Raw genomic sequence first — 56,847 nt, forward strand, 5'->3', positions numbered from 1 at the left:
CCATCAGCCCTTTGCCATAGCGGATAGCCACAGGCGGACTCCTTTTTTTGTAGTCGGCGAACGCCCTCCCGTGTGGCATGCCATACATGGCTGCCGGGAATAAACGTTCGCGAGAAGCAGCTCCCTCAGCACCGGCAAAAAGCGGTCTGAAAGCGAGCCATGAGCGCAGCCTCGTCAGGCTAACTTGCTGATTTTTCAGCCCCTGACGAAAATTCGTAACAGGGGATGGACGTCTCCGTGCTTCAAAAGGTTCCCATCTGCGGCAGCATTTGGCCACCCTTAATGTGCTCAACGGTTCGGTTATTGCATCGAGTTGGGCTATAATCGCGGCCCTTTTTTGAATCACCGCCAGGCGATTTCCCATGACCAACCAGGCCGCCGAAGTCGCGAAACGCCGCACTTTCGCCATTATTTCCCACCCCGATGCCGGTAAAACCACGATCACCGAAAAGCTCCTGTTGATGGGCAAGGCGATTGCAGTGGCCGGTACGGTGAAATCCCGTAAATCCGATCGCCATGCGACATCCGACTGGATGGAGATGGAGAAGCAACGGGGTATTTCCATTACCACGTCGGTCATGCAGTTCCCGTATCGCGAACACATGATCAACCTGCTCGACACCCCGGGCCACGAAGACTTCTCCGAAGACACCTACCGCACCCTGACAGCGGTGGACTCGGCATTGATGGTCCTCGACGGCGGTAAAGGTGTTGAGCCACGGACGATTGCGCTGATGGACGTCTGCCGTCTGCGTGACACGCCGATCGTCAGCTTCATCAACAAACTCGACCGTGACATCCGCGACCCGATCGAACTGCTCGACGAAATCGAAGCCGTTCTGAAGATCAAAGCGGCGCCGATCACCTGGCCGATCGGTTGCTACCGCGACTTCAAGGGCGTGTACCACCTGGCTGACGACTACATCATTGTCTACACCGCCGGTCACGGTCACGAACGCACCGAAACCAAGATCATCGAGAAGCTCGACTCCGACGAAGCCCGCGCGCATCTGGGCGACGAGTACGACCGCTTCATCGAACAGCTGGAACTGGTTCAAGGCGCCTGCCACGAATTCAACCAGCAGGAGTTCCTCGACGGTCAACTGACCCCGGTGTTCTTCGGTACGGCACTGGGCAACTTCGGTGTTGACCACGTACTTGACGCCGTTGTTGATTGGGCGCCGCGTCCGCTGGCCCGTGTCGCTAACGAGCGTACCGTTGAGCCGGTGGAAGAGAAGTTCTCGGGCTTCATCTTCAAGATCCAGGCGAACATGGACCCGAAACACCGCGACCGTATCGCCTTCATGCGCATTTGCTCCGGCAAGTACGAGAAAGGCATGAAGATGCGCCACGTGCGTACCGGCAAGGACGTGCGCATCGGCGACGCCCTGACGTTCTTCTCCTCCGAGCGTGAGCAGCTTGAAGAAGCCTTTGCCGGCGACATCATTGGTTTGCACAACCACGGCACGATCCAGATTGGCGATACCTTCAGTGAAGGTGAAACCCTCGGTTTCACCGGTATTCCGCACTTTGCGCCGGAGCTGTTCCGTCGTGTGCGTCTGCGTGATCCGCTGAAGTCCAAGCAGTTGCGTCAGGGGCTGCAGCAACTGGCTGAAGAGGGCGCGACGCAGGTGTTTTTCCCGGAGCGCAGCAACGACATCATTCTTGGCGCCGTGGGTGTGCTGCAGTTTGATGTGGTCGCCAGCCGTTTGAAGGAGGAATACAAGGTTGAGTGCTCGTACGAGCCGATTACTGTGTACTCCGCGCGCTGGATTGAATGCGCTGACAAGAAGAAGCTTGAGGAGTTTTCCAACAAGGCTGTGGAGAACCTAGCGGTCGATGGCGGTGGTCACCTGACTTACCTGGCGCCGACGCGGGTTAATCTGGCGTTGATGGAAGAGCGTTGGCCGGATGTGAAATTCCGTGCGACGCGTGAGCATCACTAAGCACTGAGCTGGTTTGTTCGAAAGCCCCCTAGGTGTATGCCTAGGGGGCTTTTTTTGTTTGGTTGGTTTTGGGGGTATATCCGTTTCTGCGGGTGTTGCTGATTACGGTTTCGCCCTTACGGCGACTCACTTTTTTTACAAACGCCTAAAAAAAGTAAGCAAAAAAACGCTTGCTCCTACGTGCGGCCCGCTCGCTGGGGCTCGGGGTTCCTTCGCTGCGGGATCGATCCGGGCGCAGCGTCTCCGGTTTGCTTCGCTGCACCTACTCCCGCTGTGTTTGGCTGCGCCAAACGGTCGCTGCGCTCCCACGCCCGGATCAATCCCTCCACTCAGCCTTCCGACGTCGCCCTACAGATCAAGAGCTGCAGTCGAGCTAACGCTCATCCTGTTGAGTGGTGAAGAGCCAAGCGGTGTTCGGCTGTTGATTTGTGTTGTGGCTACCCCTCACCCCAGCCCTCTCCCGAGGGAGAGGGAGCCGATTTGTGGGCCTTTCAAAACCTGAGTTCGACTCGGTATTTCACGTCGGCGTAGCTCTCCCAAGCACCGCGATCAGTCCCCTCTCCCTCCGGGAGAGGGTTAGGGTGAGGGGCTTTTGATCTTCGGCACGGTTTTAACGCGCGCAATGGCTGTAGGACGACTCGGTTTTTTGTGATCTCGATGTTCTCGAACGCGACAACCCGCCTGCTGACCGTTAGTGTTCCAGCTCCACCCAAGTCGCTCTGAGAGGTCAATGGAATGGCGAGTCGGCTGACTCACTTGCTGAGGCTGAACGGTTATTTCGGCGTGATGGCCTGGGTGCTCGCAGCGCTGTTGTTCATCAATCGCTTGAGCAGCATGGTCAAGCTGTTCATGGCGTTGTACCTGCGTCAGGAACTGGGGCTGGCGATCGAGACGGTTGGCTGGTTGCTGTCGGCGTACGGCGCGGGTTTGCTGGTGGGGTCGATGCTCGGTGGCTGGCTCAGTGATCATGTGCGTACGGCGCGGCTGACGGCAGCGCTGTTCTTTGTTTCGGTGTGGGTGCTGATCCTGCTGGGGCTGGTCACGCAGGTGCCGTTGCTCGCTGCATTACTGTTGCTTAGTGGGGGGATCGATGGGGCCATCCGCACCCTGCATCAGCGGCTGATCATGGAGTATTGCGAGGTGGCGCAGCGCTCGCGTGCGCAGGCGTTGAGTCGGGTTGCGCGCAACCTTGGGATGGCCGCTGCCGGTGTGGCGGGCGGGGTGTTGGCGCAGACCGATTTTCGCTGGGTGTTTTTCGGCAGTGCGGCGATGACGTTGTTGGCGCTGCTCTGGTTTGTTCGTACCACGTGGCAGCGACCGGTGCTGATCAATGACGAAAAGTCCACGGATGACGCAGGCTCCGGGGTGCCGTATCGCGACAAACCGTTCCTGTGGTTGCTGGCGGCGACGGCCGTGCTTGGCATCGCGTTTGATACGGTCTACAGCACGCTGGGCAATTATTTGCGTGATTACTACCAGTTGAGCACTCAGGCGATCGGCTGGCAGTTCGGGCTCAATGCGTTGCTGGTGATCGCGCTGCAGATTCCGCTGTCGCACTGGGGCGAGCGTTGGGGGATGCGCCGGCAAATGCTGCTCGGCAGTGTGTTGCTGGCGTGCGGGTTGGGCATGCTGCCGTTCGGTTCCGGGCTGTTTTACGTCTGCCTGTCGACGCTGATCTGGACCTTGGGCGAGGCCTTTTTCATGCCGCCGCTGAATGTGCTGGCCATGCGTTTTGCCCAAGGCGGTAAAAGCGGTCAGTACTTCGGCCTGTTCTTTATGAGCTGGAGCGCCAGTGCGCTGTTGTCACCGGTACTCAGTGGCCAGTTGTACGGTCATTTCGGCGGCCACAGTGTGTGGCTGGCGAGTGCGCTGATGGTGTTGATTTCCATCCCGCTGACTTGGCAGGCCACGCGCGTGCGCCCGGTCGCTTAGCTGATCCCGCTATTGGCGTTATTCGAAAGCAATCTGTCTGTCGAGGGCATTTCTGCGCGCTCGATAGCGTCCTATCTGGTGAACCCGATGGATCGGAACTAGATTTTACACAGCGCCAGTCAGGCACGAATGTCTCACCTGAAAATGGATGGAGTCAGCTATGAAAAGCAGGTTGCTACGGGTTTTATTGCTGTTGAAAGTGATGGTCATGCTGTCCCTCGGCACCGCGACGGCCTGGGCCGAGTGCGAGGATCATGAATCTCAGGCGTTCAACGGACAGGTCGGGCACAGCGGCTTGATGCTCGCCAAGTCTGAGTCCGAGCCGGGCGATCAGGGGCAGGGCGGCAGCGCCGATGACGACGACTCGACCACCGATGATCCGGACACTGATGACGACGAAGGCGATAGCCAATCGTAAATCGCAGACAAAAGAAAACCCCTTCTGCCTCGACTGATGCGCAATCGAGATGGAAGGGGTTTGGTTAACTCAGGAACAACTCACATCCCCTTGTAGGAGCGAGCCTGCTCGCGAAGGCGTCCTCTCAGTCAACATTAATGGTGACTGACACACCGCTTTCGCGAGCCGGCTCGCTCCCACATTGTTTCAGTGCGGTTTTTACGCCGCGCCATCAAGGAACTGCTCGGCGTAGTGGCAAGCCACCTGCCGGCTGTCGAGCTGGCGCAAGGCTGGCTCTTCAGTGCTGCAACGCTCGGTCGCGTACGGGCAGCGCTTGTGGAAAGCGCAGCCCGGTGGCGGGTTCAGCGGGTTAGGCAGTTCGCCGACGATCTTGATTTTCGGCTTGTTCGGATCCGGGTGAATGGTCGGGGTCGCCGACAGCAGCGCCTGGGTATATGGGTGCAACGGACGCTCGTAGATGTCGTTCTTCGGCCCCAGTTCTACCGGGCGACCGAGGTACATCACCATCACGTCATCGGCCACATGCTGCACCACCGCAAGGTTGTGCGAGATGAACACGTAAGCGGTGTTGAACTCCTGCTGCAGATCCATGAACAGGTTGAGCACCTGTGCCTGAATCGACACGTCCAGTGCCGAGGTCGGCTCATCCGCCACCAGCACTTTCGGTTGCAGCATCATGGCGCGAGCCAGGGCGATACGCTGACGCTGACCGCCGGAGAACATGTGCGGATAGCGCTGATAGTGCTCAGGGCGCAAGCCGACCTGCTTCATCATCGCCTGGACTTTTTCGCGACGTTCGGCGGCGGAGAGGTTGGTGTTGATCAGCAGCGGCTCGCCGAGCTGGTCACCGACTTTCTGCCGTGGGTTCAACGACGCGTATGGGCTTTGGAAGACCATCTGCACGTCTTTGCGCAGTTGCTTGCGCTGGGCCTTGTCGGCGCCGGCGACTTCCTGGCCGGCGATTTTCAGCGAGCCGGAAGAAGGGTCTTCAATCAGCGTCAACGCGCGGGCGAGGGTGGATTTGCCGCAGCCCGACTCGCCTACTACGGCGAGGGTCTTGCCGGCTTCCAGTTCGAACGACACGCCGTTCAGGGCGCGCACGGTCGCATGGCCCTTGAACAGGCCACGGGAGACTTCGTAGTGACGGGTCAGGTCTCGGGCGGTAAGTACGACGGCCATTACGCCACCTCCTGGTTCAGCGGGAAGAAGCAGCGGGCGAGGCTGTGGCTTTTCGGATCAAGGCCTGGACGCTGCGCGCGGCAGCTGTCCTGCACGTACGGGCAGCGCGGCGACAGCAGGCAACCCTGTGGACGATCGTAGCGGCCCGGAACGATACCCGGCAGGGTCGACAGGCGTGAGGCGCCGAGGCTGTGCTCGGGAATCGCCTTGAGCAGCGCTTCGCTGTACGGGTGCGCCGGGATGTCGAACAGTTGCGGCACCTGACCGACTTCAACGGCTTGCCCTGCGTACATCACGCAGACGCGCTGGGCGGTTTCTGCCACGACCGCGAGGTCGTGGGTGATCAGCACCAGGCCCATGTTCTGTTCTTTCTGCAACGCCAGCAGCAGATCCATGATCTGTGCCTGAATCGTCACGTCCAGTGCAGTGGTCGGTTCGTCGGCGATCAGCAGTTTCGGTTCGCCGGCAATCGCCATGGCGATCGCAACGCGCTGGCTCATACCGCCGGACAGTTGATGCGGGTAGGCGTCCATACGGCTGGCGGCGCCCGGGATTTCGACTTTTTCCAGCAGTTCGATCGCACGTTTGCGCGCTTGCTTGCCGGACATTTTCAGGTGCAGACGCAGCACTTCTTCGATCTGGAAACCGACGGTGTAGCTCGGGTTCAGTGCGGTCATCGGGTCCTGAAAGACCATCGACAGGTCTTTGCCGACGATTTGCCGACGCTGACGATTGCTTAGCTTGAGCATGTCTTTGCCGTCAAAGCTGAGCGAGTCGGCGGTGACGATGCCGGGATGCTCAATCAGGCCCATCAGCGCCATCATGGTCACGGATTTACCCGAACCCGACTCGCCAACGATGGCCAGTACTTCGCCTTTGTCGACTTTCAGGTCGAGGCCGTCGACCACCGGGGTCGCGGTCTTGTCGCCGAAGCGAACGTTGAGATTCTTGATTTCTAGCAGTGACATGGGAATCTCCTCAGGCGGCGTTCTTGAGTTTCGGGTCCAGCGCATCGCGCAGACCGTCGCCCATCAAGTTGATTGCCAGCACGCTGAGCAAAATGGTCAAACCAGGCAGGCTCACCACCCACCAGGCGCGTTCGATGTAGTCACGGGCCGAGGCCAGCATGGTGCCCCACTCAGGGGTTGGCGGTTGTACGCCAAGGCCGAGGAAGCCCAACGCTGCGGCATCGAGAATCGCCGACGAGAAGCTCAGGGTCGCCTGCACGATCAGCGGCGCCATGCAGTTCGGCAACACGGTGATGAACATCAGACGTGGCAGACCGGCACCGGCCAGGCGCGCGGCGGTCACGTAGTCGCGGTTCAGTTCGCCCATCACGGCCGCGCGGGTCAGACGCACATAGGACGGCAGCGAAACCACAGCAATGGCGATCACGGTGTTGATCAGGCCAGGGCCGAGGATGGCAACAATCGCCACCGCCAGCAGCAGCGACGGCAGGGCCAGCATGATGTCCATCAGACGCATGATGGTCGGGCCAATCATCTTCGGGAAGAAACCGGCGAACAGACCGAGGAGGATCCCTGGAATCAGCGACATCACCACCGACGACAAACCGATCAGCAGCGACAGGCGCGAGCCCTGGATCAGACGCGACAGCAGGTCACGACCCAGTTCATCGGTGCCGAGCAGGAATTGCATCTGACCGCCTTCCAGCCACGCCGGCGGCGTCAGCAGGAAATCACGGTATTGCTCGCTCGGGTTATGCGGCGCAACCCACGGCGCGAACAGCGCGCAGAAGATGATCAACAGCATGAACAGCAGGCCGGCAACTGCGCCCTTGTTCTTGGAGAAGGCTTGCCAGAATTCTTTGTACGGTGACGGGTACAGCAGGCTTTGATCCGCGCTGGTGGCGGAAGTCGCTACTGAGGATGTTGGAGTGCTCATGGTTATTGACCTCAGCGCTGATGACGGATGCGTGGGTTGGCAAAGCCGTAGAGGATGTCCACTACGAAGTTGACCAGAATCACCAGGCAGGCGATTAACAGGATGCCGTTTTGCACAACCGGGTAGTCCCGGGCGCCGATGGCTTCGATCAGCCATTTACCGATGCCGGGCCAGGAGAAAATCGTTTCGGTCAGAACCGCACCAGCGAGCAGAGTGCCGACTTGCAGGCCGACCACGGTGAGTACCGGAATCAGTGCGTTACGCAGACCGTGGACGAACACCACGCGCGACGGCGACAGGCCTTTGGCCCTGGCGGTGCGGATGTAGTCTTCGCGCAGCACTTCGAGCATCGACGAACGGGTCATCCGCGCGATCACTGCCAGCGGGATGGTACCGAGGACGATGGCCGGCAGGATCAGGTGATGCAGCGCGTCGAAGAACGCCCCGACGTCATCGGCCAGCAGCGTGTCGATCAGCATGAAGCCGGTGCGCGGCTCGATGTCGTAGAGCAGGTCGATCCGCCCGGAAACCGGGGTCCAGCCCAGGCTCACCGAGAAGAACATGATCAGGATCAGGCCCCACCAGAAGATCGGCATCGAATAACCCGCGAGGGAGATGCCCATCACCCCGTGGTCGAACAATGATCCTCGCTTGAGTGCCGCGATCACCCCGGCCAGAAGGCCCAGAATGCCGGCGAACAGCAGGGCGGCCATGGACAGTTCCAGGGTCGCCGGGAAGAGGGAGGTGAACTCGGTCCATACGCTTTCACGCGTGCGCAGGGATTCGCCGAGATCGCCGTGAGCCAGTTTGCCGATGTAGTCCAGATACTGGGCATACAGCGGCTTGTTCAGACCTAGGCGTTCCATTGCCTGAGCGTGCATTTCGGGGTCGACCCGACGTTCGCCCATCATCACTTCCACGGGGTCGCCCGGAATCATGCGAATCAACGCGAAAGTCAGCAAGGTGATGCCGAAAAACGTGGGGATCAACAACCCCAGTCGGCGGGCAATAAAACTAAACATCGTGTGTGGTACCTCATCAGCCGGTTAGGCGTGCCCGGCATCCCTGGGGTCAGGGACGCCGGGAGTTTCTTATCTACTTCACCTGGGTGGTGGCGAAGTTATTAGTGGTGAGAGGGCTGATGTGATAGCCCTCTACGTTGTTGCGCATTGCGGTAAACATCCTGGTGTGGGCCATGCTGATCCATGGCTGATCCTGATTAAACAGCACTTGCGCCTGTTCGTAGAGCTTTGCGCGTTCGGCCGGATCTACTTTAGCCCGTGCTTCATCCAGCAGTGCCTGGAATTTCTCGTTGCACCAGCGAGCATAGTTCTCGCCATTTTTTGCCGCTTCGCAACTGAGCATAGGCGTCAGGAAGTTATCCGGGTCGCCGTTGTCGCCCGCCCATCCGGCAGACACCATGTCGTGCTCACCGGCCTTGGCGCGTTTAAGCATTTCGCCCCATTCCATCACGCGAATGTCGATCTTGATCCCGACTTTCGCCAGGTCAGCCTGCATCATTTGCGCGCCGAGCATCGGGTTGGGGTTGGTCGGACCGCCACCGTTGCGGGTGAACAGGGTAAACACGGTGCCTTCCGGAACCCCGGCTTCCTTGAGCAGCTTGCGGGCGGCGTCGAGGTCACGTGGCGGGTTCTTCATGTCGTGGTTGTAGCCGAGCAGGGTCGGCGGGTACGGGTTGACCGCGACCGACGCATTGCCTTTGCCGAACAGCGCGTTGACATAGGCTTCTTTGTCGAAGGCGATATCGATCGCCTTACGCACGCGTACGTCACTCATGTACTTGTGCTGGGTGTTCATGGCGATGTACGAGACGGTCATCGCGTCGAGCTCATCGACTTTCAGGTTGCTGTCTTTCTTGATGCTCGGGATGTCATCCGGTTTCGGATACAGGGCGATCTGGCACTCGTTGGCCTTGAGCTTCTGCAGGCGCACGTTGTTGTCGGTGGCGATCGCCAGGATCAGCGCATCAGCCGGCGCCTTGCCACGGAAGTAATCTGGGTTGGCCTTGAAACGCACCTGCGCGTCTTTTGCATAACGCTGGAAGATGAACGGGCCGGTGCCGATCGGCTTGTTGTTCAAGTCACCTGTCTTGTTGGCCTTGAGCAATTGGTCGGCGTATTCGGCCGGGTAGATCGAGGAGAACGCCATCGCGATGTCGGCCAGGAATGGCGCTTCGCGGCGGGTCAGGGTGAACTTGACCGTGTTGTCGTCGACTTTTTCGACGTTTTTCAGCAGTTCCTTGAAGCCCATGCTTTCAAAGTACGGGAAGCCCACGCTCGACAGTTTGTGCCATGGGTGATTCGGGTCCAGCTGACGCTGGAAGCTCCAGACCACGTCGTCGGCGTTCATGTCGCGGGTCGGCTTGAAATATTCGGTGGTGTGAAACTTGACGCCTTTGCGCAGGTGGAACGTGTAGGTCAGGCCGTCTTCGCTGATGTCCCAGGACTCGGCGAGAGCCGGGATCACTTCAGTGGTGCCGGGCTTGAAGTCGGCCAGGCGGTTGAAGATGGTTTCGGCCACAGCGTCCGCCGTGACTGCAGTTGTGTACTGGACCATATCGAAGCCTTCCGGACTGGCTTCGGTGCAGACCACCAAGGGTTTGGCCGAGACGCCGACAGCGACACTCAGCAACGCAGCCGCGATGGCCGCACGTAGGGGAAGCATTTTCATCGATAACCCTCTGCAATCGGTTGAAGACAAAAAGCCGAACGGCCGACTCATCATGAGTCAGCCGTCGGCTGGCGTTTTTACAGGATGTTGAATGGAATCGTGGTCACGAGACGGAACTCGTTGATGTTGCCGTCAGCCTGATGCTCGCTGGCGCGGTGCGTGGTGTACGTCGCGCGAATCGCGGTGGCTTTGAGCGGACCGCTCTGCACGGCGTAGGAAGCACCGATGCCGTATTCGTAGTGGGATTCGCCGTCCATCAGACTCAGATCGCCGCGCTTGTCATCTGGAATGGTGTAAGCGGTGCCACGGTAGTGAGTACCGTCGATGCCCCAGCCGCGAGCCTGGTAGATGTTGAACTTCAGACCTGGCACGCCATACTCGGCCATGTTGATGCCGTAGGCGATCTGGAAGGATTTCTCGTTCGGGCCGTTGAAGTCCGACAGCAGGGAGTTGGCCAGGTAGATGCCGTTGGTTTCGTGCAGGTAGTCGAAGTACTCGTTACCGTTCACTTGCTGATACGAGAAGGTCAGGCTGTGGGCCTGGTGGGTCAGTCCCAAGGACAGCGAGTAGGTATCGTTGTCGATGTTGCCCATCAACTTTTTGCCTTCGTCGACGGTCTTGTAGTAGTTCAGGCCGGTGGTCAGGCTCAATACCTGGCTGTCACCCAATTCGTGGGTTCCGCCGAAGTAGTACTGGTTCCAGAAGTCTTCGACGTTGGCGACGTACAGGCTGGTTTTCAGGCTTTTGAGCGGCTGATAGTTCACGCCCGCGGTGTAGACCTTGTCGGTTTCTTCGCCGTTGGCGCCGTATTCGGAACGGAATTTCGACAGGCTCTGCTCGGTACGTGGCGAGACGCGGTCGAAACCGGCGAGGTCGAACGACAGGTTGTTCAACTCTTCGCTATGCAGACTGATCCCTTCAAAGCTCGAAGGCAGCGGACGGTTGCCGATAACATCGACAATCGGCGTGCTGAAGTTCTGGCGACCTGCGGTCAACGTGGTGTTGGACACGCGGAACTTGACGTTGGCCAGACCCAGTTTGCTCCACTGGTCGACCGCATCACCGTCGGAATGGGCGAGGGTGCGGTTGGAGCCGCCAGCAATATCCTTGCGGTCACGGTCGAGAACGATGGCGTTGTAAGCGGCAACTTCGGTGCTCACGCCAACGGTGCCTTGGGTGAAGCCCGAGGTGTAGTTGACGATGGTGCCCTGAACCCAGTTGATACGACGCGGGGTCTTTGTTCTTACCGTTGGCGAGGTGTATTTGTCGCTGTTTTTCACGTAGCTGAAGCTGTCGTCACGACGACGCAGTTCATTGGCGTACCAGTTACGGGTTGTGCCGCCCAGGCTTTGTCCATCGATAAAGCCTTTGGCCTCGCTTTGGGCGCTACTGCCGGCCAATGTGGTAGGGACGAACTCCTGACTTGCAGGTTCTGCGTACGCCGTGGCGGTGATGCTGCTAATGGCCAGGGCCAGTATCGCGGTGCTGCTCAGTTTCATGGGTGAAGCTCCTTTACTTTCTTTTTATGCCGGCTTTTTTTTGGTATGCCGGTTATTGGTTTAGAACTCGTTCACACATCGCAAACGTTTGCCAAAAGCCAGATTGGCGAATTTCGGCAAAGCGCTTGCGTGAGGGGCTAGACAGCGCCCCCCAGCATTGCGGCTAATCATCTGGTTTAATCGATACCGACACCCGAGAACACGTTGCGACCGAACGGGCTGACTTTGAAGCCCTCGATCCTGGCGCTTAACGGTTGGTTGACCGTCGAGTGGGCGACAGGCGTGATCGGCACTTGCTGTTTAAGCAATTGCTGAGCCTGTTTGTAGAGCACGGTGCGTTGGTCGCGGTCGGTGACGACCTTGGCCTCTTTGATCAGCTTGTCGTAAGCCGGATCGCACCACATGGAGTAGTTGTTGCCGCCGATGGCATCGCAGCTGTACAGCGTGCCGAGCCAGTTGTCCGGATCCCCGTTGTCACCGGTCCAGCCGATCAGGCTGACGTCGTGCTCGCCGTTCTTGGTGCGTTTGATGTACTCGCCCCATTCATAGCTGACGATCTTCACTTTCAGACCGATCTTGGCCCAGTCCGCCTGGAGCATTTCGGCCATCAGTTTGGCGTTCGGGTTGTACGGGCGCTGCACCGGCATCGCCCACAGGGTGATCTCGGTGCCTTCCTTGACGCCGGCAGCCTTGAGCAGCTCTTTGGCTTTTTCCGGGTTGTAGGCGGCGTCCTTGATGCTGTCGTCGTAGGACCATTGAGTCGGCGGCATGGCGTTGACGGCCAGTTGGCCGGCGCCTTGATAAACAGCGTTGAGAATCCCTTGTTTATTCACCGCCATGTCCAGCGCCTGGCGCACTTCGAGCTGGTCGAATGGCTTGTGGCGAACGTTGTAGGCGATGTAGCCGAGGTTGAAACCCGGCTTGGAAATCAGTTGCAGTTTCGGGTCGGCCTTCAACGCTTCAACATCGGCTGGGCGCGGATGCAAGGTGATCTGGCATTCGCCAGCCTTGAGCTTCTGCACGCGCACCGAGGCGTCGGTGTTGATCGCGAAGATCAGGTTGTCGAGTTTGACCCGGCTCGGATCCCAGTAATGTTTATTACCGGTGTAACGAATGTTCGAGTCTTTCTGATAACTCTTGAACACGAACGGCCCGGTGCCGATCGGTTTCTGGTTGATGTCGCTTGGCTTGCCTTCGGCCAGCAGCTTGTCGGCGTATTCGGCGGACAGGATGGCGGCGAAGCTCATGGCGATGTTCTGGATGAACGCGGCGTCGACGCTGTTGAGCGTGAACTCCACGGTCAGCGGCCCTGTCTTCTCGACCTTGGCGATGTTCTTGTTCAGGCTCATCCCGTTGAAATACGGGAATTCGGTGGGGTACGCCTTACGGAAAGGTTGCTGGGCATCGAGCATGCGATTAAACGTGAACAGCACGTCGTCGGCGTTGAAATCGCGGGTTGGTTTGAAGTACGGCGTTGTATGAAATTTCACACCTTCACGCAGGTGAAAGGTGTACTTGAGGCCGTCCTCGGAAATGTCCCACGTGGTTGCCAGGCCCGGAACGACATTGGTCGCGCCTTTTTCGAACTCGACCAGACGGTTGTAGATCGGTTCGGCGGCGTCGTTATCGGTCGCTGTCGTGTACTGCGCAGTGTCAAAGCCCGCCGGACTGCCTTCAGAGCAGAACACCAGACTTTTGCTGGCGGCGAAACTGGCGGACGAGGCGGCCAACAGGCCGGCACCCAGCAATGCGGAATAAATCAAGGTATGGCGCATGACGCTCCCTCTTTTTTTAGTGTTGTTCAATGCACCGTCACCTCATCCAGAGACGTTTTGGTTGCATCGAGCTCAATCCAGTACGTACGGCAAACCGGTGGCCCACGCAGACACTGGTCAGTACCCGACGGTAGGGGCCGCGGTTCTGGCAGTAAATGCGTAAATGCCTTAAATCTCGTAGGAAAAGGCGACGCGTCCTATACCTCTGCGGTAATCCGCAGCGGAATTGGTTGTAGGCAATTTCCTAGCTTCCCGGCAGGTAAAACAACGGCGACGTTAAAAACGTCGCCGCTGCAGTACCTTATTTGCTGACGCTGACGCCGTAGAAGGAGTTCAAGCCAAATGGGCTGATCTTGAAATCCTGCACGTTGGCGCGCATGGGTTGGTACACCGTCGAGTGAGCGATAGGTGTCATCGGGACTGCATCTTTGAGGACGTGTTGCGCCTGTTTGTACAGTTCGGTGCGCTTGCCCTGATCGGTCGTGCGCTTGGCTTCTTTGACGAGGCCATCGAACTTCTTGTCGCACCACTTGGAGAAGTTGTTGCCGCTGAGCGAGTCGCAACCGAACAGCACGTTCAGCCAGTTGTCCGGATCACCATTGTCACCGCTCCAGCCAATGATCATGGCCTGGTTCTCGCCACCTTTGGAGCGCTTGATGTACTCGCCCCATTCGTAGCTGGTGATCTTCACTTTCAAGCCGATCTTGGCCCAGTCGGACTGGAGCATTTCAGCCATCAGTTTGGCGTTCGGGTTGTACGGACGCTGCACCGGCATCGCCCACAGAACGATTTCGGTACCTTCCTTGACGCCAGCTTCCTTCAGCAGTTGCTTGGCTTTCTCAGGATCGTACTTGGCGTCCTTGATGGTGGTGTCGTAAGACCACTGGGTCGGCGGCATGGCGTTGACGGCCAGTTGGCCGGCGCCCTGGTAAACCGAGTCGATGATCTGTGGCTTGTTGACGGCCATGTCCAGCGCCTGACGTACGCGCAGGTCTGCCAGCGGGTTGGCCTCGTTGCTGCCCTTGACCTTGTCCATCACGTTGTAGGCGATGTAACCCAGGTTGAAGCCAGCCTGGTCAGGCATCTTCAGGGTCTTGTCTTCTTTCAGCGCTTTCAGATCGGCCGGACGCGGGAACAGGGTGACTTGGCACTCGTTCTTTTTCAGCTTCTGAATACGTACCGACGGGTCAGTGGTGATGGCGAAGATCAGGTTGTCGATCTTCACATCCTCAGGCTTCCAGTAATCCTTGTTGCCGGTGTAACGGATGTTGGAGTCTTTCTGATAGCTCTTGAACACGAACGGACCAGTGCCGATCGGCTTCTGGTTGATGTCGGCAGCCTTGCCTTCTTTCAGCAGCTGCGCTGCGTACTCGGCGGACTGTACCGAGGCGAAGCTCATCGCCATGTTCTGGATGAACGCGGCATCAACTTCTTTCAGAGTGAACTTGACGGTGTGGTCGTCGACTTTATCGATCTTGGTGATGTTGGTGTCCATCCCCATGTCGGTGAAGTACGGGAATTCGGTCGGGTACGCCTTACGGAACGGGTCATCCTTGTTAATCATGCGATTGAAGGTGAACAGCACGTCGTCGGCGTTGAACTCACGAGTCGGCTTGAAATACGGGGTGGTGTGGAACTTGACGCCTTCACGCAGGTGGAAGGTGTAAGTCAGGCCGTCATCGGAGATGTCCCACTTGGTCGCTAGACCAGGAATCACGGCGGTGCCGCCGCGCTCGAACTGGGTCAGACGGTTGAACATGGTTTCGGCTGAGGCGTCGAAGTCGGTTCCGGTGGTGTACTGGCCTGGGTCGAAACCGGCCGGGCTGCCTTCGGAGCAGAACACCAGGTTAGTCGCAGCGGATGCGAAAGGTGCGGAGGCTAACAAGCCTGCGCCGACTAAAAACGGAATGACCGCGTGTTTAAGCATGTTGGCCTCATGATTTGTTGTCATTTTTTAGTTGTGAGGTACGACCTCGTGAGTCGTGCCTGCGGATACTTATGCAGGGGCCATACCCATTGCAAGATCCAGAACGACTGCTGGCCTCAAAGCGTGGCACGAACGTACCTTAATGTCGCATCTGTATAACTTCTGACGCATTTGACCGTTTGCGGGTGGTTTTTACGGTGCAAATGAAGCCCCAAAACGGTGCGCTGGTCACGTTGTGCGCGCCGCCTTGGGGCTTGGTGTTACTTATTTATACCCACGCCATAGAAGGGGGTTAGACCGAACGGGCTGATCCGGAAGTCAGTGACTTCCTTGCGCAGCGGCTGGAACACCGTGGAGTTGGCAATCGGTGTGATCGGCACCTGCTGTTTGAGGATCAGTTGCGCCTGTTGATACAGTTTTACCCGTTGATCTTTGTCGGTGGACAACTTGGCCTGTTGCACCAGTTTGTCGTAGGCCGGATCGCACCATTTGGCGTAGTTGCTGCCTTTTACCGCCGCGCAGCTGTAGAGCACGCCCAGCCAGTTGTCCGGGTCACCGTTGTCACCTGTCCAGCCATAGATCATGGCGTCGTGTTCGCCATTTTTTGCGCGTTTGATGTACTCGCCCCATTCGTAGCTGACGATGTTGGCCTTGATGCCGATTTTCTCCCAATCCTGCTGGATCATCTGCGCCGACATCCGCGCATTCGGGTTTGAGGCGCGTTGCACTGTCATCGCCCAAAGGTTGATGGTTGTACCCGGCGCAACCCCTGCTTCTTTCAGTAGCACCCGTGCTTTTGCCGGGTCGTAGGGAGCGTCCTTGATGTTCGGGTCATACGACCATTGCGCCGGCGGCAAGGCGTTTTGGGCCAGCTGGCCGGCGCTTTGGTAGACGGCTTTGATGATTGCCGGTTTGTCGATGGCCATGTCCAGCGCCTGTCGCACCTTGAGCTGGTCGAGTGGCGCGTGGGTGGTGTTGTAGGCGAGGAAACCGAGGTTGAAACCGGCCTGTTTGAGCACGCGCAGATTCGGGTCTTTTTCCATCACTTCGATATCGGCCGGGCGTGGGTAGCCGCTGACCTGGCATTCGCCGGCCTTGAGTTTTTGCAGGCGCACGGCGGCGTCCGGGGTGATCGAGAAAATCAGGTTGTCGATCTTCACGTCTTCGGGTTTCCAGTAGGCCGTGTTGGCGGCGTAGCGGATTTGCGAGTCCTTTTGGTAGCGCTTGAACACGAACGGGCCGGTGCCGATCGGTTTCTGGTTGAGGTCGGCGGCTTTGCCTTCCTTCAACAGTTGCGCGGCGTATTCGGCAGATTGCACCGAGGCGAAGCTCATGGCGAGGTTTTGCACGAAGGCGGCGTCGACGTTGTTGAGGTTGAAACGCACGGTTTGCTCGTCGATTTTTTCTACCGATTTGATTGTGGTGTTGAGGCCCATGTCGGTGAAGTACGGGGACTCGGCGGGGTAGGCCTTGCGGAAGGCGTTATCCGGGTCGAGCAGGCGCTGGAAGGTGAAGAGGACGTCGTCGGCGTTGAAGTCGCGGGTGGGTTTGAAGTAGTCGGTGGTGTGGAATTTTACGTTTTGGCGCAGGTGGAAGGTGTATTGCAGGCCGTCGCTGGAGACGTCCCATTTTGTCGCCAGGCCGGGTTCGATGTCGGTGCCGCCGCGTTTGAATTGGGTGAGGCGGTTGAAGACGGTTTCGGCGGAGGCGTCGAAGTCGGTGCCGCTGGTGTATTGGCTGGGGTCGAAGCCGGCGGGGCTGGCTTCGGAGCAGTAGACCAGGGTTGTGGCGGCGTTGGCGATTGGGGCTATGGCGGTTAGTGCGAGGGAGATCAAGAGCGGTTTTAGGGTGGATCTTGGCATGGGGGCCCCGGGGAATCGGCGGTGGTAATCGTGGAAGAGTAGCTGGGGCGGGGGTGTTGGCGGAAATATCGTTTTTCCTGTTGAAGTGTCTATCTCGGTATATCTAGCGCTTGTGTGTATATCCGTTGCTGCGGTAACGGCGGCTTAGGGTTTCGCCCTTACGGCGACTCACTTTTTTTCAAACGCCAAAAAAAGTAAGCAAAAAACGCTTGCTCCTACGTGCGGCCCGCTCGCTGGGGCTCGGGGTCCCTTCGCTGCGGGATCGATCCGGGCGCAGCGTCTCCGGTTTGCTTCGCTGCACCTACTCCCGCTGTGTTTGGCTTCGCCAAACGGTCGCTGCGCTCCCACGCCCGGATCAATCCCTCCGCTCAGCCTTCCGACGTCGCCCGTGGATCAAGATCAAAAGCAGGCGAGCTGACACTCGGCCTAGTGAGTGGTGAAGAGCGGGTGTTCGGCTTTGGTTTTTTGGTGGATTCGCCCCTCACCCCAGCCCTCTCCCGGAGGGAGAGGGGGCCGATTTGTGTGTTTTTCAAAGCCTCAGTTCGACGCGGTATCGCACGTCGGCGTAGTTCACCCAAACAACTCGGTCAGTCCCCTCTCCCTCCGGGAGAGGGCTAGGGTGAGGGGCTTTTGATCTGTTTCAGAATCTGAGTTCAACACGGCAATCGCACGTCGGCGTAACTCTCCCAAACACCTCGGTCAGTCCCCTCTCCCTCTGGGAGAGGGCTAGGGTGAGGGTTGGCTTTTGGCTGTTTAAATCTGATGCAAATAACCAGAACCTTCCCACAAGGTTTTCAGGTTGTCCGTCGGACGTGCGCTCTTTAGGCTCTGGGTGTCGCTGAAGACTCAGCGATCGGGAGGTGAGATTCCCGGTTATTGAATTTGGAAACCTGCACAAGCCCCTCCATAATCGCCGCCAGCTCATGCTGTCAGCAGTTTTTATGGCGGCTATGTACGGGCGGACATTGTTCGGCCGGGTTGGTTTCCTTACCGGTAATCTCACTCCGTACATAGTTGCCACCTCATTTCTCGAGTGAGATCGGAAATGAATGGCGTCAGTTCATAAGGAAATTTTCCATGGATAAATTGATACCTGACCCACCCCTCGATACCCCACTCGAAGACGCCATCCGCGCCGAAGACCAGATCAAAACCCGCGAAGCCATCAAACGCGCCCTGGATTTCTACCTCAGCCCCGACCCGGTCAAACCCCGGCAGCCCAGCACGATGTTCCTGATCCAGCCGAACATCGACACCGAAAGCCTGCTGACGCATGCCTGTGAGTCACTGGCGTCGGCGAACACGTTAACCGGTAACTTTGCCGATCAACTGGGTCGGCCCGAGCGTAATACGGCGTTGGCGATTCAGCAGATCATTATGCTGGCCGAGTTGGCGGTGAATCGGGCGCTGGATCGGGTTGATCCGCAGACCTGAGACCGTTTTATCGTTCTTCGCGAGCAGGTGGAACGCGTTCCCCTTGTAGGAGCGAGCGTGCTCGCTATGGAGCCGGTTCATTCACCAAAAATTCCAGGTACAAGAATGGTGATTGTCACCAGTAACGGCCCGGTTTTTTGGTTTCATAAGCAGATGAATGCTTGACTCAATGGTTTATTTCAATTCGATATGAAGTTCACCGAAAACCTGTAATTTATGACAGTAGATAATCTTTCCAATGCGCCTGAGTATTTCTTCAAGCCGAGTACGTTCCGCTACTGCAAGGAGCGACTTAGAGGCTTGAACGAAAACACATAAGGACTTGACCATGAGTTATCCGATTATTACTGACTACAAAGCCTTCAAGATTTACGAATATGAATGGGGCGCCTCCCGCTTTCAAGTTTGTTATAAGGACGGAACCCCTTATTCACAGTTATGCGCTACGAGGGAAGATGCACAGCGCATCGTCGATGCGATTGGGACTTAAACCTCTAGAACAGTAGAAGGCTTGTCTGACCTATCAACGTTGTCGCCTGCTTTGCGGGGGTTGTAGGGTGGAACCGGCGACCATGCTCTGATCGCCGGTTTTTCATTCAGCGCAGATCAAATCACTGCATCAACACTTCAATCGAGCCATCTGCCGTCATGCTCACCTGGCTGGTGCCCGCTTCAACTTCCGGTGTCACCGGCGCCGAATCCATCGCCGCCGCTTTCATCATCATCGGTGCGCGCAGGTACGGCTGCGGATAACCGTTGCTGTTGAGGTTCAGGTTGACGATTTTGTAGCCCTTGCCGCCCAGTGCGTCGGTGGCCAGTTGGGCGCGGGCCTTGAAGGCGGTCACTGCTTCTTTGAGCAACTGGTCTTCACTGGATTTGCGGGTCGGGTCGGCGATGGCGAAGTCCATGCCGCCCATTTTCAGGTCGCCCAGCAGTTCGCCGGTGAGTTTGGACAGGGCGGCGAAGTCGGCGCTTTCCAGGCGCAGTTCGGCGCGTTCACGCCAGCCGGTGATCTTCTGGCCTTTGGTGTCGTAGATCGGGTAGCTGTTGCGGCTGCCTTGGCGCAAGGTGATGTCTTTGACTTGCTTGGCCTGGGCCAGGGCCTTGTTCATGGTGGTGCTGACGTCGGCGGCGAGTTTGGCCGGGTCGGTGTTTTGTTCTTCGGTGTAGAGGGTGACGATCATCAGGTCGCGGGCCACTTCCGTGCTGACTTCGGCGCGCAGGGAAATCTGGTTGTAGTGCAGCTCATCGGCGGCCAGGGCCGGAAGGCTGGCGATGCTGCCGACGGTCAGGGCGAGAAGGGCGGCGCTGCGGCGAAATGTGTGCATGAAAGCTCCTTGATGAGGGCGCAGGTGATGGTTCGGGGGCCTGCGTGAAACCATCAGACTCTAGCTTTTATGATCCGGTTCGCCCAGTTACAACTTCTATACAGATGGCCGGGGCTGCTGCGCAGCCCTTCGCGAGCAGGTTCGCTCCCACAGGGGAATGCATTTCAAAGGTGGGAGCGAGCCTGCTCGCGAAGGCGTCCTTATAGTCGCCGAAGATGTTTCCGCCATGTGGTCGTTTGCCGCACTTTCGCCTCTCAAGGCCGCGCGTTGGTTATACTCCGTGCGATCCGCCTGGAGCGCTCATCAGGAGAGCTCATGCTCGCCCCCGTACAACTGACTTCCGCCACTCGCCAGAACCTCTGGCGGCTGACTTTCATCCGCACCCTGGTGCTCGCCGCGCAGGCTGGCTCCGTAGGCCTGGCCTACTGGCTGCAATTGTTGCCGTTGCCGTGGGTGCAACTGGCGATGACCCTTGGCTGCTCGACGCTGCTCTGCGTGTTCACTGCCGTGCGTTTGCGCACTTCGTGGCCGGTGACCGAACTCGAATATGCGCTGCAACTGGCCTGTGATCTGGTGATCCACAGTGCGCTTCTGTATTTCTCCGGCGGTTCGACCAATCCGTTTGTTTCCTACTACCTGGTGCCGCTGACCATCGCCGCCGTGACGCTGCCATGGCGCTATTCGGTGATCCTGTCCGGCATCGCGCTGGCGCTGTACACCGTGATGCTGACGCGTTTCTATCCGCTGGAAACCTTGCCGGTCGCCCGTGAAAACCTGCAGATCTACGGCATGTGGCTGAGCTTTGCGCTGGCCGCTGCGGTGATCACCTTCTTCGCCGCGCGTATGGCTGAGGAGCTGCGCCGTCAGGAAGAGTTACGGGCGATCCGTCGTGAAGAAGGTCTGCGCGATCAGCAATTGCTCGCCGTCGCCACCCAGGCCGCTGGCGCTGCCCATGAACTGGGCACGCCGCTGGCGACCATGAGCGTGTTGCTCAAGGAAATGCAGCAGGACCATCCCGACCCGATGCTGCAGGACGATCTGAAGGTGCTGCAGGATCAGGTCAAACTCTGCAAGGAGACCTTGCAACAACTGGTGCGGGCCGCCGAAGCCAACCGGCGTCTGGCTGTCGAGATGCAGGACGTCACTGACTGGCTCGACGAAGCGCTGAACCGCTGGCATCTGATGCGTCCGGAGGCCAGCTATCGCTTCCACCGCCTCGGCCAAGGCACTGTGCCGCGCATGGCGCCGCCGCCGGATCTGACTCAGGCGCTGTTGAATCTGCTCAACAACGCCGCCGACGCCTGCCCGGAAAACCTCAAGGTGACCCTGGACTGGGACGCGGAAACCGTGACCATCAGCATTCGTGACCACGGCGCCGGTGTGCCGCTGGCCATCGCCGAGCAAATCGGCAAACCGTTTTTTACCACCAAGGGCAAAGGTTTCGGCCTGGGCCTGTTTTTGAGCAAGGCCAGCGTGACACGCGCCGGCGGCTCAGTGAAACTCTATAGTCATGAGGAAGGCGGCACGCTCACCGAGCTGCGCCTGCCCCACGGCGCCCGAGGAGACCAACATGAGTGACGAAATCCAAGTCGAAGGCGAAGAACTGCCGCATTTGCTGCTGGTCGACGACGACGCAACGTTCACCCGAGTAATGGCCCGTGCCATGGCTCGTCGTGGCTTTCGCGTCAGCACTGCCGGCTCGGCCGAAGAAGGCCTGACCATCGCCCAGGCAGACTTGCCTGATTATGCCGCGCTCGACTTGAAAATGGACGGCGACTCCGGCCTGGTGCTGCTGCCCAAACTGCTGGAGCTGGACCCGGAAATGCGCGTGGTGATCCTCACCGGTTACTCGAGCATTGCCACCGCGGTCGAGGCTATCAAGCGCGGCGCCTGCAACTATCTGTGCAAACCGGCCGACGCCGACGATGTGCTGGCTGCGTTGCTCTCCGAGCACGCCGACCTCGACAGTCTGGTGCCGGAAAACCCGATGTCGGTCGATCGCCTGCAGTGGGAACACATCCAGCGTGTGCTCACCGAACACGAAGGCAACATCTCCGCCACTGCCCGCGCCCTGGGCATGCACCGCCGCACCCTGCAGCGCAAACTGCAGAAGCGCCCGGTTCGTCGCTGAACCTGCGCTGAACGACTATCGCCAGCCCTCGCGATAAAACGCACCGATCATCTATGATCGGTGCGTGTCTGTTCTTTCCTATTTCGAGCCTTATCCATGAATCAGAACGCTGAATATTCCGCGGTCAACGATGCTGTGCGCGGGCAGTTTTTTCGCAAGGTTTGGGCGATGATCACGCCTTACTGGCGCAGCGAAGAGAAGGGCAAGGCCTGGACGCTGCTGATTGCCGTGATCGCGCTTACGCTGTTCAGCGTATGGATCGCGGTGTGGCTCAACAGTTGGTACAAGGATTTTTACAACGCCTTGCAGAAGAAGGACGAGGCGGCCTTCTGGCAGTTGATCCTGTATTTCTGCGGTATCGCGGCGGTGGCGATTCTCGGCTCCGTGTATCGCCAGTATCTGACGCAAATGCTGACCATCCGCTGGCGTGCCTGGCTCACCGAAAAGCATTTCACCCGGTGGCTGGAGCACAAGAACTACTACCAGCTGGAGCAGGGTGGCTATACCGATAACCCGGACCAGCGGATCTCCGAAGACCTAAATAAATTCACGGCCAACACACTGGCCCTTGGCTTGGGTCTGATCCGCACAGTCGTCAGTCTGGTGTCGTTCTCGATCATCCTGTGGGGCGTTTCCGGAAGCATTGAGGTGTTCGGTTTCACTGTTCCCGGTTACATGTTCTGGTGTGCATTGGTGTACGCGGTGATTGGTAGTTGGCTGACGCATTTGATTGGCAGGCGTCTGATCGGTTTGAACAACAACCAGCAACGTTTTGAAGCCGACCTGCGTTTCTCGATGGTGCGGGTTCGCGAGAATGCAGAGAGTATCGCCTTGTACAACGGCGAACCGAATGAAAACCGGCGCCTGAGTAACCGTTTCGGGCTGGTCTGGCACAATTTCTGGGACATCATGCGAGTGTCCAAGCGGCTGACGTTTTTTACCTCGGGTTATGAGCAGATCGCGATCATTTTTCCGTTCATGGTGGCTGCCCCACGGTACTTCAGCGGCAAAATCGAACTCGGTGAGCTGATGCAAATCAACTCGGCCTTCGGCAATGTGCAAGAGAACTTCAGCTGGTTCATCAGTGCTTATCAGGGACTGGCAGAGTGGCGCGCTACGTGTGACCGGTTGCTGAGTTTCCGCAATGCGATGAGCAACAACGAAGAACGCACCCCGGCCATCGATGTGCAGAATCAGGGCAGCGAATTGAAGGTGCACAACCTCGGTCTGGATCTGGCCGATGGTCGCCATCTGTTGACCAATGCCGATATGACTGTGGAACCCGGTGAGCGGGTGATGCTCAGCGGCCGTTCCGGCAGCGGCAAGTCGACGCTGCTGCGGGCGATGGGGCATTTGTGGCCGGCGGGGCACGGCAACATTCGTTTGCCGGCGGCGCGGTATCTGTTCCTGCCGCAGAAACCGTATCTGCCGATCGGCACTCTGCGCGAGGCGTTGAGTTATCCACAGCCGGGCGACAGTTACGCGCCGGAGCGTTATGCACAAGTGCTGGAAACCTGCCGCTTGCCGCATCTGATTGGGCGACTGGACGAGGCCAATCACTGGCAACGCATGCTCTCGCCGGGTGAGCAGCAACGACTGGCTTTCGCCCGTGCGTTGCTTTATGCACCGCAGTGGCTGTACATGGATGAGGCGACTTCGGCGATGGATGAAGAGGATGAAGCGACGCTGTATCAGGCGCTGATCGATCAGTTGCCGGGGCTGAGTATTGTCAGCGTTGGCCATCGCAGCAGCTTGAAACGCTTCCATCCACGGCACGTGCGGATCGACAGCGGCCATTTGGTTGAACAGACCGTGACCGCCTGATCACCGCTAACCCCCTGTAGGAGTGAGCCTGCTCGCGATAGCGTTGGGTCAGTCACATTGATGCTGAATGTGCGGACGTCATCGCGAGCAGGCTCACTCCTACATAAAGCGATGTAAACCGGAAAGTGATCGTACAACCCGCTTGAGCTATCATGCCCACAAGCCGAATTTTCGAGACAAGATGCACACCATGGAAAACCTGATCGACACCCCGCGTCTCCCGCGCAAGCGCCGCAGCCTGGCCCAGGAACTGGTGACGGTGCTGAGCGAGCAGATCCGCGAGGGCCTGCTCAAGCGCGGTGACAAACTGCCTACCGAGTCGGCGATCATGGAAGCCCATGGCGTCAGCCGCACCGTGGTGCGCGAGGCGATCTCGCGTTTGCAGGCTGCAGGGCAAGTGGAAACCCGCCACGGCATCGGCACTTTCGTGCTCGACACGCCAAGCCCGAGTGGTTTCCGCATCGACCCGGCCACCGTCGTTACCCTGCGTGATGTTCTGGCGATTCTCGAATTGCGCATCAGCCTTGAAGTGGAATCTGCCGGCCTTGCCGCGCAACGTCGCAGCGCCGAGCAACTGGCGACCATGCGTGCCGCCCTTGATGCGCTCAACGAAAGCGCTGCCCATGCCAGTGATGCTGTTGCTTCGGACTTTGCCTTCCATCTGGAAATCGCGCTGTCCACCGGCAACCGTTACTTCACCGACATCATGACCCACCTGGGCACCAGCATCATTCCGCGTACGCGGCTGAATTCGGCACGACTGGCCCACGATGACCAACAGCACTACATGAGTCGCCTGAGCCGTGAGCACGAAGAAATCTACGACGCGATTGCCCGTCAGGATTCCGATGCGGCGCGTGCGGCGATGCGTCTGCACCTGACCAACAGCCGTGAAAGACTGCGCCAGGCTCATGAAGAGGCGCAGGCGCAGCGGGGTTAAGCCGTCAGGCCTCGATCCGCAACATCAACACCTGCGAAAACGGCTCCATACTCGACTCATCGACAAACTTGTAGCGCAATTCGACATCCGTGTTCAGGTACGGACGCAGTGCCTCTTTGGGGATCTGCAATTCGATCCCCATTAGTTTCTCCATCTCGTCTTCGGCATCGTCCCAGGTGCCGGTATCCACTTCTTCGCCTGCCCACAGGGGCGTTTCCGGGTCGTCGCCGAGAATCGGGTAAACGCTCCAGTTCGCCGGGAAGTCGCTGGAATCCGGGACGAGTGCGGTCAACACATCGGGCAGTGTCGATAGCTGAAGCGTGAGGATGTCGGAGGACGAAGCGGCGATTTGCGAAAGGGTCGGGGCAGCGTAATTCGTGGACATTTCGGTTTCCTTCGGTGGTCCGCCACGATCCTTCGTGGCAGTCGTCGCACCTTACCCGGCGTGGTAGCTGCGCTCAGTAAACGAATCTTGACCAGACATTTCTGCAATGTAGCCCAGTAAAAACGGGCCTTTACGCTGATTCGCCATTTGGCTTAAACACTTTTGTCCGACAAAAAAACACCCCCAACGATGAAATGCAGTTGACGGTTATCTTTTAAGTTGTACGATGACCTACAACTTCAGCGAAGGCTGAACGGACCAATCACAAAAAACGTTGCTACCAGGGTGTTCGAATAATGAATCCACAAGAACTGAAGTCCATCCTCTCTGCCGGCCTGCTGTCTTTCCCGGTGACCGATTTCAACGCGCAGGGTGATTTCAACCGCGCGGGCTACATCAAACGCCTGGAATGGCTGGCTCCGTATGGCGCTTCAGCCTTGTTCGCCGCCGGCGGCACCGGTGAGTTCTTCTCCCTGGCCGCCAGCGAATACTCGGAAATCATCAAGACTGCCGTCGACACCTGCGAAACCAGCGTGCCGATTCTGGCCGGCGTCGGCGGTTCGACTCGCCAGGCCATCGAATACGCTCAGGAAGCCGAGCGTCTGGGCGCCAAAGGCTTGTTGCTGCTGCCGCACTACCTGACCGAAGCCAGCCAGGACGGCGTTGCCGCTCACGTTGAAGCCGTGTGTAAATCGGTCAACATCGGCGTGGTCGTCTACAACCGCAACGTTTGCCGCCTCAACGCGCCGCTGCTGGAACGTCTGGCCGAGCGCTGCCCGAACCTGATCGGTTACAAGGATGGCTTGGGCGATATCGAGTTGATGGTGTCGATCCGTCGCCGCCTCGGTGATCGCTTCAGCTACTTGGGTGGTCTGCCGACCGCCGAAGTCTACGCCGCTGCCTACAAGGCGCTGGGCGTGCCGGTTTACTCCTCGGCGGTGTTCAACTTCATCCCGAAAACCGCGATGGACTTCTACCACGCGATCGCCCGTGAAGATCACGCCACTGTCGGTAAGATCATCGACGACTTCTTCCTGCCTTACCTCGACATCCGCAACCGCAAGGCCGGTTACGCCGTGAGCATCGTCAAGGCAGGCGCGAAAATCGCCGGCTATGACGCAGGCCCGGTGCGGGCGCCGCTGACCGATCTGACCGGCGAAGAGTACGAAATGCTCGCCGCGCTGATCGACAAGCAAGGTGCGCAGTAACACCCGATAAAAGCGAGGCCGCTGAGCAATCAGCGGCTTTTTGCGTGAAGGCTTTGAGATGTGAGGGCTGCCCCTGTGACAACTGCAAAACGCTACGACAACTACATCAACGGTGAATGGGTTGCCGGTGCCGACTACTCGGCCAACATCAACCCTTCGGAACTGAGCGACACCATCGGCGACTACGCCAAGGCTGATCTGACTCAGGTTCACGCCGCCATCGACGCCGCCCGCGCCGCGTTCCCGGCGTACTCGACTTCGGGCATTCAGGCCCGTCACGATTCGCTGGATAAAGTCGGCAGCGAAATTCTCGCCCGTCGCGAAGAGCTCGGCACCCTGCTGGCCCGGGAAGAGGGCAAGACCCTGCCCGAAGCCATCGGTGAAGTGACCCGCGCCGGCAACATCTTCAAATTCTTCGCCGGTGAATGCCTGCGCTTGTCCGGCGACTACGTGCCTTCGGTGCGTCCGGGCGTCAATGTAGAAGTGACTCGCGAAGCGCTGGGCGTGGTCGGTCTGATCACCCCGTGGAACTTCCCGATCGCGATTCCTGCGTGGAAAATCGCCCCGGCCCTGGCCTACGGCAACTGCGTGGTATTGAAACCCGCCGATCTGGTTCCGGGCTGCGCCTGGGCACTGGCGGAAATCATCTCCCGCGCCGGCTTCCCGGCTGGCGTGTTCAACCTGGTGATGGGCAGCGGTCGCGTGGTTGGCGATGCGTTGGTGCAGAGCCCGAAAGTCGACGGCATCAGCTTCACCGGTTCGGTGGGTGTGGGTCGTCAGATCGCGGTCAACTGCGTGTCGCGCCAGGCCAAGGTTCAGCTGGAAATGGGCGGCAAGAACCCGCAGATCATTCTCGATGACGCCGACCTCAAACAAGCGGTCGAGCTGTCGGTGCAGAGCGCGTTCTACTCCACCGGCCAGCGTTGCACCGCGTCGAGCCGCTTGATCGTGACTGCCGGGATCCACGACAAATTCGTCGAAGCCATGGCCGAGCGCATGAAGTCGATCAAGGTCGGCCACGCGCTGAAATCCGGCACTGATATCGGCCCAGTGGTTTCGCAAGCGCAGCTGGAACAGGACATGAAGTACATCGATATCGGCCAGTCCGAAGGTGCGCGTCTGGTCAGCGGCGGTGGCTTGGTGACCTGCGACACCGAAGGCTACTTCCTCGCGCCAACCCTGTTTGCCGACAGTGAAGCGTCGATGCGCATCAGCCGCGAAGAAATCTTTGGCCCGGTGGCCAACATTGTTCGCGTGGCCGATTACGACGCGGCGCTGGCGATGGCCAACGACACCGAGTTCGGTCTGTCGGCGGGTATTGCGACCACCTCGCTGAAGTACGCCAACCACTTCAAACGTCATTCGCAAGCCGGGATGGTGATGGTCAACCTGCCGACCGCTGGCGTCGATTACCACGTTCCGTTCGGCGGCCGTAAAGGTTCATCCTATGGATCACGTGAGCAAGGCCGCTATGCGCAAGAGTTCTACACGGTCGTGAAGACCAGCTACATCGGTTCCTGATAAGGCAATACCCCTGTAGGAGTTGCCGAAGGCTGCGATCTTTTAAGATCAAAAGATCGCAGCCTTCGGCAGCTCCTACAGGGAATAGATGCAAGACCAAAGAAGATTCACCCGCGCATAAAAATAATCAGTGGGAGTACATCTACATGCAATCGTCCAAGCCGACTCACGTCCGCTATTTGATCCTGCTCATGCTGTTTCTGGTGACCACGATCAACTACGCCGACCGCGCCACGATCGCCATCGCCGGCTCCAGCCTGCAAAAAGATCTGGGCATTGACGCGGTCACCCTCGGCTATATCTTCTCCGCATTCGGTTGGGCCTATGTGGCCGGGCAAATTCCCGGCGGCTGGCTGCTCGATCGCTTCGGCTCGAAAAAAGTCTATGCCCTGAGCATTTTCACTTGGTCGCTGTTCACCGTGCTGCAAGGCTTTGTCGGTGAGTTCGGCATGTCCACCGCCATCGTTGCGCTGTTCATGCTGCGCTTCCTCGTGGGCCTGGCTGAAGCGCCTTCGTTCCCCGGCAACGCGCGCATCGTCGCCGCGTGGTTCCCGACCGCTGAACGCGGTACCGCTTCGGCGATCTTCAACTCGGCGCAATACTTTGCCACCGTGTTGTTCGCACCGCTGATGGGCTGGATCGTTTACTCCTTTGGCTGGGAGCACGTGTTCATCGTTATGGGGATTCTCGGGATCATCTTCTCGCTGGTCTGGCTGAAAGTGATCTACAGCCCGCGTGAACACCCGCGTATCAACGAAGCCGAGTTCAAACACATCGCTGAAAACGGCGGCATGGTCGATATGGACCAAAAGGGCAAAAAGTCCGACGGTCCGAAGTGGGATTACATCCGTCAGTTACTGACCAATCGCATGATGCTCGGCGTGTATCTGGGCCAGTACTGCATCAACGGCATCACCTATTTCTTCCTGACCTGGTTCCCGGTGTATCTGGTGCAAGAGCGTGGCATGACCATTCTCAAGGCCGGTTTCATTGCCTCGTTACCGGCAATCTGCGGCTTTATCGGCGGCGTACTCGGCGGGGTGATTTCCGACTATCTGCTGCGCAAGGGCCACTCGCTGACCTTCGCGCGCAAAGCGCCGATCATTGCCGGCCTGCTGGTTTCCAGCAGCATCGTTGCCTGCAACTATGTTGAAGTGGAATGGATGGTCGTTGGCTTCATGGCTTTGGCCTTCTTCGGCAAAGGCGTTGGTGCACTCGGCTGGGCAGTGGTTTCCGACACTTCGCCAAAACAGATCGCCGGCCTGAGTGGAGGCCTGTTCAACACCTTCGGCAACATTGCATCGATCACCACGCCGATCGTGATTGGCTACATCATCAGCTCCACTGGCTCGTTCAAATGGGCGCTGGTGTTTGTCGGTGCCAACGCACTGGTCGCGGTGTTCAGCTATCTGGTCATCGTTGGCCCGATCAAACGTGTGGTCCTCAAAGAGCCGCCAACCAATGGCGGTACTGAAGCCACCGGTAAATTGTCTCAAGCGCATTCCTGAGGAGCGGCGTCATGCAGTTGATTGAACATTCCGACTCGCCGCGCCACATCCGCCTGCACGAGCGGGACAATGTGGTGGTCGTGGTCAACGACCAGGGCGCTCCGGCCGGCACTGAATTTGCCGATGGCCTGGTGACGCGGGAATTTGTGCCGCAGAGCCACAAGGTCACCCTTGAAGACATTCCCGAGGGCGGCCAGGTGATTCGCTACGGTCAGGTGATTGGCTACGCGTTGCAGCCGATTCGCCGAGGCAGTTGGGTCAAGGAAGATCAACTGCGCATGCCGACCGCGCCGCCGCTGGACAGCTTGCCGCTGTCCACCGAGGTGCCGGACGCGCAGGCACCGCTGGAAGGTTTCACGTTCGAGGGTTATCGCAACGCCGACGGCACCGTCGGCACGCGCAACATTCTCGGCATCACTACGACCGTGCAGTGCGTCACCGGCGTGCTTGATCACGCGGTAAAACGCATCAAGGAAGAGCTGCTGCCGAAGTATCCGCACGTCGATGATGTGGTGGCGCTGACTCATAGCTATGGCTGCGGCGTGGCGATTACCGCCACCGACGCCTACATCCCGATTCGTACCGTGCGCAATCTGGCGCGCAACCCGAACCTCGGTGGTGAAGCGCTGGTGATCAGTCTGGGCTGCGAGAAATTGCAGGCCGGGCAGGTCATGCACGAGGACGATGCTTCGGTGGATCTCAGCGATCCGTGGCTGTATCGCTTGCAGGATTCCAGTCACGGTTTCACCGAGATGATCGAGCAGATCATGGCGCTGGCCGAAGTCCGTTTGAAGAAACTCGACCAGCGCCGCCGCGAAACCGTGCCAGCGTCCGAGTTGATCCTCGGCATGCAGTGCGGCGGCAGCGATGCGTTTTCCGGCATCACCGCCAACCCGGCGCTGGGCTACGCCTCGGATTTGCTGTTGCGGGCGGGGGCGACGGTGATGTTTTCCGAAGTCACCGAAGTGCGCGATGCGATTTACCTGCTGACTTCACGCGCCGAAAGCAAAACCGTTGCCGAGGAGCTGGTGCGCGAGATGGACTGGTACGACCGTTACCTGGCCAAGGGCGAAGCGGATCGCAGCGCCAACACCACGCCAGGCAACAAGAAGGGCGGGCTGTCGAACATTGTCGAGAAGTCGCTGGGTTCGATCGTCAAGTCCGGCAGCAGCGCAATCAATGGCGTGCTTGGCCCTGGCGAGCGCTTCAAGCAGAAGGGTTTGATTTTCTGTGCGACCCCAGCGAGTGATTTTGTTTGCGGGACGTTGCAGTTGGCGGCGGGGATGAACCTGCATGTGTTCACCACCGGGCGGGGTACGCCGTATGGTTTGGCGATGGCGCCAGTGGTGAAGGTCTCGACGCGTACGGAGTTGGCGCAGCGCTGGCCGGATCTGATCGATATCGACGCCGGGCGGATTGCTACCGGGCGGGCGACCATCGAGGAGTTGGGTTGGGAGCTGTTCCACTATTACCTGGATGTGGCGAGCGGCAAACAGCAGACATGGGCGGAGAAGCACAAGCTGCATAACGACATTACGTTGTTCAATCCGGCGCCGATTACCTGATGGTTTTTTGAAGGGGGGAGTAAAAGCTACCCTCATCGGAACGCCGCCCGCCCATCCCTCTCCCGGGGGGAGAGGGGGCCGATCCGGGAATATTTAAGAAGTACATCGACCTGAAAGTGCTTTGCCGAATCCATAATCGACTCGGTCTTGCAGGTCGATGTATGCCGCAAAACACCTCGGTCAGTCCCCTCTCCCTCGGGGAGAGGGTTAGGGTGAGGGGCTTTTCAAGCTTTTGGCTTATCATTAGCCCCCTAACGACGCTCACCCAAGGCTCCCCGGCATGCTGGCAATCTTTCTCGAAACCCTGAACATCACCGCGCCGGTTTTTGCCATGCTGTTTCTCGGTGTGCTGCTCAAGCGCATCGACTGGATCAACGACAACTTCATCCACACGGCCTCGTCGCTGGTGTTCAACGTCACCATGCCGGCGCTGCTGTTCCTCGGCATTCTGCATGCCGACCTGCACGCCGCGTTGCAACCGTCCCTGCTGATCTACTTTTCCCTCGCCACGCTGGTGAGTTTTGCCCTGGCCTGGGGCTGGGCGATTTTCAAATGCCCGCGCGAAGATCGCGGCATCTACACCCAGGGCGCGTTTCGCGGCAATAACGGCGTGATCGGTCTGGCGCTGGCGGCGAGCATGTACGGCGATTACGGGATTTCCCTCGGGGCGATTCTCGCGGCGCTGGTGATCCTGTTTTACAACACGCTGTCGACCATCGTGCTCGCGGTATACAGCCCGGTGATCAAATCCGATCCGTGGAGCATCTGCAAAAGCGTGTTCAGCAATCCGTTGATCATCAGCGTGATTGCGGCAGCACCGTTTGCCTATTTCAAGATCGGTTTGCCGGGCTGGCTGGAAACTTCCGGCCAGTATCTGGCGCAGACCACCTTGCCATTGGCGCTGATCTGCATTGGCGGCACTCTGTCGCTGGCGGCGCTGCGCAAGAGCGGCAACATGGCGCTGAGTTCGAGTCTGGTGAAGATGGTTGGTTTGCCAGTGCTGGCGACCCTGGGGGCGTGGTTGTGGGGCTTTCGTGGGGCGGAGTTGGGGATTCTGTTTCTGTATTTCGGTAGCCCGACGGCGGCGGCAAGTTTCGTCATGGCGCGGGCGGCGCAGGGCAATCATGAACTGGCGGCGGCGATTATCGTAATGACCACGTTGATGGCGGCGATTACCACCAACGTCGGGATCTTCGTTTTGCAGTGGGGTGGGTGGATATAAAGGCAAGATCAAAAGATCGCAGCCTGCGGCAGCTCCTACAGGAGACCGCATTTCCATGTAGGAGCTGCCGAAGGCTGCGATCTTTTAGCTTTTCTCGTAACTGTCGATCACTTCCTGCGCTGCCCGAAACGCATCGATCGCCGCCGGCACGCCGGCATACACTGCGCAATGCAGCAACGCCTCACGGATCTCGTCCACCGTGCAGCCGTTGTTCAGCGCGCCGCGCACATGACCTTTCAACTCTTGCGGGCACTTCAATGCGGTCAGCGCGGCGAGGGTGATCAAACTGCGGGTTTTCAGCGGCAAACCTTCACGATTCCACACGCCACCCCAGGCATGTTCATTGACGAAATCCTGCAACGGCTGGGTGAACTCGGTGGCGTTGCCCAGCGCGCGATCAACAAACGCATCGCCCATTACCTGGCGGCGGACTTCAACCCCGGACTTCTTCGATTCGGTCATGGTTTATCACTCTTGTGGTGTTGGCGGCGCCAGGCGCGGATCGACGTGAACAGCAGGAACGTCAACAGCGTCGGCAAGACATAAAACAGCATCAGCCGCTCAAGCTTGCCGGCCAGCGGCATGCCGGTGGTAAACGACACCACGTGCAGCCCGTACGCCAGGTACAAACCGAGCAACAGCAAACCTTCGGCGCGCGTCACGCGGTAGCCGGAATAGAACACCGGCAGGCACAGTGCGGCAACGCCGAGCATCACCGGCAAGTCGAAATCCAGTGCGTTCGGCGACACCGACAGCGGCGTCGGTGCGATCAATGCGGTCAGGCCGAGCACCCCGAGCAGGTTGAACAGGTTGGCGCCGATCACGTTGCCGACGGCGATGTCGCGTTGTCCGCGCAAGGCTGCGATCAATGACGTAGCCAGTTCCGGCAGCGACGTGCCGACGGCCACCACGGTCAGGCCGATGACGCGCTCGGAGAATCCAAGATCAGTAGCTACCACAACCGCGGCGCCCAGCAGCAGATGCCCGGCAAACACCAGCATCGCCAGACCGATAACGATCATTAACAGGCTGCTGAACCACGAGGCTTGCGCCGTTTCAGGATGTTCCGAATGCGGTCGCGTCGAATGCCGTGACTGGCGCAGCAGTAAACCGAGATACAACGCCAAAGCCGCCAACAACAGGATGCCGTCGAAGCGCCCGATCTCTTCATTCCATGCCAGCACGAATACCAGCAGGCTGGCACCGATCATCAGCGGAATATCCAGGCGCACCAGTTGCCGCGAGACGCGCAGAGGAATGATCAGCGCGGAAAGCCCTAGGGTGACAAGGATATTGAAGATGCTGCTGCCGACCACACTGCCTACGGCGATGTCCGGGTTATGCGCCAGCGCCGCTTGCAGGCTGACGGCCATTTGCGGTGCGCTGCTGCCGAGGGCGACGATGGTCAGGCCGATGATCAGCGGTCGCACATGCAGGCGTGCTGCCAGGCGCACCGCCGCGCGCACCATAAGTTCGGCGCCGAAGATCAGCAGGCACAGGCCGGCGAGCAGTTCGATCACGCTGATCAGGGGTAAATCGGCTAATCCGAAAATGGTCAGCGCTCCATCAGTCGTCGAGAGCCTGCACGCGAACCCGCGCGGTGCCGCTGCGCAGCATGCCGAGTTGTTCGGCGGCCTCGCGGGACACGTCGATCAGGCGTCCACGGGTGTGCGGGCCGCGGTCATTGATGCGGACCACGACGGATTCATCGTTTTTCAGGTTGGTGACCTTCACCCGTGTGCCGAAGGGTAGCTGGCGGTGGGCGGCGGTCAGGGAATTCTGGTTGAACGGCTCGCCACTGGCGGTGCGTTTACCGTGGTGCTTGGCACCGTAATAAGAGGCGACGCCGGTCTGGTCGTAACCGTGCGGGTCGATAATGTCGGTGCTGGCGCAACCGGCCAGCAAGGAGAGCAGGGCGCAGGCGCCGAGCAGACGTTTCATTCAGATACTCCAAAGTGATCGTTCCCACGCTCCAGCGTGGGAATGCATCCCGTGACGCTCTGCGTCACACCGCAAATGGACGCGGAGCGTCCGGGGCGGCATTCCCACGCAGAGCGTGGGAACGATCCCCGAGCGCGGGGCCAGAATCAGCCTTCGAGCTTGCTTTTCAGCAGTTCGTTCACTTGCTGCGGGTTGGCTTTGCCTTTCGACGCTTTCATCGCCTGACCGACAAAGAAGCCGAACATCTTGCCGCGTTTGGCTTCATCAGCCGCACGGTATTGTTCAACTTGCTCGGCGTTGGCCGCGAGCATTTCGTCGAGCACGGCCGAGATCGCGCCGCTGTCGGTAACCTGCTTCAGGCCACGTTTTTCGATGATCTCGTCTGCGCTGCCTTCACCGTTGGCCATCGCTTCGAACACAACCTTGGCAATCTTGCCGGAGATGGTGTTGTCCTTGATGCGCAGCAGCATGCCGCCCAGCAGTTCAGCGGAAACCGGCGACTCGTCGATGTCCAGGCCTTGCTTGTTGAGCAGGCTGCCCAACTCGACCATTACCCAGTTCGCCGCCAGTTTGGCGTCGCCGCCGATGGCTGCGACTTTCTCGAAGTAGTCCGCTTGCTCACGGCTGGTGGCCAGCACGTTGGCGTCGTACGCCGACAGACCGAACTGGCTCTGGAAGCGCTCGCGTTTTTGCGGTGGCAGTTCCGGCAGGGTGGCGCGCACCTCGCCGAGGAACGACTCTTCGATGACCACCGGCAGCAGGTCCGGATCGGGGAAGTAACGGTAGTCGTTGGCTTCCTCTTTCGAACGCATCGGACGGGTCTCGTCCTTGTTCGGATCGTACAGACGGGTCTGCTGGATCACTTTGCCGCCGTCTTCGATCAGCTCGATCTGACGCTGGATCTCGGAGTTGATCGCCTTCTCGATGAAGCGGAACGAGTTGACGTTCTTGATCTCGCAGCGCGTGCCGAACTCAACCTGGCCTTTCGGACGGATCGACACGTTGCAGTCGCAACGCAGCGAGCCTTCGGCCATGTTGCCGTCGCAGATACCCAGATAACGTACCAGCGCGTGGATCGCCTTGACGTAAGCCACGGCTTCCTTGGCGCTGCGCATGTCCGGCTCGGACACGATTTCCAGCAGCGGTGTGCCGGCACGGTTCAGGTCGATGCCGGTGGCACCGTTGAACTCTTCGTGCAGGCTCTTGCCGGCGTCTTCTTCCAGGTGCGCGCGGGTGATGCCGACACGTTTGACCGTGCCGTCTTCCAGGGCGATGTCCAGGTGGCCCTTGCCGACGATCGGCAACTCCATCTGGCTGATCTGGTAGCCCTTCGGCAGGTCCGGGTAGAAGTAGTTCTTGCGCGCGAACACGTTGTGCTGACCGATCTCGGCGTCAATCGCCAGACCGAACATCACCGCCATGCGCACCGCTTCCTGGTTCAGCACCGGCAGAACGCCGGGCATACCCAGGTCGATCAGGCTGGCCTGAGTGTTCGGCTCGGAACCGAATGTGGTGGAACTACCGGAAAAGATTTTCGACCGGGTAGTGAGCTGAGTGTGAATCTCCAGCCCGATCACGACTTCCCATTGCATGTGTGTCTCCTCAGAAGCCGGTTGGGGTGCGGGTGTGCCAGTCAGTGTTGAGCTGATACTGGTGGGCAACGTTCAACAGGCGACCTTCCTGGAAATACGGCGCGAGCAACTGCACGCCCACCGGCAGACCGTCGACAAAACCGGCCGGCATCGACAGGCCCGGCAGGCCCGCGAGGTTGGCGGTGATGGTGTAGACGTCTTCCAGATAGGCAGCGACCGGGTCGCTGTTCTTGGCGCCGAGTTTCCAGGCCGGGTTCGGCGTGGTTGGGCCGAGGATGATGTCGACCTCATTAAAGGCAGCCATGAAATCGTTCTTCACCAGGCGACGGATCTTCTGCGCTTTCAGGTAGTAGGCGTCGTAGTAACCGGCGGACAGCGCGTAGGCACCGACCATGATCCGGCGCTGCACTTCCGCGCCGAAGCCTTCGCCACGGGAGCGCTTGTACAGGTCGATCAGGTCTTTCGGTTGCTCGCAGCGATGGCCGAAACGCACGCCGTCGAAACGCGACAGGTTCGAAGACGCTTCTGCCGGGGCGATCACGTAGTACGCAGGGATCGCGTGCTGCATGTTCGGCAGGCTGATTTCCTTGATCACCGCACCGAGCTTCTGCAGCTCTTTGATGCTGTTCTGGATCAGCTCGGCGATGCGCGGGTCGAGACCGGCGCTGAAGTATTCCTTCGGCACGCCGATGCGCAGGCCTTGCAGCGAGTCGCCGAGGCTTGCGGAGTAATCCGGCACCGGCTCATCGATGCTGGTGGAGTCGTTCTGATCGAAGCCGGCCATACCTTGCAACAAAATCGCGCAGTCTTCGGCGGTGCGCGCCAACGGGCCGCCCTGATCAAGGCTGGAGGCGTAAGCAATCATGCCCCAGCGCGAAACACGACCGTAGGTCGGTTTCAGGCCGGTGAGGTTGGTGAACGCAGCTGGCTGACGGATCGAGCCGCCGGTGTCGGTGGCCGTGGCCGCAGGCAACAGACGAGCGGCTACTGCCGCCGCCGAACCGCCGGACGAACCGCCCGGCACGTGTTCCAGGTTCCACGGGTTTTTCACCGCGCCGTACCAGCTCGACTCGTTGGCCGAACCCATGGCGAATTCGTCCATGTTGGTCTTGCCCAGGGTCACAGCGCCGGCAGCCGCCAGTTTTGCAACCACGGTGGCGTCGTACGGAGCCTTGAAGTTGTCGAGCATCTTCGAGCCACAGCTGGTGCGAATGCCCTGGGTGCAGAACAGGTCTTTGTGAGCGATCGGCGCGCCGAGCAGGGCGCCGATCTCACCGTTGGCCCGGCGTGCATCGGCGGCTTTCGCCTGCTCGAGCGCCAGCTCTTCGGTGAGGCTGATGAAACTGTTGAGCTGCGGATCGAGCTGGGTGATGCGCGCCAGCAGGACTTTGGTCAGCTCTTCGGAGGAAAACTTTTTATCGGCGAGACCGCGGGCGATCTCGGCCAGAGTCATTTGATGCATTGCAGGCTCTTTCCCTTTAGTCGATGACTTTCGGAACCAGATACAGGCCGTTTTCGACCGCTGGTGCGATGGATTGGTAGGCCTCGCGGTGATTGGTCTCGGTCACAACGTCGGCGCGCAGGCGCTGACTGGCTTCCAGCGGGTGGGCCAGAGGCTCGATTCCGTCGGTATTAACAGCCTGCATTTCGTCGACCAGACCGAGAATGCTGTTGAGGGCGGAAGTAATGTGTGGAAGATCGGCATCATTAAGGCCAAGGCAGGCCAGATGAGCGATTTTTTCCACGTCGGAGCGTTCTAGCGCCATCGGGATTCTCCTGTGGAAAACAGAACGGACGGCGTCCGTGTGTTAGATTGTCGGAACACTACCGCACTTCTACGGTCATAAGGCCGCGATTGTGGGGCTTGGTGCACAGAAAAGCGGCCAATTTAACATATTGGCGCCTTGCCCAAAATCCCTGTCGTTGTTAGAGTTTGCCGCACTTTTTTACCCACGCGTTGCCTAGGGTCCCTTTCCCATGTTCAAGAAACTGCGTGGCATGTTTTCCAGCGATCTTTCCATTGACCTGGGCACTGCCAACACCCTTATTTACGTGCGCGAGCGCGGTATCGTCCTGAATGAGCCATCGGTTGTGGCCATTCGGACACACGGTAACCAGAAAAGTGTCGTTGCTGTCGGCACCGAAGCCAAGCGCATGCTCGGCCGTACGCCGGGCAACATTGCGGCCATTCGTCCGATGAAAGACGGCGTGATCGCCGACTTCAGCGTCTGCGAAAAGATGCTGCAATACTTTATTAACAAGGTTCATGAAAACAGCTTTCTGCAGCCTAGCCCTCGTGTGCTGATCTGCGTTCCATGCAAATCCACCCAGGTTGAGCGTCGCGCCATCCGTGAATCGGCCCTCGGTGCCGGTGCCCGTGAAGTGTTCCTGATTGAAGAGCCAATGGCGGCTGCGATCGGTGCCGGCCTGCCGGTCGAAGAAGCGCGCGGCTCGATGGTCGTGGATATCGGTGGTGGTACCACTGAAATCGCGCTGATCTCCCTGAACGGTGTGGTCTATGCCGAATCCGTCCGCGTTGGCGGCGACCGCTTCGACGAAGCGATCATCACTTACGTGCGTCGTAACTACGGCAGCCTGATCGGTGAATCCACCGCTGAGCGCATCAAACAGGAAATCGGCACGGCCTACCCGGGCGGCGAAGTTCGCGAAGTCGACGTTCGCGGTCGCAACCTGGCCGAAGGCGTTCCACGCGCATTCACCCTGAACTCCAACGAAGTGCTGGAAGCTCTGCAAGAGTCCCTGGCAACCATCGTTCAGGCTGTGAAAAGTGCCCTGGAGCAATCGCCGCCGGAACTGGCTTCCGACATCGCCGAGCGTGGCCTGGTGCTGACCGGTGGTGGCGCGCTGCTGCGTGACCTCGACAAGTTGCTGGCCCAGGAAACCGGTCTGCCAGTGATCGTTGCCGAAGATCCGCTGACCTGTGTGGCTCGCGGCGGTGGCCGTGCATTGGAAATGATGGATAAGCACACCATGGACCTGCTCTCGAGCGAATAAGTCGCCGAGTGCAATACGTGGGTGAGCGCGCAGGCAGCACTTTGCAGTGCTGCCTGTTGGCGTTTATCTTCTGTCAGTCTTCATCCAGGCCGGTTTGATGCCGTATGAATAAACAGAACATTTGCCTGGGAGGAGCGGCTTATTAAACCGCTTTTCGCCAAGGGCCCTTCGTTGGGCGTGCGCCTGTTGGTGCTGGCCGTGCTATCGATCGCGCTGATGGTGGTCGATGCCCGCTTTGACCTGCTCAAGCCTGCGCGCAAGCAAGCGTCGCTGGTGCTGATGGATGCCTACTGGATCACCGACCTGCCGGGTCGCTTGTGGGAAGGTGTCGCCAGCCAGTTCGGCAGCCGCACCGAGCTTGTCGCCGAAAACGAAAAACTCAAAACCGAAAACCTGCTGCTGCAGGGGCGCATGCAAAAGCTTGCCGCCCTCACCGAGCAGAACGTTCGGTTGCGCGAGTTGCTCAATTCCTCTGCACTGGTCAACGAAAAGGTCGAAGTGGCCGAGTTGATCGGCATGGACCCCAACCCGTTCACCCATCGCATCATCATCAATAAAGGTGAGCGTGACGGTGTGGTGCTCGGTCAGCCGGTGCTCGATGCGCGCGGTCTGATGGGCCAGGTGGTCGAGTTGATGCCTTACACCTCGCGTGTCTTGCTGCTCACTGACAGCACACACAGCATTCCGGTACAGGTCAATCGCAACGGGCTGCGGGCCATTGCCAGCGGCACCGGCAACCCTGAGCGCCTGGAGTTGCGCCACGTCGCCGACACGGCCGATATCAAGGAAGGCGATCTGCTGGTCAGCTCCGGCCTTGGTCAGCGTTTCCCGGCAGGCTATCCGGTCGCGACGGTGAAGGAAGTGATCCACGATTCCGGTCAGCCGTTCGCCATCGTTCGCGCCGTACCGACCGCCGCGCTGAACCGCAGCCGCTACATGTTGCTGGTGTTCAGCGACAACCGCACCGCCGAAGAGCGTGCCAACGATGCGGCGCAAGCGCAGGAAAATCTTGATGCTTTTGGCGGCGGCCCGATTATTCCGGCCACTGTACCGAAAACCGTGACCCCGCCTGCCGCAGCCACTGCGACGCCCGCGACGCCTGCCGCACCGACCGCCGCCGCTAGCGCCACACCGGCCAAGCCCGCGGTAAGCAAACCGCCAGCGGCGGCCAAACCTCCAGCTGCCCAGCCGGCTGCGCGACCTGCGGCCAAACCGCCCGTCAATGCACCAGCGACAACCGGGAGACAAGAATAATGGTCGGGGCTACCGCATCGCGTAACGGCTGGATTGTCTGGCTGACGTTTGTTGTCGGCATACTCCTGAGCGTGTCGCCATTGCCGATTTTCATGGAGATCCTGCGCCCGCTTTGGCTGGCTTTGCTCCTGACATTCTGGGCTTTGTATATGCCGCACACGGTGGGCATGGTCACGGCGTTTTGCCTGGGCCTGGCCGAAGACGTGCTGCAGGGCGATCTGCTCGGTCAGAATGCGCTGATCCTGACCCTGATCACCTTCCTCGTATTGTCATTGCAACAACGCCTGCGGATGTTCCCGATGTGGCAGCAATGCCTGGTAATTCTGGTGATTTTCGGCCTCGCGCAACTGGTGCAATTGTGGCTCAGTGCCTTGACCGGTAACCGTCAACCAACCCTGGCGCTGGTACTTCCGGCGCTGGTCAGCGCCTTGCTCTGGCCTTGGGTCAGCTTTGCCCTACGCGGATTGCGCCGACGCTACAAAATCAATTGAGCCGGTGAAGTTGGGCACTGAACAGGGAGATGTTTTGATGAAGCCGCTTTACCTCGCCTCCGGATCGCCGCGTCGCCGTGAATTGCTCACGCAGATCGGCGTTCCGTTCTCCGCCATCAGTGCGGATATCGACGAAACCCCATCACCCGAAGAATTGCCCTCGGCCTATGTCGAACGCTTGGCGCGCGGCAAAGCCGAGGCCGGACGCCACACGGTCGTGTCCACTCAGCCATTCTGCGTGCTGGGTGCCGATACTGCCGTGGTGCTGGACGGCAAAATTCTGGGCAAACCGGTGGACGAAGCCGATGCATGCGCCATGCTGATGATGTTGTCCGGCAAGGAGCATGAAGTGCTGACCGCCATCGCCGTGCTTGAAGACGAGCGCTGCGAGTCGCGGGTGGTGCGCAGTCTGGTGCGGTTTCGCGCGATCAGCATTGAGGAAGCGGCCGCTTACTGGGCCAGTGGCGAGCCACGGGACAAGGCCGGTGGTTATGGCATTCAGGGACTCGGCGCGGTGTTTGTCGCGGGCCTCAATGGCAGTTACTCGGCGGTGGTCGGGTTGCCTGTTTGCGAAACCGCAGAACTGTTAGGCCATTTCGGCATACCCTGTTGGCAAAACCTGAACGCGCCATAAGCGTCGTACCCATCCAGATGCGGCCATTATCGTGAACATGCCTGAACGAGATCCTGCCATGAGTGAAGAGATTCTGATCAACATCACGCCGATGGAGTCGCGCGTGGCGGTGGTCGAAAACGGTGTGCTGCAAGAAGTCCACGTTGAGCGCACACAAAAGCGCGGGATTGTCGGCAACATCTATAAAGGCAAGATCGTCCGCGTGCTGCCGGGTATGCAGGCAGCGTTTGTCGACATCGGCCTGGACCGCGCGGCATTCATTCACGCCGCCGAAATCTCTCTACGTGAAGGTCCTGCGGTCGAAAGTATCAGCGCGCTGGTGCACGAAGGTCAAAGCCTGGTGGTGCAAGTCACCAAGGACCCGATCGGTTCCAAAGGCGCGCGCTTGACCACGCAGCTGTCGATACCTTCGCGTTATCTGGTGTACATGCCACGCACCGCCCACGTCGGCATCTCTTTGAAAATCGAAGACGAAGCCGAACGCGAACGCCTCAAGCAGGTGGTCAGTGATTGCGTGGCCAAGGAAGGCATCAAGGAGGCCGGTGGTTTCATTCTGCGCACCGCCGCCGAAGGCGCTGGCGCCGATGAAATCCTCATGGACATCCGTTACCTGCGACGTCTGTGGGATCAGATCAACGAACAGATCAAAACCATTGCCGCGCCAAGTGTGATTTACGAAGACCTCGGCTTGGCGCTGCGTACATTGCGCGATCTGGTTAACCCGAAAATCGAGAAGATTCGCATCGATTCCCGGGAAACCTTCCAGAAAACCACGCAGTTCGTCGCCGAACTGATGCCGGAAATCGCCGATCGTCTGGAACACTACCCGGGTGAACGACCGATTTTCGACCTCTATGGCGTCGAAGACGAAATCCAAAAAGCCCTCGAACGCAAGGTGCCGCTGAAATCCGGTGGCTATCTGGTGGTGGATCCGGCGGAAGCCATGACCACCATCGATGTGAACACCGGGGCTTTCGTCGGCCATCGCAACCTCGAAGAAACCATCTTCAAGACCAATCTCGAAGCGGCCACCGCGATTGCCCGGCAAATGCGCCTGCGCAACCTGGGCGGGATCATCATCATCGACTTCATCGACATGGAAGATGAAGAGCATCAACGCCAAGTGTTGCGCACGCTGGAAAAACAACTGGAACGAGATCACGCCAAGACCAACATCATCGGCATCACCGAATTGGGCCTGGTGCAGATGACGCGCAAGCGTACTCGGGAAAGTCTGGAGCAGGTGCTGTGCGAACCGTGCAGCAGCTGTCAGGGGCGCGGAAAACTGAAGACTGCAGAAACCATCTGTTACGAGATTTTCCGCGAGATTCTCCGCGAGGCCCGGGCCTATCAGGCTGAGGGTTATCGTGTGTTGGCGAACCAGAAAGTGGTGGATCGCTTGCTTGACGAAGAATCCGGTAACGTCGCCGAGCTTGAAGGGTTTATCGGTCGCACCATACGCTTCCAGGTGGAAACCATGTATTCCCAGGAACAATATGACGTGGTGCTGCTCTGATCCCCTGCGTCACTTTTATTCCACCGCGGCTGGCCTCAGCTTTTCGCAGTATTTTTGCCATGGGAGCCAACTGACATGGAGCGTCTGACACGCATTTTGGCCACATTCACCCGCTGGGGGCTGGGCCTGTGCGCGTTGGTTCTGGTGTTGATGGCGTTGTACGTCAGTCTCGGTCGTGAGCTGACCCCGTTGGTGGCCGAATATCGCGCCGACATCGAAGACAAGGCCAGTGCCGCCCTCGGCATGCCGTTGCAGATCGGCGAACTTGAAGGCAACTGGAGCGGTTTTGCGCCGATCCTGCTGGCCCATGATGTGATGGTCGGCGCTGGCGCCAATGCGTTGCGTCTGGATCGGGTACGGGCGGTACCGGATCTGTGGGCCAGCCTGCTGGCGCGCGAAGTGCGCATTGCCCACCTTGAACTCAACGGCCTGAAAATCAGCCTCAAGGAAGCCGAGGACGGCAGTTGGGCGCTGGAAGGCTTGCCGGTGCAGAACGATCAACCGCTCGACCCGCAGCAACTGTTCAATCGCTCGCAAATGATTCAGCAACTGTCGGTGCTCGACAGTCAGGTGACCCTGCAACCGCTGGATCACGCGCCGCTGACCCTAACTTATGTCGGCCTTAATCTGAAAACCGGCGCCAGCCGTCAACGGCTCGATGCGCGTTTGACCTTGCCGGATGGCCAGCCCGTTGCACTGAGCCTGCGCACGCGGATTCGCCCCGAGCAATTGAAGGACAGTGTGGTGGACGGTTACGCCAGCCTGCCGCAAAGCGACTGGTCGAAATGGCTGCCAGAGCGTCTTACCCAACAATGGAATTTTTCCGAGATCAAAGCCGGCGGCGAACTCTGGGTCAATTGGGCCAAGGGCACGCTGCAGAGTGCTGCGTTACGCTTGAATGCTCCGCAACTGACCGGCGCCTATGCCGATCGCAAGCCGATCCAGATCAATAATCTGGCGCTTAACGCCTACTACGAGAACAGTGCCGAGGGCGCGACCGTTACCCTCGATGCACTGGCGATGAGTTTCGGCGAAAGCCGTTGGGAGTCGCATGTACAACTGAAGCAGACGCGCGCGACCGACAAGGTGGACGAGCTCTGGCACTTGCAAGCGGATCGTCTGGATCTGACTCCGATCACCCCGTTGCTCAATGCGTTGGGGCCGTTGCCGCAAGGTTTCGCTACGGCTGTCGATCATCTGAAAGTCACCGGTGGCCTGCGTAACGTGCTGCTGGATTTCCGCCCCAATGCCACCGATGGCAATAAGTTCAGTTTCGCCACCAATCTGGACAATGTCGGTTTCGACGCCTATCACGGCGCTCCGGCGGCTCGAAACGTCAGCGGTAGCCTCAGCGGCAACCTCGACGGTGGCGAGTTGCGCATGGACAGCAAGGATTTTGTCCTGCACCTCGACCCGATTTTCGCTAAGCCATGGCAGTACATTCAGGCCAATGCACGCCTGACCTGGAAGCTCGACAAAGACGGCTTCACCCTGATCGCTCCGTACCTGAAGGTGCTTGGCGAGGAGGGCAAGATTGCCGGCGATTTCCTCATACGCCTGCATTTCGACCATAGCCAGGAAGACTACATGGACCTGCGGGTCGGTCTGGTCGATGGCGACGGTCGTTATACCGCCAAATATCTCCCCGAAGTGCTTAGTCCAGCACTCGACGAGTGGCTGCGTACGGCCATTCTCAAAGGTGCGGTCGACCAGGGTTTCTTCCAGTATCAGGGATCGCTGAGCAAAAATGCCGGGGAGGCCGACCGCAGCATCAGCCTGTTCTTTAAGGTGCACGACGCTGAACTGGCCTTCCAGCCAGGCTGGCCGCACGTGAGCAAGGTCAGTGGCGACGTGTTCATCGAAGACAGTGGCGTGCGGATCTGGGCTGACAAGGGCCAGTTGCTCGACACTCAGGTCAGCGATGTCTTCGTCAATATTCCCCATGTGCCGGCCGGACAACATACGCACATGTATCTCGATGGCGGGTTTGCCGGCGGCCTCGGTGATGGTCTGAAAATTCTTCAGGACGCACCGATCGGCACCGGTGAAACCTTTGCCGGATGGGAAGGGGCGGGGGATCTGCAAGGCAAGCTCAAACTGGACATCCCGCTGGACAAGGGCGGCGATCTGCCGAAGATTCTGGTCGACTTCAAAACCGCCAATGCGCGCCTGAAACTCGCCGAGCCAAAGCTGGAGCTGACGCAACTCAAAGGCGATTTCCGCTTCGACAGCGCCAAAGGACTCAGCGGGCAGAACATCGCCGCGCGCGCCTTCGACAAACCGGTCACGGCGCAGATTTTCGCCGATGGCAGCCCTGGCAAACTCAGGACTCGGGTGGCGGCATCCGGGCAGGTTGAGGTCAAGAAACTCACCGACTGGCTGGGCGTGACACAACCACTGCCGGTCTTCGGAACCATTCCTTATCAGTTGCAATTGAATCTGGACGGCGCCGACAGCCAGTTGATGGTCAGCTCCAGCATGAAGGGTGTGGCGGTGGATCTGCCGGCACCGTTCGGTATGGCGGCAGATGTCGGACGCGATACCGTGTTCCGCATGACCTTGCAGGGGCAGGAGCGGCGTTATTGGTTCAACTACGACCAACTGGCCAATTTCACCTTCGCGGCACCGCCGAGCAATTTTGCCGAGGGCCGGGGTGAATTGTTCCTCGGTGCCGGCGAAGCGGTGCTGCCGGGCGCCAAAGGCTTGCGGATTCGCGGCGTGCTCTCGGAACTGGACGTCGCGCCGTGGCAGGATCTGGTGAACAAATACGCCGGGCAGGATCCGGGCGGCAGCGCCAAGCAATTGCTCAACAGTGCTGATTTCAAGGTCGGTAAGCTCACGGCATTCGGGACCACGCTGGATCAGGCGTCGGTTCAGGTCAATCGCAAGCCGGGCGCGTGGAATCTGTCCCTCGATAGCCAGCAGGCCAAAGGCTCGGCGAACCTGCCGGATGCCAAAGCCGTGCCGATTGCGGTCAATCTGCAATACGTGAAGCTGCCGGCGCCGGACCCGACGGTGCAGGCTGACGAGAATTCGCCGGACCCTTTGGTTTCGGTGGATCCGACGAAGATTCCGGCGCTAGATATCACGATCAATCAACTGTTTCTGGGGCCGGATCTGGTCGGTGGCTGGTCTTTGAAAGTGCGACCAACCGCCAAGGGCATCGCCCTGAATAATCTCGACATGGGCCTCAAAGGCATCCTGTTGCAGGGCAATGGCGGCTGGGAAGGTGCGCCCGGGGCGACCAATAGCTGGTTCAAGGGCCGGATTGGCGGCAAGAACCTCGCCGATGTGCTCAAGGGCTGGGGCTTTGCGCCGAGCGTGACCAGCGAAGAATTTCATATGGACGTCGACGGCCGTTGGCCGGGCTCGCCGGCCTGGCTGGCGACCAAGCGCTTCTCCGGCACGCTCGATGCGTCGTTGAACAAAGGTCAGTTTGTTGAAGTAGAGGGCGGCGCGCAGGCGTTGCGAGTATTTGGCCTGCTTAACTTCAACTCCATCGGCCGGCGTCTGCGTCTGGACTTCTCCGATCTGTTCGGCAAAGGCTTGAGCTACGACCGGGTCAAAGGCCTGTTAGTGGCGAACAATGGTGTGTATGTCACCCGTGAGCCGATTCGCCTGACCGGTCCTTCGAGCAACCTTGAGCTGGACGGTACGCTGGACCTGGTCGGCGACAAGGTCGATGCCAAGTTGCTGGTGACCTTGCCGGTGACCAACAACCTGCCGATTGCCGCGTTGATCGTTGGCGCACCGGCGGTCGGCGGCGCGTTGTTCCTGATCGACAAACTGATCGGTGACCGTGTGGCGCGCTTTGCCAGTGTGAAATACACCGTCAAAGGCCCATGGAAAGAGCCGAAAATCACCTTCGACAAGCCTTTTTGAACAGCCAGCCACTGAACCGATGGAGTAGCATGGCCGCATATCTCTTGCGGAGTTCGCCATGTCTTTAGCGGTGATTCAAATGGTCAGCCAGAGCGACGTGCTGGCCAATCTGGCTCAGGCCCGGCGCCTGCTCGAACAGGCAGCGGCCGGTGGCGCGAAGCTGGCGGTGCTGCCGGAAAACTTCGCCGCCATGGGCCGTCGCGACGTCGCTGACATCGGCCGTGCCGAAGCATTGGGCGAAGGACCGATCCTGCCGTGGTTGAAACAGACCGCCCGCGACCTCAAGTTATGGATAGTGGCCGGTACTTTGCCCTTGCCTCCAGTGGATCAGCCGACGGCCAAAGCCAATGCCTGCTCGCTGCTGGTCGATGAACAGGGCGAAGTCGTTGCACGCTATGACAAGTTGCATCTGTTCGATGTCGATGTGGCGGACAATCGCGGCCGTTATCGCGAATCCGATGACTATGCTTATGGCAGTGGCGTTGTCGTTGCCGATACGCCCGTGGGGCGAGTCGGTCTGACCGTGTGTTATGACTTGCGCTTTCCCGAGCTGTACAGCGAATTACGTGCCGCCGGTGCAGAGTTGATTACCGCACCGTCAGCTTTTACTGCGGTGACCGGCGCAGCGCATTGGGATGTGCTGATTCGCGCACGCGCCATCGAGACACAGTGTTATGTGCTTGCCGCAGCACAAGGCGGAACCCATCCGGGACCGCGAGAAACCTTCGGCCATGCGGCGATTATCGATCCGTGGGGCCGTGTGCTGGCGAGTCAGGATCAAGGCGAAGCGGTGTTGTTGGCCGAGCGCGATAGCAATGAACAAGCGTCCATCAGGGCGCGAATGCCGGTGACGCGTCATCGGCGGTTTTTCTCGCAGGGCGCACAGCGGCCTGCCTCAGAACACGAATTTAAGGCGTAAACCTATGAGCGAGTTGTTGTCCTCAGTCAGTGATCACCTGTTGGCGCCCGGCGGCGTGACGATCGAGAGTCTGCAAGGCGTGCTCGGCGATCTGGCCGGCCCCGGCATCGATGCGGCGGATCTGTATTTCCAAGGGCAGATTTCCGAGTCCTGGGCGCTGGAAGACGGCATCGTCAAGGAAGGCAGCTTCAACCTTGATCAGGGTGTCGGCGTACGCGCGCAGTCCGGTGAGAAAACCGGTTTCGCCTACAGCAACGCGATCACCCTCGAAGCCCTCGGCGCAGCCGCCCGCGCGGCGCGGTCGATCTCCCGGGCCGGGCAGAACGGCACAGTCCAGGCGTTTACCACTCAAGATGTTGCACAGTTATACGCGCCGGATAACCCGCTGGAAGTATTGAGCCGCGCCGAGAAAGTCGAGCTGCTCAAGCGCATCGATGTCGCCACCCGCGCGCTCGACCCGCGTATCCAGCAGGTCAGTGTGAGCATGGCAGGGGTCTGGGAGCGGATTCTGGTGGCCTCCACCGACGGCGGGCTGGCGGCGGATGTACGGCCGCTGGTGCGATTCAATGTCAGCGTGATCGTTGAGCAGAATGGCCGTCGCGAGCGTGGCGGGCATGGCGGCGGCGGGCGTACCGATTACCGTTATTTCCTTGCCGAAGACCGCGCCATGGGCTATGCCCGTGAAGCGTTGCGCCAGGCGCTGGTGAATCTGGAAGCGATTCCGGCGCCGGCCGGTACGTTGCCGGTGGTGTTGGGTTCGGGCTGGTCTGGCGTGCTGTTGCACGAAGCGGTCGGCCACGGTCTGGAAGGCGATTTCAACCGCAAGGGCAGCTCGGCGTACAGCGGTCGCATGGGTGAAATGGTTGCGTCGAAACTCTGCACCATCGTCGATGACGGCACCTTGAGCGGCCGTCGCGGTTCGCTGAGCGTTGACGACGAGGGCACGCCGACCGAGTGCACCACGCTGATCGAAAATGGCGTACTCAAAGGCTACATGCAGGACAAACTCAACGCGCGCCTGATGGGCGTGGCTCGCACCGGCAACGGGCGCCGGGAGTCCTATGCGCATCTGCCGATGCCGCGAATGACCAACACCTACATGCTCGGCGGCGAAAGCGATCCGGCGGAAATCATTGCTTCGGTGAAGAAGGGCATTTACTGCGCCAACCTCGGCGGTGGTCAGGTCGACATCACCAGCGGCAAGTTCGTGTTCTCCACCAGTGAGGCGTATCTGATCGAAGACGGCAAGATCACTGCGCCGGTCAAAGGCGCGACGTTGATCGGCAACGGCCCCGAGGCGATGAGCCGGGTGTCGATGGTCGGTAACGATCTGGCGCTGGACAGCGGCGTAGGCACGTGCGGCAAGGATGGGCAATCGGTGCCGGTAGGCGTCGGTCAGCCGACGTTGAAAATCGATGCGATCACCGTGGGTGGCACGGGCGCATAAGAATAGGTGGAGCTTCGGGTGGCGCGCAGGGCGGCCACCCGGTGGCGAATATCAACGCAGACCGCGTTGAGTTTCGTCCAGCTCACGGATGTACTTGAAGATCTTGCGGCTGGAAGCAGGAGGTTTGTTTTGCGCAACCTCATGCTGAGCCTGACGGATCAGGGAACGCAGTTGCTGGCGATCGGCGTCCGGATACTCGACGACGAATTTTTCCAGCACGGCATCGTCGCCCGCGATCAGGCGATCACGCCAGCGTTCGAGATTGTGGAAACGCTCGTTGTACTGGCGAGTGGAGGCATCAAGTTGATCGAGCAAGGTCAGAATCGCGTCAGTGTCCTGATCGCGCATCAGTTTGCCGATGAACTGCAGGTGCCGTTTACGCGCGATGTTCGCGGTGTGCTTGGGCGCATCGGCCAAAGCCCGGCGCATGGCGTCGGTCAGCGGCAGTTTTGCGATCAAGTCTGGCTTGAGTGTTGTCAGGCGCTCGCCGAGGTCAACCAGAGCATGCAGCTCGCGTTTGACCTGAGATTTGCTTTTTTCTCCCGTATCGAGGGAGTCGTCGTAAGAATCAACCATGGTGGCAGTCCGCAAAGAAACGCCGCCATGATAACCAGTCGGGGGCCGCTTGTCCGGCCCGGTCGCTCGATGACCCCAGCCGAAAGCAGAATTTGAGTGGAGATGAGCATGAGTGCAGTTCAAAGCGTCGGCCCGCAGGCATTGCCGGCACTGCAGGAACAAGTCGAGCAGATCATCGCCGAAGCCAAGCGTCAGGGCGCCAGTGCCTGTGAAGTCGCGGTGTCGCTGGAGCAGGGACTGTCGACGTCAGTGCGTCAGCGCGAAGTCGAAACGGTCGAATTCAACCGCGATCAGGGTTTTGGCATCACGTTGTATGTGGGCCAGCGCAAGGGCTCGGCCAGCACGTCCGCCACCGGGCCTGACGCGATTCGCGAAACCGTCGCTGCCGCACTGGCAATCGCCAAACACACTTCCGAAGACGAAGCCTCGGGCCTGGCTGATGCGGCGTTGATGGCCAAGGAACAACACGATTTTGACCTGTTCCACGAGTGGGATATCACCCCGGAGCAGGCCATCGAGAAGGCCTTGCTCTGTGAAGCGGCGGCATTCGACGCCGATGCGCGGATCAAGAACGCCGACGGCACCACGCTCAGCACTCATCAGGGCTGCCGCGTGTACGGCAACAGCCACGGATTCATTGGTGGCTACGCATCGACGCGGCACAGCCTGAGTTGCGTGATGATTGCCGAGGCCGATGGCCAGATGCAGCGCGATTACTGGTATGACGTAAACCGTCAGGGCACTTTGCTCGCGGATCCGGTAAGCATCGGCCAGCGTGCTGCGCAACGGGCGGCGAGCCGTCTGGGCGCGCGTCCGGTGCCGACTTGCGAAGTGCCGGTGCTGTTTTCCGCAGAACTGGCGGGTGGTCTGTTTGGCAGTTTCCTCTCGGCGGTGTCCGGCGGCAGCCTGTATCGCAAGTCGTCCTTCCTTGAAGGCACTCTGGGGCAGAAGCTGTTCCCGGAATGGCTGACCATCGATGAGCGTCCGCACCTGATGCGCGCGATGGGCAGTGCTTCCTACGACGGTGATGGTCTGGCGACGTATGCCAAACCGTTCGTCGAAAAGGGCGAGTTGGTGTCGTACATCCTCGGCACGTACTCCGGACGTAAACTCGGTATGCCGAGCACGGCCAACGCAGGCGGCGTACACAACCTGTTCGTCACCCATGGCGATGAAGACCAGGCTGCACTGTTGAAGCGCATGGGCCGTGGCTTGCTGGTCACTGAATTGATGGGCCATGGCTTGAACATGGTCACCGGCGACTATTCGCGCGGGGCGGCGGGTTTCTGGGTCGAGAACGGTGAAATTCAGTTCGCCGTGCAGGAAGTGACCATCGCCGGCAATATGCGCGATATGTTCAAGCAGATCGTCGCGGTCGGTAATGATCTGGAGCTGCGCAGCAACATTCGCACCGGTTCGGTGTTGATCGAGCGGATGACCGTCGCGGGCAGCTAAACCCCGGCCGTCACACACAAAAGGCGCGCCACCTCATCGGGTGGCGCGCCTTTTTTATTGGCTCCATATAAAACCAATGTGGGAGCGAGCCTGCTCGCGAAAGCGATTTCACGGCCGACCGCAGTGGTGACTGACAGGACGCCTTCGCGAGCAGGCTCGCTCGCACCCTGAAATCTGCATCGCTCGGCGCTCTTGTTTTGGTTCTCATTATCATCTAATAATAAATCTCATTATCGGATGAGCCCCGGATCATGAGTTCTGCCTTGCACGAGCAGCCGTACCTCGAAAGCTGGCGCTGGATGAGTCGCCAGATCCGTTGCGCGATGGATCCCGACGAACCGCGCCTGATCGAACACTATCTGGCCGAGGGCCGGTATCTGGCCTGTTGTACGGCGACTTCTCCCTGGACCATCGCTGAAACTTCCTTCCGTCTGCTGCTCGACACGGCCACCGATATCGCCTTGCCGTGGCACTGGCGCAGCTTCTGTCTCGATCAAGCTTGGCGTCCGCTGCGTGAAATGGAGCGCCTGTCCCTGTGCAAATGCCGGCTCCAACGTTGGCAACGCTACACCTGGCAGCTCGCCACCTGCGAACTGCTGCCCTCGATTCCTCTTATTGAACTGGTGCAAGGATTTTCAGATGACCAAGACACGTATTGAGCGCGACAGCATGGGCGAACTGCAGGTGCCGGTGGACGCTCTCTACGGCGCGCAAACCCAGCGCGCGGTGGATAACTTCCCGATTAGCGGCAAACCGATGCCGACGCAATTCATCCGCGCGCTGATCCTTGCCAAAGCCGCCGCCGCCCGCGCCAACGTTGAACTCAACCAGATCAGCGCCGCCCAGGGCAAAGCCATCAGCGACGCCGCGCAAGGTCTGCTCGAAGGCGACTTCATGCAGCATTTCCCGGTGGACATCTTCCAGACCGGTTCCGGCACCAGTTCCAACATGAACGCCAACGAAGTGATGGCCACCCTGGCCAGCCGTCTGCTCGGCGAGCCGGTCAACGCCAACGATCACGTCAACTGCGGGCAAAGCAGCAACGACATCATCCCGACCACCATCCACGTCAGTGCTGCGCTGGCCCTGCACGAACAACTGCTGCCGGCGCTGCTGCACCTGGTGCAAGTGATCGAGCAAAAAGCTGCGCAAGTGCATCACCACGTCAAAACCGGTCGCACGCATTTGATGGACGCGATGCCGGTGCGCATGAGCCAGGTACTGAACGGTTGGGCGCAGCAGCTCAAGGCCAACATCAGTCATCTGCAGGATTTGCTGCCAAGCCTGCAATCCCTAGCGCAGGGCGGCACGGCGGTCGGCACCGGGATCAACGCGCATCCTGAGTTCGCCGCACGTTTCAGCCGCGAGTTGAGTCAATTGACCGACGTGGAATTCACCCCGGGCAAGGATCTGTTCGCGCTGATCGGCTCGCAGGACACCGCCGTCGCCGTCTCCGGCCAGCTCAAGGCCACTGCGGTGTCGCTGATGAAAATCGCCAACGACCTGCGCTGGATGAACTCCGGCCCGCTCGCCGGCCTCGGCGAAATCGAACTGGAAGCCCTGCAACCGGGTTCGTCGATCATGCCGGGCAAGGTCAATCCGGTGATCCCGGAAGCCACCGCCATGGTCGCCGCGCAAGTGATCGGCAACGACTCGGTGATTACCATCGCCGGCCAGTCGGGCAACTTCGAACTCAACGTGATGCTGCCGATCATCGCGCAGAACCTGCTGAGCAGCATCGAACTGCTGGCCAACTCCAGCCGCCTGCTCGGCGACAAAGCCATTGCCACCTTCAAGGTCAACGAATCGCGCCTGAAGGAAGCGTTGTCGCGCAATCCGATTCTGGTCACTGCGCTCAACCCGATCATCGGTTACCAGAAAGCCGCCGAAATCGCCAAGCAGGCCTACAAGGAAGGCCGCGCGGTGATCGACGTCGCGCTGGAGCACACCGACCTGTCGCGCAGCCAACTGGAAGAGTTGCTCAATCCCGAGAAACTCACCGCCGGCGGCGTGTAAACCCCGCAACCGCTTTGGAGGCTCACCATGGAGCACTGGAAACGCACGATCGAACGGGCCAATCGCTGCTTCATGCTGGGCGAACTGATCGACGCCCGTGAGGCGTACCTGCAAGCCCTGGCCTTGGCGCAAGTGTTGTTCGAACGTTGGGCAGATGCCGACGAAGCGGTGGCGGCCTGCGTCATCTCGCACCACAACCTCGCGGATTTGCACTTGCGTCTGAATCAGCCGGAGGAGAGCGCCGAATACCTCTGCGCTATTCACCAACGGCTGCTGCAAACCATGCAGGACGAACGTCAGCGCCTGGCCTTGCGTGAAGCGGCGCTGCGCCAGAGCAGCAAGACCTACGTCGAGCTGCTGAATTTCATCAGCGAACACGGCGAATACCCGCGTACCCAGCGTCTGCTGCACCCGGATACCGGCAATGCGCGCCGCGCGCCTGCCCCACATCACCATGGAGTCCATTGAAATGGCTTTTACCTTGCCTGCCTTGCCTTACGCCTACGACGCTCTTGAGCCGCATATCGATGCACAGACCATGGAGATTCACTACACCAAGCATCACCAGACTTACATCAACAACCTCAACGCCGCTGTAGAAGGCACTGAGTACGCTGAATGGCCGGTAGAAAAACTCGTCGCCAGTGTTCAGCAACTGCCGGAAAAACTCCGTGCGGCGGTGATCAATCAGGGCGGCGGTCACGCCAATCACTCGCTGTTCTGGGAAGTGATGGTGCCGAGCGGTGGCGGCAAGCCGGATGGTGCGTTGGCCAAGGCCATCGATGAGCAACTGGGCGGCCTCGACAGCTTCAAGGAAGCCTTCACCAAAGCCGCACTGACCCGATTCGGCAGCGGCTGGGCCTGGCTCAGCGTGACCCCGGAGAAAAAACTGATCGTGGAAAGCAGCGGCAACCAGAACAGCCCGTTGATGAATGGCAACACTCCGATCCTCGGTCTCGATGTCTGGGAGCACGCCTACTACTTGCGCTATCAGAACCGCCGCCCCGAATACATCAATGCGTTCTACAACGTAATCAATTGGCCTGAAGTGGCTGCGCGCTATCAGGCCGCACTGGTTTAAGTCTTCTATAAAAACAATCCAAGGCTGACTATGGGCACTGAAACACTGGCGATCGGAAGTGGGCGTATGTTTCGTTACGCAGTGGGATCGCTGTTGCTGTTGGCGGGCATGACTTTGCTGGTCGCCCACGGACTGGAATGGCTGAATCTGGAACCGAGGCTGTTGCGGGCGTTGCAGGGCGGCGCGATCTGCGCCCTCGGCACGGCGCTCGGAGCTGTGCCAGTGCTGGTGATTCGGCGGATGCCGCAGACACTCAGTGATACGTTGCTGGGTTTTGGTGCCGGGGTGATGCTCGCGGCGACGGCGTTTTCGCTGATCGTGCCGGGCATTGCTGCCGCCGAAAACCTCGGACTGACACCGTGGGGCGCCAGCGGCCTGATCTGCTTAGGCATCATGCTGGGTGCGTTCGGGCTGTATCTGGTCGATCGCAAGGTTTCCGGCGCGTCCCCGGAAATGCTCGTCGGCACCGTCGAGCATCCGGTGATTCCGCCACGTATCTGGCTGTTCGTGTTCGCCATCATTGCCCATAACATCCCTGAAGGCATGGCCGTTGGCGTTTCTGCTGGCGGCGGCATGCCGGATGCGGACAGCCTGGCCATGGGTATCGCTTTGCAGGATGTCCCGGAAGGTCTGGTGATTGCGCTGGTGTTGGCCGGGGCGGGGATGTCGCGGGTCAGGGCGTTTCTGATCGGCGCGGCGTCAGGTCTGGTCGAACCGGTGTTTGCGCTGTTGTGTGCCTGGCTGGTCAGTCTGGCGCAGGTGTTGTTGCCGTTAGGTCTGGCATTGGCTGCGGGGGCGATGTTGCTGGTGGTGACGCACGAAGTGATTCCCGAGTCGCGACGCAATGGTCATGACAAACTGGCCAGTCTTGGTCTGTTGATCGGGTTTTGTCTGATGATGGTGATGGATACGGCGTTGGGTTGAAGATCAAAAGATCGCAGCCTGCGGCAGCTCCTACGAGGGGATTGGTGCGACATGGGCTGCGACTTTTTGATTTTGGCTGTCAGCCGCCTTCGTCGAAGTAGTTGTTGATCAACGCCACCAGCGCATCCAGCGCTTCCTGTTCCTGATGCCCTTCGGTACTCAGATAGATCTTGGTGCCCTTGCCAGCCGCCAGCATCATCATCGCCATGATGCTTTTGCCATCAACCGTGGTCTCTGGTGTACGACCCACTCTGATCGTGCAATCCGGATACTGCCCGGCCACTCCAACAAACTTGGCCGATGCGCGGGCATGCAGGCCCAGCTTGTTGATGATTTCGATTTCCAGAGCAGGCATCGCGGTGTGAATCCTTTAAGTGAGGTCGCGGTGGCGAACCTGGACGTTCTTCAGGGTTTTCTGCAGGGCCTGACCCAGACGTTCGGTCAGGTAGACGGAGCGGTGATGCCCGCCGGTGCAGCCAATGGCAATGGTGACGTAAGCGCGGTTGCTCGCGGCGAAGCGCGGCAGCCACTTGTGCAGGTAGGTGAAGATGTCCTGAAACATTTCTTCGACCTCCGGCTGTGCCGCCAGGTATTCAGCCACCGGCGCATCGAGACCCGATTGCGCGCGCAGTTCCGGCTTCCAGTATGGATTGGGCAGGCAGCGCACATCGAATACCAGATCCGCGTCTACCGGCATGCCGCGCTTGAAGCCAAAGGACTCGACCAGAAATGCGGTCCCCGGCTCCGGTTGGTTCAGCAGACGCAGCTTGATGGAGTCGCGCAACTGGTACAGGTTCAGATTGGTGGTGTTGATCTTCAGGTCGGCGAGGTCGGCAATCGGGCCGAGCAGGGCGGTTTCATCCTGGATCGCCTCGGCCAGTGAGCGGTTGGCGTTGCTCAGCGGGTGACGACGGCGGGTTTCGGAGAAACGCTTGAGCAGGGTTTCTTCGTCGGCGTCCAGATACAGGACGTCGCATTGGATGTGTTTGGCCCGGACATCTTCAAGCAGTTCGGGAAAGCGTGTCAGGTGGCTCGGCAGGTTGCGCGCATCGATGGACACGGCTACCAGCGGCTGCGCCAGTTCCGTGTGAATCAGCGCGCGTTCGGCCAGTTCCGGCAGCAAACCTGCGGGCAGGTTGTCGATGCAGTAATAGCCGTTGTCCTCAAGGACATCCAGAGCCGTACTTTTACCCGAGCCGGAACGGCCGCTGACGATGATCAAGCGCATGATTAGTGCCCGTTCTGCTCGTCCAGGACAACCTGATACAAGGCTTCATTGCTTGGAGCGCTGCGCAGTTTTTCACGCACTTCCTTGCGATCGAGCATGCTCGCGATCTGGCGCAGCAGCTCCAGGTGCGCATCGGTGGCAGCCTCCGGGACCAGCAAAACAAACAGCAGGTCAACCGGTGCGCCGTCAATGGCGTCGAAATCAATCGGAGCATCAAGGTGCATCAGCGCACTGATCGGTGCAGTGCAACCCTTGAGGCGGCAATGGGGAATGGCGATGCCGTTACCAAAACCGGTGGAACCGAGTTTTTCACGGGCAATCAACGCCTCGAAGACATCTTGCATCTCCAGATCCGCCACTTCGCGGGCGATCAGGTTGGCAATTTGTTCGAGGGCTTTCTTTTTACTGCCGCCCGGCACGTTCACGAGGGAACGGCCGGGGGTCAGGATACTTTCAAGTCGGATCATGGGGTGGGGGGTTATCGACCGGTAGCGCCCTGGAGCAGGCTCTGGGTCTTTTCCTTATGCTTTTTGAGTTGTTTATCCAGCTTGTCGGTCAAGGCGTCGATCGCCGCGTACATATCGGTATGTTCCGCGTTGGCGACCACTTCGCTGCCGGGTATATGCAAGGTGGCTTCGATTTTCTGCTTCAGCTTTTCGACGCACATCGTGACTTG

The 56,847-nt window shown here is 59.4% G+C and carries 51 protein-coding genes (2 of these 51 running past the window's edge); 28 read left to right on the forward strand and 23 right to left on the reverse strand.

Features of this window, described 5'->3' with window-relative positions:
• A protein-coding gene (locus CKW14_RS12000) for an ABC transporter permease (protein ID WP_169844036.1) crosses the window boundary here: on the reverse strand, window positions 1–4 show its beginning. It extends 686 nt beyond the left edge of the window; 4 of the gene's 690 nt are visible here — the first part of the coding sequence; its start codon is at window positions 2–4; its stop codon lies off the left edge, out of view.
• 358 nt (window positions 5–362) lie between these two features.
• Between CKW14_RS12000 and CKW14_RS12005 the strand changes: the two genes are divergently transcribed.
• From CKW14_RS12005 to CKW14_RS12015, 3 genes are all read left to right on the forward strand, one after another.
• Window positions 363–1,946 carry a peptide chain release factor 3 gene (locus tag CKW14_RS12005; RefSeq protein WP_064387905.1) on the forward strand — a complete coding sequence of 528 codons (1,584 nt, stop codon included), beginning with the start codon at window positions 363–365 and terminating at the stop codon, window positions 1,944–1,946.
• 735 nt (window positions 1,947–2,681) lie between these two features.
• Window positions 2,682–3,878 carry an MFS transporter gene (locus CKW14_RS12010; protein WP_095125384.1) on the forward strand — a complete coding sequence of 399 codons (1,197 nt, stop codon included), beginning with the start codon at window positions 2,682–2,684 and terminating at the stop codon, window positions 3,876–3,878.
• 160 nt (window positions 3,879–4,038) lie between these two features.
• Window positions 4,039–4,296 (forward strand): hypothetical protein, encoded by a 258-nt coding sequence (locus CKW14_RS12015; protein ID WP_095125385.1) that lies wholly within the window; start codon window positions 4,039–4,041, stop codon window positions 4,294–4,296.
• A gap of 198 nt (window positions 4,297–4,494) precedes the next feature.
• Here the strand turns inward: CKW14_RS12015 and CKW14_RS12020 are convergent, their stop codons facing one another.
• From CKW14_RS12020 to CKW14_RS12060, 9 genes are all read right to left on the reverse strand, one after another.
• Window positions 4,495–5,475 (reverse strand): peptide ABC transporter ATP-binding protein, encoded by a 981-nt coding sequence (locus tag CKW14_RS12020; protein WP_007917625.1) that lies wholly within the window; start codon window positions 5,473–5,475, stop codon window positions 4,495–4,497.
• Window positions 5,475–6,443 (reverse strand): ABC transporter ATP-binding protein, encoded by a 969-nt coding sequence (locus CKW14_RS12025; protein WP_095125386.1) that lies wholly within the window; start codon window positions 6,441–6,443, stop codon window positions 5,475–5,477. Before CKW14_RS12025 ends, CKW14_RS12020 begins: the two co-directional genes overlap by 1 nt.
• Before the next feature lie 10 nt (window positions 6,444–6,453).
• Window positions 6,454–7,380, reverse strand: a complete 927-nt coding sequence (locus CKW14_RS12030) for an ABC transporter permease subunit (protein ID WP_095049734.1) — start codon at window positions 7,378–7,380, stop codon at window positions 6,454–6,456.
• 11 nt (window positions 7,381–7,391) lie between these two features.
• Window positions 7,392–8,402: an ABC transporter permease subunit gene (locus CKW14_RS12035; RefSeq protein ID WP_075947650.1), complete on the reverse strand. Its 1,011-nt coding sequence runs from the start codon at window positions 8,400–8,402 to the stop codon at window positions 7,392–7,394.
• A 73-nt stretch (window positions 8,403–8,475) separates the two neighbouring features.
• Window positions 8,476–10,071, reverse strand: coding sequence for an ABC transporter substrate-binding protein (locus tag CKW14_RS12040; RefSeq protein ID WP_095125387.1), 1,596 nt, complete (start codon window positions 10,069–10,071; stop codon window positions 8,476–8,478).
• 77 nt (window positions 10,072–10,148) lie between these two features.
• Window positions 10,149–11,570 (reverse strand): OprD family porin, encoded by a 1,422-nt coding sequence (locus tag CKW14_RS12045; protein WP_093435862.1) that lies wholly within the window; start codon window positions 11,568–11,570, stop codon window positions 10,149–10,151.
• Between the two features lie 176 nt (window positions 11,571–11,746).
• Window positions 11,747–13,345 (reverse strand): ABC transporter substrate-binding protein, encoded by a 1,599-nt coding sequence (locus CKW14_RS12050; RefSeq protein WP_095049736.1) that lies wholly within the window; start codon window positions 13,343–13,345, stop codon window positions 11,747–11,749.
• Between the two features lie 301 nt (window positions 13,346–13,646).
• On the reverse strand, window positions 13,647–15,272 hold the full coding sequence (locus CKW14_RS12055) for an ABC transporter substrate-binding protein (RefSeq protein ID WP_007917611.1): 1,626 nt from the start codon (window positions 15,270–15,272) through the stop codon (window positions 13,647–13,649).
• Between the two features lie 260 nt (window positions 15,273–15,532).
• On the reverse strand, window positions 15,533–17,134 hold the full coding sequence (locus CKW14_RS12060) for an ABC transporter substrate-binding protein (RefSeq protein WP_095125388.1): 1,602 nt from the start codon (window positions 17,132–17,134) through the stop codon (window positions 15,533–15,535).
• A 1,077-nt stretch (window positions 17,135–18,211) separates the two neighbouring features.
• Between CKW14_RS12060 and CKW14_RS12065 the strand changes: the two genes are divergently transcribed.
• Together CKW14_RS12065 and CKW14_RS29950 are read left to right on the forward strand one after the other, a co-directional pair.
• Window positions 18,212–18,568, forward strand: a complete 357-nt coding sequence (locus tag CKW14_RS12065; protein ID WP_095049738.1) for a DUF6124 family protein — start codon at window positions 18,212–18,214, stop codon at window positions 18,566–18,568.
• A 328-nt stretch (window positions 18,569–18,896) separates the two neighbouring features.
• Entirely contained in the window at window positions 18,897–19,058 is a 162-nt protein-coding gene (locus tag CKW14_RS29950; protein ID WP_176471283.1) for a hypothetical protein, read from the forward strand.
• A 121-nt stretch (window positions 19,059–19,179) separates the two neighbouring features.
• Here the strand turns inward: CKW14_RS29950 and CKW14_RS12070 are convergent, their stop codons facing one another.
• Window positions 19,180–19,896: an SIMPL domain-containing protein gene (locus tag CKW14_RS12070; protein WP_016984326.1), complete on the reverse strand. Its 717-nt coding sequence runs from the start codon at window positions 19,894–19,896 to the stop codon at window positions 19,180–19,182.
• A 315-nt stretch (window positions 19,897–20,211) separates the two neighbouring features.
• On the opposite strand from CKW14_RS12070, the gene CKW14_RS12075 reads away from it, so the two are divergent.
• The 4 genes from CKW14_RS12075 to CKW14_RS12090 all read left to right on the forward strand — a co-directional run bounded on the left by CKW14_RS12075 (window position 20,212) and on the right by CKW14_RS12090 (window position 24,791).
• Complete coding sequence (locus tag CKW14_RS12075) at window positions 20,212–21,474, forward strand: ATP-binding protein (protein ID WP_038357512.1); 1,263 nt, start codon at window positions 20,212–20,214, stop codon at window positions 21,472–21,474.
• Window positions 21,467–22,027: a response regulator transcription factor gene (locus tag CKW14_RS12080; protein WP_003221630.1), complete on the forward strand. Its 561-nt coding sequence runs from the start codon at window positions 21,467–21,469 to the stop codon at window positions 22,025–22,027. Before CKW14_RS12075 ends, CKW14_RS12080 begins: the two co-directional genes overlap by 8 nt.
• Before the next feature lie 96 nt (window positions 22,028–22,123).
• Window positions 22,124–23,851, forward strand: a complete 1,728-nt coding sequence (locus CKW14_RS12085; protein WP_095125389.1) for an ABC transporter ATP-binding protein/permease — start codon at window positions 22,124–22,126, stop codon at window positions 23,849–23,851.
• Window positions 23,852–24,041: 190 nt separating this feature from the next.
• Entirely contained in the window at window positions 24,042–24,791 is a 750-nt protein-coding gene (locus CKW14_RS12090; RefSeq protein ID WP_176471284.1) for a FadR/GntR family transcriptional regulator, read from the forward strand.
• Window positions 24,792–24,795: 4 nt separating this feature from the next.
• Here CKW14_RS12090 and CKW14_RS12095 read toward each other — a convergent pair whose 3' ends face one another.
• Window positions 24,796–25,176, reverse strand: a complete 381-nt coding sequence (locus CKW14_RS12095; protein ID WP_095049740.1) for a hypothetical protein — start codon at window positions 25,174–25,176, stop codon at window positions 24,796–24,798.
• A 296-nt stretch (window positions 25,177–25,472) separates the two neighbouring features.
• Between CKW14_RS12095 and kdgD the strand changes: the two genes are divergently transcribed.
• From kdgD to CKW14_RS12120, 5 genes are all read left to right on the forward strand, one after another.
• The gene (kdgD, locus tag CKW14_RS12100; RefSeq protein ID WP_093435890.1) at window positions 25,473–26,384 is read left to right on the forward strand and encodes a 5-dehydro-4-deoxyglucarate dehydratase; all 912 of its coding nucleotides are present in this window, start codon (window positions 25,473–25,475) and stop codon (window positions 26,382–26,384) included.
• Window positions 26,385–26,459: 75 nt separating this feature from the next.
• The gene (locus CKW14_RS12105) at window positions 26,460–27,905 is read left to right on the forward strand and encodes an aldehyde dehydrogenase family protein (RefSeq protein ID WP_093435896.1); all 1,446 of its coding nucleotides are present in this window, start codon (window positions 26,460–26,462) and stop codon (window positions 27,903–27,905) included.
• A 146-nt stretch (window positions 27,906–28,051) separates the two neighbouring features.
• Window positions 28,052–29,413, forward strand: coding sequence for an MFS transporter (locus CKW14_RS12110; protein WP_095049741.1), 1,362 nt, complete (start codon window positions 28,052–28,054; stop codon window positions 29,411–29,413).
• An 11-nt stretch (window positions 29,414–29,424) separates the two neighbouring features.
• The gene (gene garD / locus CKW14_RS12115; protein WP_095125391.1) at window positions 29,425–30,978 is read left to right on the forward strand and encodes a galactarate dehydratase; all 1,554 of its coding nucleotides are present in this window, start codon (window positions 29,425–29,427) and stop codon (window positions 30,976–30,978) included.
• Between the two features lie 280 nt (window positions 30,979–31,258).
• Window positions 31,259–32,200: an AEC family transporter gene (locus CKW14_RS12120; RefSeq protein WP_016984178.1), complete on the forward strand. Its 942-nt coding sequence runs from the start codon at window positions 31,259–31,261 to the stop codon at window positions 32,198–32,200.
• Between the two features lie 84 nt (window positions 32,201–32,284).
• Here CKW14_RS12120 and CKW14_RS12125 read toward each other — a convergent pair whose 3' ends face one another.
• The 6 genes from CKW14_RS12125 to gatC all read right to left on the reverse strand — a co-directional run bounded on the left by CKW14_RS12125 (window position 32,285) and on the right by gatC (window position 37,499).
• Window positions 32,285–32,662: a carboxymuconolactone decarboxylase family protein gene (locus CKW14_RS12125; protein WP_007915345.1), complete on the reverse strand. Its 378-nt coding sequence runs from the start codon at window positions 32,660–32,662 to the stop codon at window positions 32,285–32,287.
• Window positions 32,659–33,720 carry a calcium/sodium antiporter gene (locus tag CKW14_RS12130; RefSeq protein WP_095049742.1) on the reverse strand — a complete coding sequence of 354 codons (1,062 nt, stop codon included), beginning with the start codon at window positions 33,718–33,720 and terminating at the stop codon, window positions 32,659–32,661. Before CKW14_RS12130 ends, CKW14_RS12125 begins: the two co-directional genes overlap by 4 nt.
• A 46-nt stretch (window positions 33,721–33,766) precedes the next feature.
• Window positions 33,767–34,141, reverse strand: a complete 375-nt coding sequence (locus CKW14_RS12135; protein ID WP_095112682.1) for a septal ring lytic transglycosylase RlpA family protein — start codon at window positions 34,139–34,141, stop codon at window positions 33,767–33,769.
• A 146-nt stretch (window positions 34,142–34,287) separates the two neighbouring features.
• Window positions 34,288–35,733, reverse strand: a complete 1,446-nt coding sequence (gene gatB, locus CKW14_RS12140; protein ID WP_095125392.1) for an Asp-tRNA(Asn)/Glu-tRNA(Gln) amidotransferase subunit GatB — start codon at window positions 35,731–35,733, stop codon at window positions 34,288–34,290.
• Window positions 35,734–35,743: 10 nt separating this feature from the next.
• Entirely contained in the window at window positions 35,744–37,195 is a 1,452-nt protein-coding gene (gene gatA / locus CKW14_RS12145; RefSeq protein WP_095125393.1) for an Asp-tRNA(Asn)/Glu-tRNA(Gln) amidotransferase subunit GatA, read from the reverse strand.
• A gap of 16 nt (window positions 37,196–37,211) precedes the next feature.
• Window positions 37,212–37,499: an Asp-tRNA(Asn)/Glu-tRNA(Gln) amidotransferase subunit GatC gene (gatC, locus tag CKW14_RS12150; protein WP_007901429.1), complete on the reverse strand. Its 288-nt coding sequence runs from the start codon at window positions 37,497–37,499 to the stop codon at window positions 37,212–37,214.
• A gap of 211 nt (window positions 37,500–37,710) precedes the next feature.
• On the opposite strand from gatC, the gene mreB reads away from it, so the two are divergent.
• The 8 genes from mreB (at window position 37,711) to tldD (ending at window position 48,891) form a co-directional block, all read left to right on the forward strand.
• Complete coding sequence (gene mreB / locus CKW14_RS12155; RefSeq protein ID WP_002555108.1) at window positions 37,711–38,748, forward strand: rod shape-determining protein MreB; 1,038 nt, start codon at window positions 37,711–37,713, stop codon at window positions 38,746–38,748.
• A gap of 141 nt (window positions 38,749–38,889) precedes the next feature.
• Entirely contained in the window at window positions 38,890–40,002 is a 1,113-nt protein-coding gene (gene mreC / locus CKW14_RS12160) for a rod shape-determining protein MreC (RefSeq protein ID WP_095125394.1), read from the forward strand.
• Window positions 40,002–40,493 (forward strand): rod shape-determining protein MreD, encoded by a 492-nt coding sequence (mreD, locus tag CKW14_RS12165; RefSeq protein ID WP_034154468.1) that lies wholly within the window; start codon window positions 40,002–40,004, stop codon window positions 40,491–40,493. Before mreC ends, mreD begins: the two co-directional genes overlap by 1 nt.
• A gap of 37 nt (window positions 40,494–40,530) precedes the next feature.
• Window positions 40,531–41,127 carry a nucleoside triphosphate pyrophosphatase gene (locus CKW14_RS12170; protein WP_095049747.1) on the forward strand — a complete coding sequence of 199 codons (597 nt, stop codon included), beginning with the start codon at window positions 40,531–40,533 and terminating at the stop codon, window positions 41,125–41,127.
• Between the two features lie 58 nt (window positions 41,128–41,185).
• Window positions 41,186–42,643: a ribonuclease G gene (gene rng / locus CKW14_RS12175; protein ID WP_007915369.1), complete on the forward strand. Its 1,458-nt coding sequence runs from the start codon at window positions 41,186–41,188 to the stop codon at window positions 42,641–42,643.
• 75 nt (window positions 42,644–42,718) lie between these two features.
• Entirely contained in the window at window positions 42,719–46,525 is a 3,807-nt protein-coding gene (locus CKW14_RS12180; RefSeq protein WP_095125395.1) for a YhdP family protein, read from the forward strand.
• A 58-nt stretch (window positions 46,526–46,583) separates the two neighbouring features.
• Window positions 46,584–47,444, forward strand: coding sequence for a carbon-nitrogen hydrolase family protein (locus CKW14_RS12185; protein ID WP_095049749.1), 861 nt, complete (start codon window positions 46,584–46,586; stop codon window positions 47,442–47,444).
• A gap of 4 nt (window positions 47,445–47,448) precedes the next feature.
• On the forward strand, window positions 47,449–48,891 hold the full coding sequence (gene tldD / locus CKW14_RS12190; protein ID WP_034154473.1) for a metalloprotease TldD: 1,443 nt from the start codon (window positions 47,449–47,451) through the stop codon (window positions 48,889–48,891).
• Between the two features lie 51 nt (window positions 48,892–48,942).
• On the opposite strand, the gene yjgA is transcribed toward tldD, so the two are convergent.
• Window positions 48,943–49,467, reverse strand: coding sequence for a ribosome biogenesis factor YjgA (gene yjgA, locus CKW14_RS12195; protein WP_007915377.1), 525 nt, complete (start codon window positions 49,465–49,467; stop codon window positions 48,943–48,945).
• A 108-nt stretch (window positions 49,468–49,575) separates the two neighbouring features.
• Between yjgA and pmbA the strand changes: the two genes are divergently transcribed.
• The 6 genes from pmbA to CKW14_RS12225 all read left to right on the forward strand — a co-directional run bounded on the left by pmbA (window position 49,576) and on the right by CKW14_RS12225 (window position 54,943).
• On the forward strand, window positions 49,576–50,922 hold the full coding sequence (gene pmbA / locus CKW14_RS12200) for a metalloprotease PmbA (protein ID WP_093435945.1): 1,347 nt from the start codon (window positions 49,576–49,578) through the stop codon (window positions 50,920–50,922).
• 251 nt (window positions 50,923–51,173) lie between these two features.
• Window positions 51,174–51,581 carry a FagA protein gene (locus CKW14_RS12205; RefSeq protein ID WP_095049750.1) on the forward strand — a complete coding sequence of 136 codons (408 nt, stop codon included), beginning with the start codon at window positions 51,174–51,176 and terminating at the stop codon, window positions 51,579–51,581.
• A complete protein-coding gene (locus CKW14_RS12210; RefSeq protein WP_095125396.1) occupies window positions 51,562–52,938 on the forward strand; it encodes an aspartate ammonia-lyase in 1,377 nt (458 codons plus the stop codon). The genes CKW14_RS12205 and CKW14_RS12210 overlap by 20 nt, the downstream gene beginning before the upstream one ends.
• Before the next feature lie 27 nt (window positions 52,939–52,965).
• Window positions 52,966–53,406: a hypothetical protein gene (locus CKW14_RS12215; RefSeq protein ID WP_016984162.1), complete on the forward strand. Its 441-nt coding sequence runs from the start codon at window positions 52,966–52,968 to the stop codon at window positions 53,404–53,406.
• A gap of 1 nt (window position 53,407) precedes the next feature.
• A complete protein-coding gene (locus tag CKW14_RS12220) occupies window positions 53,408–54,019 on the forward strand; it encodes a superoxide dismutase (protein ID WP_095125397.1) in 612 nt (203 codons plus the stop codon).
• 30 nt (window positions 54,020–54,049) lie between these two features.
• Window positions 54,050–54,943: a ZIP family metal transporter gene (locus CKW14_RS12225; protein WP_095049753.1), complete on the forward strand. Its 894-nt coding sequence runs from the start codon at window positions 54,050–54,052 to the stop codon at window positions 54,941–54,943.
• 79 nt (window positions 54,944–55,022) lie between these two features.
• On the opposite strand, the gene CKW14_RS12230 is transcribed toward CKW14_RS12225, so the two are convergent.
• The 4 genes in view from CKW14_RS12230 to hpf are tightly spaced (at most 15 nt apart) and all read right to left on the reverse strand, a layout consistent with a single transcriptional unit that may run on beyond the window.
• Complete coding sequence (locus tag CKW14_RS12230; protein WP_008085079.1) at window positions 55,023–55,298, reverse strand: HPr family phosphocarrier protein; 276 nt, start codon at window positions 55,296–55,298, stop codon at window positions 55,023–55,025.
• Between the two features lie 15 nt (window positions 55,299–55,313).
• Window positions 55,314–56,171, reverse strand: a complete 858-nt coding sequence (gene rapZ, locus CKW14_RS12235; protein ID WP_038357533.1) for an RNase adapter RapZ — start codon at window positions 56,169–56,171, stop codon at window positions 55,314–55,316.
• 2 nt (window positions 56,172–56,173) lie between these two features.
• A complete protein-coding gene (gene ptsN, locus CKW14_RS12240; protein ID WP_095049754.1) occupies window positions 56,174–56,638 on the reverse strand; it encodes a PTS IIA-like nitrogen regulatory protein PtsN in 465 nt (154 codons plus the stop codon).
• 11 nt (window positions 56,639–56,649) lie between these two features.
• Window positions 56,650–56,847, reverse strand: the 3' portion of a protein-coding gene (gene hpf / locus CKW14_RS12245; RefSeq protein ID WP_008085073.1) for a ribosome hibernation-promoting factor, HPF/YfiA family. The gene runs 111 nt beyond the window's last position; the window shows 198 of its 309 coding nt (coding positions 112–309); its start codon lies off the right edge, out of view; it ends in the stop codon at window positions 56,650–56,652.

Origin of the sequence: Pseudomonas sp. Irchel s3a12 (genome assembly GCF_900187485.1) — a bacterium.
GTDB lineage: Bacteria > Pseudomonadota > Gammaproteobacteria > Pseudomonadales > Pseudomonadaceae > Aquipseudomonas > Aquipseudomonas neuropathica.

What these genes read in the sequence shown, in the direction of transcription:
- kdgD (WP_093435890.1), top strand. Translation starts at nt 25,473, where the DNA reads ATGAATCCACAAGAACTGAAGTCCATCCTCTCTGCCGGCCTGCTGTCT.
- CKW14_RS12220 (WP_095125397.1), top strand. Translation starts at nt 53,408, where the DNA reads ATGGCTTTTACCTTGCCTGCCTTGCCTTACGCCTACGACGCTCTTGAG.
- CKW14_RS12040 (WP_095125387.1), bottom strand. Translation starts at nt 10,071, where the DNA reads ATGAAAATGCTTCCCCTACGTGCGGCCATCGCGGCTGCGTTGCTGAGT.
- CKW14_RS29950 (WP_176471283.1), top strand. Translation starts at nt 18,897, where the DNA reads ATGAGTTATCCGATTATTACTGACTACAAAGCCTTCAAGATTTACGAA.
- yjgA (WP_007915377.1), bottom strand. Translation starts at nt 49,467, where the DNA reads ATGGTTGATTCTTACGACGACTCCCTCGATACGGGAGAAAAAAGCAAA.
- CKW14_RS12045 (WP_093435862.1), bottom strand. Translation starts at nt 11,570, where the DNA reads ATGAAACTGAGCAGCACCGCGATACTGGCCCTGGCCATTAGCAGCATC.
- CKW14_RS12010 (WP_095125384.1), top strand. Translation starts at nt 2,682, where the DNA reads ATGGCGAGTCGGCTGACTCACTTGCTGAGGCTGAACGGTTATTTCGGC.
- rng (WP_007915369.1), top strand. Translation starts at nt 41,186, where the DNA reads ATGAGTGAAGAGATTCTGATCAACATCACGCCGATGGAGTCGCGCGTG.
- CKW14_RS12110 (WP_095049741.1), top strand. Translation starts at nt 28,052, where the DNA reads ATGCAATCGTCCAAGCCGACTCACGTCCGCTATTTGATCCTGCTCATG.
- CKW14_RS12215 (WP_016984162.1), top strand. Translation starts at nt 52,966, where the DNA reads ATGGAGCACTGGAAACGCACGATCGAACGGGCCAATCGCTGCTTCATG.
- CKW14_RS12050 (WP_095049736.1), bottom strand. Translation starts at nt 13,345, where the DNA reads ATGCGCCATACCTTGATTTATTCCGCATTGCTGGGTGCCGGCCTGTTG.
- ptsN (WP_095049754.1), bottom strand. Translation starts at nt 56,638, where the DNA reads ATGATCCGACTTGAAAGTATCCTGACCCCCGGCCGTTCCCTCGTGAAC.
- gatB (WP_095125392.1), bottom strand. Translation starts at nt 35,733, where the DNA reads ATGCAATGGGAAGTCGTGATCGGGCTGGAGATTCACACTCAGCTCACT.
- CKW14_RS12090 (WP_176471284.1), top strand. Translation starts at nt 24,042, where the DNA reads ATGGAAAACCTGATCGACACCCCGCGTCTCCCGCGCAAGCGCCGCAGC.
- CKW14_RS12225 (WP_095049753.1), top strand. Translation starts at nt 54,050, where the DNA reads ATGGGCACTGAAACACTGGCGATCGGAAGTGGGCGTATGTTTCGTTAC.
- CKW14_RS12035 (WP_075947650.1), bottom strand. Translation starts at nt 8,402, where the DNA reads ATGTTTAGTTTTATTGCCCGCCGACTGGGGTTGTTGATCCCCACGTTT.
- CKW14_RS12210 (WP_095125396.1), top strand. Translation starts at nt 51,562, where the DNA reads ATGACCAAGACACGTATTGAGCGCGACAGCATGGGCGAACTGCAGGTG.
- CKW14_RS12185 (WP_095049749.1), top strand. Translation starts at nt 46,584, where the DNA reads ATGTCTTTAGCGGTGATTCAAATGGTCAGCCAGAGCGACGTGCTGGCC.
- mreD (WP_034154468.1), top strand. Translation starts at nt 40,002, where the DNA reads ATGGTCGGGGCTACCGCATCGCGTAACGGCTGGATTGTCTGGCTGACG.
- CKW14_RS12015 (WP_095125385.1), top strand. Translation starts at nt 4,039, where the DNA reads ATGAAAAGCAGGTTGCTACGGGTTTTATTGCTGTTGAAAGTGATGGTC.
- CKW14_RS12095 (WP_095049740.1), bottom strand. Translation starts at nt 25,176, where the DNA reads ATGTCCACGAATTACGCTGCCCCGACCCTTTCGCAAATCGCCGCTTCG.
- CKW14_RS12125 (WP_007915345.1), bottom strand. Translation starts at nt 32,662, where the DNA reads ATGACCGAATCGAAGAAGTCCGGGGTTGAAGTCCGCCGCCAGGTAATG.
- gatC (WP_007901429.1), bottom strand. Translation starts at nt 37,499, where the DNA reads ATGGCGCTAGAACGCTCCGACGTGGAAAAAATCGCTCATCTGGCCTGC.
- CKW14_RS12085 (WP_095125389.1), top strand. Translation starts at nt 22,124, where the DNA reads ATGAATCAGAACGCTGAATATTCCGCGGTCAACGATGCTGTGCGCGGG.
- mreB (WP_002555108.1), top strand. Translation starts at nt 37,711, where the DNA reads ATGTTCAAGAAACTGCGTGGCATGTTTTCCAGCGATCTTTCCATTGAC.
- CKW14_RS12025 (WP_095125386.1), bottom strand. Translation starts at nt 6,443, where the DNA reads ATGTCACTGCTAGAAATCAAGAATCTCAACGTTCGCTTCGGCGACAAG.
- gatA (WP_095125393.1), bottom strand. Translation starts at nt 37,195, where the DNA reads ATGCATCAAATGACTCTGGCCGAGATCGCCCGCGGTCTCGCCGATAAA.
- CKW14_RS12080 (WP_003221630.1), top strand. Translation starts at nt 21,467, where the DNA reads ATGAGTGACGAAATCCAAGTCGAAGGCGAAGAACTGCCGCATTTGCTG.
- CKW14_RS12020 (WP_007917625.1), bottom strand. Translation starts at nt 5,475, where the DNA reads ATGGCCGTCGTACTTACCGCCCGAGACCTGACCCGTCACTACGAAGTC.
- CKW14_RS12120 (WP_016984178.1), top strand. Translation starts at nt 31,259, where the DNA reads ATGCTGGCAATCTTTCTCGAAACCCTGAACATCACCGCGCCGGTTTTT.
- CKW14_RS12180 (WP_095125395.1), top strand. Translation starts at nt 42,719, where the DNA reads ATGGAGCGTCTGACACGCATTTTGGCCACATTCACCCGCTGGGGGCTG.
- CKW14_RS12070 (WP_016984326.1), bottom strand. Translation starts at nt 19,896, where the DNA reads ATGCACACATTTCGCCGCAGCGCCGCCCTTCTCGCCCTGACCGTCGGC.
- CKW14_RS12005 (WP_064387905.1), top strand. Translation starts at nt 363, where the DNA reads ATGACCAACCAGGCCGCCGAAGTCGCGAAACGCCGCACTTTCGCCATT.
- CKW14_RS12055 (WP_007917611.1), bottom strand. Translation starts at nt 15,272, where the DNA reads ATGCTTAAACACGCGGTCATTCCGTTTTTAGTCGGCGCAGGCTTGTTA.
- CKW14_RS12170 (WP_095049747.1), top strand. Translation starts at nt 40,531, where the DNA reads ATGAAGCCGCTTTACCTCGCCTCCGGATCGCCGCGTCGCCGTGAATTG.
- CKW14_RS12135 (WP_095112682.1), bottom strand. Translation starts at nt 34,141, where the DNA reads ATGAAACGTCTGCTCGGCGCCTGCGCCCTGCTCTCCTTGCTGGCCGGT.
- pmbA (WP_093435945.1), top strand. Translation starts at nt 49,576, where the DNA reads ATGAGTGCAGTTCAAAGCGTCGGCCCGCAGGCATTGCCGGCACTGCAG.
- tldD (WP_034154473.1), top strand. Translation starts at nt 47,449, where the DNA reads ATGAGCGAGTTGTTGTCCTCAGTCAGTGATCACCTGTTGGCGCCCGGC.
- CKW14_RS12060 (WP_095125388.1), bottom strand. Translation starts at nt 17,134, where the DNA reads ATGCCAAGATCCACCCTAAAACCGCTCTTGATCTCCCTCGCACTAACC.
- CKW14_RS12205 (WP_095049750.1), top strand. Translation starts at nt 51,174, where the DNA reads ATGAGTTCTGCCTTGCACGAGCAGCCGTACCTCGAAAGCTGGCGCTGG.
- CKW14_RS12030 (WP_095049734.1), bottom strand. Translation starts at nt 7,380, where the DNA reads ATGAGCACTCCAACATCCTCAGTAGCGACTTCCGCCACCAGCGCGGAT.
- garD (WP_095125391.1), top strand. Translation starts at nt 29,425, where the DNA reads ATGCAGTTGATTGAACATTCCGACTCGCCGCGCCACATCCGCCTGCAC.
- CKW14_RS12075 (WP_038357512.1), top strand. Translation starts at nt 20,212, where the DNA reads ATGCTCGCCCCCGTACAACTGACTTCCGCCACTCGCCAGAACCTCTGG.
- CKW14_RS12230 (WP_008085079.1), bottom strand. Translation starts at nt 55,298, where the DNA reads ATGCCTGCTCTGGAAATCGAAATCATCAACAAGCTGGGCCTGCATGCC.
- CKW14_RS12065 (WP_095049738.1), top strand. Translation starts at nt 18,212, where the DNA reads ATGGATAAATTGATACCTGACCCACCCCTCGATACCCCACTCGAAGAC.
- rapZ (WP_038357533.1), bottom strand. Translation starts at nt 56,171, where the DNA reads ATGCGCTTGATCATCGTCAGCGGCCGTTCCGGCTCGGGTAAAAGTACG.